General features: G+C 35.4%; 58 protein-coding genes, 1 tRNA gene and 1 pseudogene (1 of these 60 running past the window's edge). 25 read left to right on the top strand and 35 right to left on the bottom strand.

The features are described 5' to 3' along the window. The 3 genes from V7P73_RS12950 to V7P73_RS12940 form a co-directional block, all read right to left on the bottom strand. Positions 1–822, bottom strand: the 5' portion of a protein-coding gene (locus V7P73_RS12950; RefSeq protein ID WP_333854310.1) for an NADP-dependent malic enzyme. 1461 nt of this gene lie to the left of the window's left edge; 822 of the gene's 2283 nt are visible here — the first part of the coding sequence; the start codon lies at positions 820–822; its stop codon lies beyond the left edge, outside the window. Positions 823–1040: 218 nt separating this feature from the next. Then, a complete protein-coding gene (locus V7P73_RS12945) occupies positions 1041–1901 on the bottom strand; it encodes a BadF/BadG/BcrA/BcrD ATPase family protein (RefSeq protein WP_333854309.1) in 861 nt (286 codons plus the stop codon). 54 nt (positions 1902–1955) lie between these two features. Continuing rightward, positions 1956–2213: a hypothetical protein gene (locus tag V7P73_RS12940; protein WP_074236458.1), complete on the bottom strand. Its 258-nt coding sequence runs from the start codon at positions 2211–2213 to the stop codon at positions 1956–1958. Between the two features lie 260 nt (positions 2214–2473). On the opposite strand from V7P73_RS12940, the gene V7P73_RS12935 reads away from it, so the two are divergent. The 4 genes from V7P73_RS12935 to V7P73_RS12920 all read left to right on the top strand — a co-directional run bounded on the left by V7P73_RS12935 (position 2474) and on the right by V7P73_RS12920 (position 6290). Further along, positions 2474–2932 carry a GtrA family protein gene (locus tag V7P73_RS12935; RefSeq protein ID WP_333854308.1) on the top strand — a complete coding sequence of 153 codons (459 nt, stop codon included), beginning with the start codon at positions 2474–2476 and terminating at the stop codon, positions 2930–2932. A 40-nt stretch (positions 2933–2972) separates the two neighbouring features. Then, a complete protein-coding gene (locus V7P73_RS12930; protein ID WP_333854307.1) occupies positions 2973–3701 on the top strand; it encodes a lysophospholipid acyltransferase family protein in 729 nt (242 codons plus the stop codon). Between the two features lie 74 nt (positions 3702–3775). Next, a complete protein-coding gene (locus V7P73_RS12925) occupies positions 3776–5224 on the top strand; it encodes an MFS transporter (RefSeq protein ID WP_333854306.1) in 1449 nt (482 codons plus the stop codon). Continuing rightward, positions 5214–6290 carry a DUF3810 domain-containing protein gene (locus tag V7P73_RS12920; RefSeq protein WP_333854305.1) on the top strand — a complete coding sequence of 359 codons (1077 nt, stop codon included), beginning with the start codon at positions 5214–5216 and terminating at the stop codon, positions 6288–6290. Before V7P73_RS12925 ends, V7P73_RS12920 begins: the two co-directional genes overlap by 11 nt. 637 nt (positions 6291–6927) lie before the next feature. On the opposite strand, the gene V7P73_RS12915 is transcribed toward V7P73_RS12920, so the two are convergent. From V7P73_RS12915 to greA, 7 genes are all read right to left on the bottom strand, one after another. Continuing rightward, positions 6928–7001: transfer RNA gene (locus tag V7P73_RS12915), tRNA-Met, on the bottom strand. Between the two features lie 46 nt (positions 7002–7047). Beyond that, positions 7048–8328 carry a peroxiredoxin family protein gene (locus V7P73_RS12910; protein ID WP_333854304.1) on the bottom strand — a complete coding sequence of 427 codons (1281 nt, stop codon included), beginning with the start codon at positions 8326–8328 and terminating at the stop codon, positions 7048–7050. A 60-nt stretch (positions 8329–8388) separates the two neighbouring features. Further along, entirely contained in the window at positions 8389–8616 is a 228-nt protein-coding gene (locus V7P73_RS12905) for a hypothetical protein (RefSeq protein WP_333854303.1), read from the bottom strand. A gap of 13 nt (positions 8617–8629) precedes the next feature. After that, complete coding sequence (locus V7P73_RS12900) at positions 8630–10657, bottom strand: T9SS type A sorting domain-containing protein (protein WP_333854302.1); 2028 nt, start codon at positions 10655–10657, stop codon at positions 8630–8632. Between the two features lie 74 nt (positions 10658–10731). Continuing rightward, on the bottom strand, positions 10732–11910 hold the full coding sequence (clpX, locus tag V7P73_RS12895; RefSeq protein ID WP_333854301.1) for an ATP-dependent Clp protease ATP-binding subunit ClpX: 1179 nt from the start codon (positions 11908–11910) through the stop codon (positions 10732–10734). Between the two features lie 46 nt (positions 11911–11956). Further along, positions 11957–12346: an HIT family protein gene (locus V7P73_RS12890; protein ID WP_333854300.1), complete on the bottom strand. Its 390-nt coding sequence runs from the start codon at positions 12344–12346 to the stop codon at positions 11957–11959. A 59-nt stretch (positions 12347–12405) separates the two neighbouring features. Continuing rightward, positions 12406–12873, bottom strand: a complete 468-nt coding sequence (gene greA / locus V7P73_RS12885) for a transcription elongation factor GreA (protein WP_124803902.1) — start codon at positions 12871–12873, stop codon at positions 12406–12408. 98 nt (positions 12874–12971) lie between these two features. Between greA and V7P73_RS12880 the strand changes: the two genes are divergently transcribed. After that, positions 12972–13430 (top strand): hypothetical protein, encoded by a 459-nt coding sequence (locus V7P73_RS12880; RefSeq protein ID WP_312421542.1) that lies wholly within the window; start codon positions 12972–12974, stop codon positions 13428–13430. Position 13431: 1 nt separating this feature from the next. After that, positions 13432–13881 (top strand): D-aminoacyl-tRNA deacylase, encoded by a 450-nt coding sequence (dtd, locus tag V7P73_RS12875; RefSeq protein ID WP_333854299.1) that lies wholly within the window; start codon positions 13432–13434, stop codon positions 13879–13881. Between the two features lie 25 nt (positions 13882–13906). Here the strand turns inward: dtd and V7P73_RS12870 are convergent, their stop codons facing one another. From V7P73_RS12870 to V7P73_RS12845, 6 genes are all read right to left on the bottom strand, one after another. Beyond that, entirely contained in the window at positions 13907–14638 is a 732-nt protein-coding gene (locus tag V7P73_RS12870; RefSeq protein ID WP_333854298.1) for an SIMPL domain-containing protein, read from the bottom strand. A 161-nt stretch (positions 14639–14799) separates the two neighbouring features. Further along, the gene (gene folB, locus V7P73_RS12865) at positions 14800–15162 is read right to left on the bottom strand and encodes a dihydroneopterin aldolase (protein ID WP_333854297.1); all 363 of its coding nucleotides are present in this window, start codon (positions 15160–15162) and stop codon (positions 14800–14802) included. Positions 15163–15209: 47 nt separating this feature from the next. Then, entirely contained in the window at positions 15210–16226 is a 1017-nt protein-coding gene (gene nadA / locus V7P73_RS12860) for a quinolinate synthase NadA (RefSeq protein ID WP_333854296.1), read from the bottom strand. Between the two features lie 16 nt (positions 16227–16242). Next, positions 16243–16809 carry a guanylate kinase gene (gene gmk / locus V7P73_RS12855; RefSeq protein WP_333854295.1) on the bottom strand — a complete coding sequence of 189 codons (567 nt, stop codon included), beginning with the start codon at positions 16807–16809 and terminating at the stop codon, positions 16243–16245. 10 nt (positions 16810–16819) lie between these two features. Beyond that, positions 16820–17413, bottom strand: a complete 594-nt coding sequence (locus V7P73_RS12850; protein ID WP_333854293.1) for a hypothetical protein — start codon at positions 17411–17413, stop codon at positions 16820–16822. Between the two features lie 19 nt (positions 17414–17432). Beyond that, positions 17433–18290, bottom strand: a complete 858-nt coding sequence (locus V7P73_RS12845; RefSeq protein WP_333854292.1) for a YicC/YloC family endoribonuclease — start codon at positions 18288–18290, stop codon at positions 17433–17435. 123 nt (positions 18291–18413) lie between these two features. Between V7P73_RS12845 and lpxK the strand changes: the two genes are divergently transcribed. From lpxK to V7P73_RS12820, 5 genes are all read left to right on the top strand, one after another. Beyond that, positions 18414–19439 (top strand): tetraacyldisaccharide 4'-kinase, encoded by a 1026-nt coding sequence (gene lpxK / locus V7P73_RS12840; RefSeq protein WP_333854290.1) that lies wholly within the window; start codon positions 18414–18416, stop codon positions 19437–19439. Continuing rightward, positions 19423–20235, top strand: coding sequence for a purine-nucleoside phosphorylase (locus V7P73_RS12835; RefSeq protein WP_089770981.1), 813 nt, complete (start codon positions 19423–19425; stop codon positions 20233–20235). Before lpxK ends, V7P73_RS12835 begins: the two co-directional genes overlap by 17 nt. 102 nt (positions 20236–20337) lie before the next feature. Beyond that, complete coding sequence (locus V7P73_RS12830; protein WP_333854289.1) at positions 20338–20853, top strand: TlpA family protein disulfide reductase; 516 nt, start codon at positions 20338–20340, stop codon at positions 20851–20853. Between the two features lie 50 nt (positions 20854–20903). Beyond that, positions 20904–21992: a DNA polymerase IV gene (dinB, locus tag V7P73_RS12825; RefSeq protein ID WP_333854288.1), complete on the top strand. Its 1089-nt coding sequence runs from the start codon at positions 20904–20906 to the stop codon at positions 21990–21992. A 398-nt stretch (positions 21993–22390) separates the two neighbouring features. Then, a complete protein-coding gene (locus V7P73_RS12820) occupies positions 22391–23860 on the top strand; it encodes an alpha-amylase (protein WP_333854287.1) in 1470 nt (489 codons plus the stop codon). Positions 23861–23944: 84 nt separating this feature from the next. Here V7P73_RS12820 and deoC read toward each other — a convergent pair whose 3' ends face one another. Continuing rightward, positions 23945–24691 carry a deoxyribose-phosphate aldolase gene (deoC, locus tag V7P73_RS12815; RefSeq protein ID WP_442896973.1) on the bottom strand — a complete coding sequence of 249 codons (747 nt, stop codon included), beginning with the start codon at positions 24689–24691 and terminating at the stop codon, positions 23945–23947. A 59-nt stretch (positions 24692–24750) separates the two neighbouring features. Beyond that, on the bottom strand, positions 24751–25221 hold the full coding sequence (locus V7P73_RS12810; RefSeq protein ID WP_333854283.1) for an Lrp/AsnC ligand binding domain-containing protein: 471 nt from the start codon (positions 25219–25221) through the stop codon (positions 24751–24753). A 412-nt stretch (positions 25222–25633) separates the two neighbouring features. Between V7P73_RS12810 and V7P73_RS12805 the strand changes: the two genes are divergently transcribed. Next, a complete protein-coding gene (locus tag V7P73_RS12805; protein WP_333854281.1) occupies positions 25634–28453 on the top strand; it encodes an alpha-amylase family glycosyl hydrolase in 2820 nt (939 codons plus the stop codon). A 61-nt stretch (positions 28454–28514) separates the two neighbouring features. Here the strand turns inward: V7P73_RS12805 and V7P73_RS12800 are convergent, their stop codons facing one another. Then, positions 28515–29045: an SRPBCC family protein gene (locus V7P73_RS12800; RefSeq protein WP_333854279.1), complete on the bottom strand. Its 531-nt coding sequence runs from the start codon at positions 29043–29045 to the stop codon at positions 28515–28517. A gap of 381 nt (positions 29046–29426) precedes the next feature. Here V7P73_RS12800 and V7P73_RS12795 point away from each other — a divergent pair, with 381 nt between their 5' ends. Continuing rightward, a complete protein-coding gene (locus V7P73_RS12795; RefSeq protein WP_333854278.1) occupies positions 29427–31481 on the top strand; it encodes a M3 family metallopeptidase in 2055 nt (684 codons plus the stop codon). A gap of 91 nt (positions 31482–31572) precedes the next feature. Then, positions 31573–31950: a YchJ family protein gene (locus V7P73_RS12790; protein WP_333854276.1), complete on the top strand. Its 378-nt coding sequence runs from the start codon at positions 31573–31575 to the stop codon at positions 31948–31950. A gap of 74 nt (positions 31951–32024) precedes the next feature. Here the strand turns inward: V7P73_RS12790 and V7P73_RS12785 are convergent, their stop codons facing one another. Then, complete coding sequence (locus V7P73_RS12785; protein ID WP_333854274.1) at positions 32025–32276, bottom strand: VF530 family protein; 252 nt, start codon at positions 32274–32276, stop codon at positions 32025–32027. Between the two features lie 165 nt (positions 32277–32441). Here V7P73_RS12785 and V7P73_RS12780 point away from each other — a divergent pair, with 165 nt between their 5' ends. The 4 genes from V7P73_RS12780 (at position 32442) to V7P73_RS12765 (ending at position 35742) form a co-directional block, all read left to right on the top strand. Continuing rightward, a complete protein-coding gene (locus V7P73_RS12780) occupies positions 32442–33095 on the top strand; it encodes an SGNH/GDSL hydrolase family protein (RefSeq protein WP_333854272.1) in 654 nt (217 codons plus the stop codon). Further along, a complete protein-coding gene (locus V7P73_RS12775) occupies positions 33095–33625 on the top strand; it encodes a YfiT family bacillithiol transferase (RefSeq protein ID WP_333854271.1) in 531 nt (176 codons plus the stop codon). The genes V7P73_RS12780 and V7P73_RS12775 overlap by 1 nt, the downstream gene beginning before the upstream one ends. 64 nt (positions 33626–33689) lie before the next feature. Next, positions 33690–35177, top strand: coding sequence for a histidine ammonia-lyase (hutH, locus tag V7P73_RS12770; protein WP_333854269.1), 1488 nt, complete (start codon positions 33690–33692; stop codon positions 35175–35177). Between the two features lie 118 nt (positions 35178–35295). Continuing rightward, a complete protein-coding gene (locus V7P73_RS12765) occupies positions 35296–35742 on the top strand; it encodes a GNAT family N-acetyltransferase (protein ID WP_333854267.1) in 447 nt (148 codons plus the stop codon). Between the two features lie 295 nt (positions 35743–36037). Here the strand turns inward: V7P73_RS12765 and ygiD are convergent, their stop codons facing one another. From ygiD to V7P73_RS12745, 4 genes are all read right to left on the bottom strand, one after another. Next, positions 36038–36865, bottom strand: coding sequence for a 4,5-DOPA dioxygenase extradiol (gene ygiD / locus V7P73_RS12760; RefSeq protein WP_333854265.1), 828 nt, complete (start codon positions 36863–36865; stop codon positions 36038–36040). A gap of 319 nt (positions 36866–37184) precedes the next feature. Continuing rightward, positions 37185–37694, bottom strand: coding sequence for a YceI family protein (locus tag V7P73_RS12755; protein WP_312421489.1), 510 nt, complete (start codon positions 37692–37694; stop codon positions 37185–37187). Between the two features lie 71 nt (positions 37695–37765). Then, a complete protein-coding gene (locus V7P73_RS12750; protein WP_333854263.1) occupies positions 37766–38530 on the bottom strand; it encodes a TIGR03915 family putative DNA repair protein in 765 nt (254 codons plus the stop codon). Positions 38531–38620: 90 nt separating this feature from the next. Beyond that, positions 38621–39877, bottom strand: a complete 1257-nt coding sequence (locus V7P73_RS12745) for a putative DNA modification/repair radical SAM protein (protein ID WP_333854261.1) — start codon at positions 39875–39877, stop codon at positions 38621–38623. A 190-nt stretch (positions 39878–40067) separates the two neighbouring features. Between V7P73_RS12745 and V7P73_RS12740 the strand changes: the two genes are divergently transcribed. The 5 genes from V7P73_RS12740 (at position 40068) to V7P73_RS12720 (ending at position 42731) form a co-directional block, all read left to right on the top strand. Then, positions 40068–41396 (top strand): hydroxymethylglutaryl-CoA reductase, degradative, encoded by a 1329-nt coding sequence (locus tag V7P73_RS12740; RefSeq protein ID WP_333854259.1) that lies wholly within the window; start codon positions 40068–40070, stop codon positions 41394–41396. Continuing rightward, the gene (locus V7P73_RS12735; RefSeq protein ID WP_333854258.1) at positions 41396–41695 is read left to right on the top strand and encodes a hypothetical protein; all 300 of its coding nucleotides are present in this window, start codon (positions 41396–41398) and stop codon (positions 41693–41695) included. Before V7P73_RS12740 ends, V7P73_RS12735 begins: the two co-directional genes overlap by 1 nt. Continuing rightward, positions 41608–41997, top strand: a complete 390-nt coding sequence (locus V7P73_RS12730; RefSeq protein WP_333854313.1) for a GNAT family N-acetyltransferase — start codon at positions 41608–41610, stop codon at positions 41995–41997. The genes V7P73_RS12735 and V7P73_RS12730 overlap by 88 nt, the downstream gene beginning before the upstream one ends. Then, positions 41994–42380: a DUF423 domain-containing protein gene (locus tag V7P73_RS12725; RefSeq protein WP_333854257.1), complete on the top strand. Its 387-nt coding sequence runs from the start codon at positions 41994–41996 to the stop codon at positions 42378–42380. Before V7P73_RS12730 ends, V7P73_RS12725 begins: the two co-directional genes overlap by 4 nt. 75 nt (positions 42381–42455) lie before the next feature. Then, positions 42456–42731, top strand: a complete 276-nt coding sequence (locus V7P73_RS12720) for a hypothetical protein (protein WP_333854256.1) — start codon at positions 42456–42458, stop codon at positions 42729–42731. A gap of 31 nt (positions 42732–42762) precedes the next feature. On the opposite strand, the gene V7P73_RS12715 is transcribed toward V7P73_RS12720, so the two are convergent. The 4 genes from V7P73_RS12715 to V7P73_RS12700 are packed head-to-tail and all read right to left on the bottom strand — an operon-like array spanning position 42763 to position 47822. Beyond that, positions 42763–44166, bottom strand: coding sequence for a TolC family protein (locus V7P73_RS12715; RefSeq protein ID WP_333854255.1), 1404 nt, complete (start codon positions 44164–44166; stop codon positions 42763–42765). Next, entirely contained in the window at positions 44150–45463 is a 1314-nt protein-coding gene (locus V7P73_RS12710; RefSeq protein ID WP_333854254.1) for an HlyD family secretion protein, read from the bottom strand. Before V7P73_RS12710 ends, V7P73_RS12715 begins: the two co-directional genes overlap by 17 nt. A 15-nt stretch (positions 45464–45478) precedes the next feature. Then, positions 45479–47143, bottom strand: coding sequence for a peptidase domain-containing ABC transporter (locus V7P73_RS12705; protein ID WP_333854253.1), 1665 nt, complete (start codon positions 47141–47143; stop codon positions 45479–45481). Between the two features lie 4 nt (positions 47144–47147). Next, on the bottom strand, positions 47148–47822 hold the full coding sequence (locus V7P73_RS12700; RefSeq protein WP_333854251.1) for a TetR/AcrR family transcriptional regulator: 675 nt from the start codon (positions 47820–47822) through the stop codon (positions 47148–47150). Between the two features lie 274 nt (positions 47823–48096). On the opposite strand from V7P73_RS12700, the gene sucC reads away from it, so the two are divergent. Next, on the top strand, positions 48097–49287 hold the full coding sequence (gene sucC / locus V7P73_RS12695; protein ID WP_333854250.1) for an ADP-forming succinate--CoA ligase subunit beta: 1191 nt from the start codon (positions 48097–48099) through the stop codon (positions 49285–49287). A gap of 55 nt (positions 49288–49342) precedes the next feature. Here the strand turns inward: sucC and V7P73_RS12690 are convergent, their stop codons facing one another. The 5 genes from V7P73_RS12690 to V7P73_RS12670 all read right to left on the bottom strand — a co-directional run bounded on the left by V7P73_RS12690 (position 49343) and on the right by V7P73_RS12670 (position 55015). After that, the gene (locus V7P73_RS12690) at positions 49343–50206 is read right to left on the bottom strand and encodes a mechanosensitive ion channel family protein (RefSeq protein WP_333854249.1); all 864 of its coding nucleotides are present in this window, start codon (positions 50204–50206) and stop codon (positions 49343–49345) included. A 77-nt stretch (positions 50207–50283) separates the two neighbouring features. Further along, positions 50284–50874, bottom strand: coding sequence for a hypothetical protein (locus V7P73_RS12685; protein WP_333854248.1), 591 nt, complete (start codon positions 50872–50874; stop codon positions 50284–50286). A gap of 204 nt (positions 50875–51078) precedes the next feature. Beyond that, positions 51079–52794 carry a T9SS type A sorting domain-containing protein gene (locus V7P73_RS12680; RefSeq protein ID WP_333854247.1) on the bottom strand — a complete coding sequence of 572 codons (1716 nt, stop codon included), beginning with the start codon at positions 52792–52794 and terminating at the stop codon, positions 51079–51081. Between the two features lie 91 nt (positions 52795–52885). After that, the gene (locus tag V7P73_RS12675) at positions 52886–54085 is read right to left on the bottom strand and encodes a glycosyltransferase family 4 protein (protein ID WP_333854244.1); all 1200 of its coding nucleotides are present in this window, start codon (positions 54083–54085) and stop codon (positions 52886–52888) included. A gap of 285 nt (positions 54086–54370) precedes the next feature. Next, a complete protein-coding gene (locus tag V7P73_RS12670; protein WP_333854242.1) occupies positions 54371–55015 on the bottom strand; it encodes a DUF6266 family protein in 645 nt (214 codons plus the stop codon). 267 nt (positions 55016–55282) lie between these two features. Between V7P73_RS12670 and V7P73_RS12665 the strand changes: the two genes are divergently transcribed. Beyond that, positions 55283–55564, top strand: coding sequence for a hypothetical protein (locus tag V7P73_RS12665; RefSeq protein WP_333854241.1), 282 nt, complete (start codon positions 55283–55285; stop codon positions 55562–55564). Positions 55565–55631: 67 nt separating this feature from the next. Here the strand turns inward: V7P73_RS12665 and V7P73_RS12660 are convergent, their stop codons facing one another. Next, positions 55632–56561 carry a hypothetical protein gene (locus V7P73_RS12660; RefSeq protein WP_333854239.1) on the bottom strand — a complete coding sequence of 310 codons (930 nt, stop codon included), beginning with the start codon at positions 56559–56561 and terminating at the stop codon, positions 55632–55634. A gap of 334 nt (positions 56562–56895) precedes the next feature. Continuing rightward, positions 56896–57671: pseudogene (locus V7P73_RS12655) on the bottom strand (hypothetical protein); the annotation flags it as partial.

Below are 57671 nucleotides of genomic sequence, written 5' to 3'. Positions count from 1 at the left end.
CGACACCACATTTCCTTTTGACAAACCAACGAAAACATCACAACCCTTCATAGCATCTTCCAACTTCTCAATATCTGTTTGAGCAATAAAGTCTAATTTTTCAGGCGTTAGATTTTCTCTTTTATGATTGATGACACCTTTGCTGTCACACATCAAGATATTTTTAGGATTAAGACCAAGCGAAATGTATAGTTTTGCACAAGCAATTGCTGCTGCTCCTGCTCCATTGATTACCATTTTCACTTCCTCGATTTTCTTTCCTGTAATTTCCATACAGTTAATCAAAGCGGCAGCAGAGATAATCGCAGTTCCGTGCTGGTCATCGTGCATCAACGGAATATCCAATTCTTCTTTCAGTCTTTGTTCTATGTAAAAAGCTTCCGGTGCTTTGATATCTTCCAAGTTGATTCCTCCGAAAGTTGGCGCGATTGCTTTTACCGTTTCGATGAATTTGTCAGGGTCTTTTTCATTAATTTCGATATCGAAAACATTGATTCCTGCAAAGATTTTAAAAAGTAAACCTTTCCCTTCCATTACCGGTTTCGAAGCTTCTGGACCGATATCTCCTAATCCTAAAACCGCCGTTCCATTAGAAATCACAGCTACTAAATTTCCTTTTGAAGTGTATTCGTACACACTTTGCGGATCATCGTGGATTGCCATACAAGGCACAGCAACACCTGGTGAATAGGCCAAAGACAAATCTCTTTGTGAAGAATGAGGTTTGGAAGGAATAACTTCGATTTTACCTTTCGGTTCCTGACGGTGGTAATCTAAAGCGGCTTTATCAAAAGCGTTTTGGTCTCTTGAATTTTTTGACATTGTTGAATTTACTTTTTTGTGACTCCTTATATATAAAGACTCACGGGTTTTTATTCTTTATTGCGTAAGGGCGCAGGGCATTGTTGGAGCTCCTCGCCAAAGGCGGAGAGCGACTGCCCAAAGACCAACCCGCTTGTTTTTGCTTGTAGAAAAAGTTCTTTTAATGACTTAGTTTTATAAGCAAAAACAAAGGGATACGCCCAAATATTTCTGCAAAGTTAAAGCTTTGGAATGATATAGTCACGATGATAATTCACCAGACTTTCTATAGGACGCTGAACAACTGTCCCGATTTTGAAGTGAAAATCTGATGCTGCCGCTCTTAAAGAATCCTCAAAAAAATAGGCAATTGAACCAATAAAATTGATTTCACTTTCTCGGCATTCTTCGTATGGCATTACCTGAAACTCAAGGAAATTCTTGAGTTCTTTGTAAATAAAATTCTGAAAATATGGATGTGTTTTCCTGTCCACAATGAACCTTGTGAAATCTGCCATATATGCATTTGCTCTTGGATTGTGATACATATTTTTGAGCAAATCGTCTATGTTCAGCTGATAAATCTCAGTAAATTGCTGATGCAAATCGGGCGGTAATTTCTTCATAAAATAATGACGAACCAGCTGCTTCCCCAATGCACTTCCACTTCCTTCGTCGCCAATCAAAAACCCTAAAGAGGGCAATTCTGTTTTGACATTTTCGCCATCAAAATAGCAAGCATTGGAACCTGTTCCGAGAATACAGACAATAGCCGGAACGCCTCTGTAAGCCGCATAAGCAGCAGCTAAAAGGTCTTCTTTTACTCGAATTTGTGCGTTATTGAAAACTTTCTGAATCTCTCTTTCTACAATCAGTTTATTTTCAGGAGTACCACAGCCAGAACCGTAGAAAAAGATATTCTCCAGATAGTCTTTGAATTTGGTAAGTGCCTGATTTTTTTCTATTTCAACTGTAATCAGTTCTGGTTTTATGATATTCGGATTGAATCCAACGGTTTCGGTTTTAAGAACTTCTGTACCGTCGTTTTCCAGAATAACCCAATCGCATTTGGTAGAACCGCCGTCAACAATGGCAATCATATAATATATTATTTAGAATGCTAAAATAATATTTTTTCGGCAAGGTTTGGAGATTTACTTTTTTTCGGCGTTGTCTTGGATAAGCCAATCTTCGATTTCGTCTTCCAGATAATTTGTTTGTAATTTGATTGCGTTGATGAAATCGTCAGGGATACTTTCTGTAGAATCGCTGCTTTCGAGATTCCAAAGTTCATCGGACATCAATTCATATTCTGAATAGATTCTTTTGAAACGTGAGCTAGTTTTTTCCAACTCCTCAATCTTTTTTTGCTGAGGCAGAAATTTTCTGTAAGGTCTGCTAGAATTTTTCATTTTTCAATAATTATTTTATAATTGTGGTGATTTGACAAGTGATGAAAAAATTTCCCGACTAAACAATTTTAGTCAGGACAAGATATCATCATCGATTGATATTAAAGTTTTCACAATTTATTAACTATTTAATAATTAATCTTTCAGACAAATCGCAAAAACCATTAACACTTAATAAAAGTAAAAATATTTTTGATATGAAAAAATAATTTAACTAATATTTTAAAACATTTAACAATTCGTATAAATTTGCAAATGAAATGAAACAATTAATTCTCCGTCATAAACAAGTTCTACTCTTCATCATCGCTGGTGGGCTAAGTGCGATTGTAGAAATCGGCAGCTTCAAAATGCTAAGTGTTTACCTCCCGAAAGTGTTCTCTTGGGAATATAATCTGTCTGGAATTAAATATCCGTTTAGTAATATTCTCTCTACAAGTTGCGGAATTATCACTAATTATTTCCTGAGCATTTGGTTTGTGTTTGAAAGAGGAAAACATTCTAAAAGGAAAGAGTTTGCTTATTTCATTTCTGTGTCGGTAATTTCTACGTTTATCAGTTTGTTTTTGTTTCAGATTTTGTATCATTTCGTTTTCAAAGATGCTATCGATTTGGGAGTTTATGTTCTTTCGCAAGAAATGATGAGCAAGATAACTTCTATCGTCATTGTGTCTCTTCTTAATTATTCTATAAAGAAAAAAGTGATTTTTAACGGATAAAAGGCTATTTTTGATTTGATTTAAATTTTATGAAATATTAATGAGAACAATTCTGATCTATGCGTGGCGATTTTGGATGGTAATTTTGGGAACCGTTCTTACATTAATCTTTTTTCTTCCTGTTTATATTTTATCTTTCCGAAAAGAGCATTACAAACATTGTTATTTCTTCATCCGGCTTTGGGCAATCGGAATGTTTTACGGAATGGGTTTCCGTTATAAAAAGATTCTCAAGACCACGAAAAAAATCGATAAAAATCAACCATATGTCATCATCTCCAACCATACTTCTATTATGGATGTGATGTTGCCGTGTATTCTTTTCCCCAATCACCCGCTTTGTTATGTCGGTAAAAAGGAAATAGAAAAGATTCCGATTTTTGGGACTGTTTACAAAAGGGTGTGTGTTATGGTAGATAGAAAAAGTGCCAGAAGCCGCGCCGATGTTTATAGAAGATGTGCGGAGAGAATGCAAGACGGGCAAAGTGTTGTGATTTTTCCGGAAGGCGGTGTTCCAGATGACACAAGCGTAATTCTTGACCAGTTTAAAGATGGTGCTTTTATTTTGGCCGCGAAACATCAATTCCCAATTGCGGTTTTCACTTTCCGAGATTTAAAAGAGATGTTTCCTTTTGACAATAAAAAAGGTTATCCGGGAGTTGTAAAAGTTATTTTCAATGACATCTTGACGCCAGATGCAACACAAAAAGAACTGAAGGAAAAAGCATTTGAAGAAATCCGATTATCTCTAATTGAGGAATTAAAATAATTATTCTACAAATAAGACTTTTTACTTACATTTGTTTTTAAATATTAACCTAACATTAACAATTAAATTAAATAATGGAAACAAAAAAAACCAATTGGGCGCAGTTTATTCCGCTTGTCACCGTTTTCTTTTTCTGGGGATTTGTTGCTGCGAGTAACGATATCCTGATTCCAGTTTTCAAAAAAGCATTCGATTTGACACAAGGTCAAAGTCAACTTGTATCTGTCGCTTTTTATATCGCTTATACAGTTGGTTCAATCATTTATATGCTGATTTCATTAGCCATTCGTAAAGATTTGGTCAACAAAATTGGTTATAAAAACGGATTGGCTTTGGGATTATTAATTTCGGCAATTGGAACTTTATTATTCTATCCCGCAGCGAACCTGCAGTCATTTCCATTGATGCTTTCAGGACTATTTATTGTAGCATTAGGTTTTTCTTTACAACAAACCGTTGCCAATCCATTAGCTATTGCCTTGGGCCCAGTAAAAACTGGTTCTCAACGACTAACTTTAGCTGGAGGAATCAATAATCTTGGGACTACAATTGGCCCATTGATTGTGAGTTTTGCAATATTTGGCTCAGCTGCTTCTGAAAATACAGAAATGAGCATCGAAAGTGTAAAAATACCTTACTTGATATTAGGTGCCGCATTCTTGGCAGTAGCTATTTTGCTTAAACTATCGTCATTGCCAGAGCATCCAGAGACCATCGAAGAAGCTGTAAAAGAAGAAGGCGTTGTAAGAAGCTCAGCTTTGAAATATCCTCAATTATTATTGGGAATGTTGGCGATTTTCATCTATGTCGGTGTCGAAGTTTCGACAGCAAGTAATTTACCTGCTTATATGGAATCTATCATTAATTCTGAAACTGGCGTTCTTTATACTTTACAAGAAATCTCTCCTTACATTTCTCTATATTGGGCAAGTTTGATGATTGGTCGTTGGACTGGAGCTGTAGAAGCTTTCACAGACAATATGAGTTTGCAGAAAACATTGCGTTTTATTGCTCCATATCTAGCATTCGGAGTTTTCCTTTTGGTAAATGCTATTGCAAAACACGATTTGACTCCATTCTATGTTTACGGATTAATCATCCTAGTCTTGATTGGAGCTGATATGGCAAGTAAAGGAAATCCTGCAAGAATGCTATTGATTTTCTCCGCATTAGGAATTGTTGCAACAGTAATCGGAATGTTTACAGATGGAATCATCAGTATCTATGCTTTCACAAGTGTTGGGTTGTTCTGTAGTACACTTTGGCCTTGCATCTTTACATTAGCCGTAAGTGGTTTGGGAAGACACACCAGCCAAGGAAGTAGCTTCTTGATTATGATGATTATGGGAGGTGGAATTGTAAGTTGGTTACAAGGTTTTGTTTCCGAAAGTATTGGTATCCAAAACAGTTATATTGTTGGAGTCTTATGTTTTGCTTATCTTGCATTCTATGCGTGGAGAGTAAGTGGAATACTGAAAAGCCAAGGTATTAGTTTTGATAAAAAAATATCCGGTGGACACTAAAAAAAATATCTTTATTAAAAATAAACTTTGGGCAATCATTTTGGTTGCCCAATTTTCGTTATTCTACATCCTTTCTAAGTTTGAATTGGCCATTCAATTCTTTTCAAATTTGTTTGAATGGAAAAAGAATTTTCACGTAAGACTATTTTCTAGCTTCGAATTTTCTGTTGGAGATTTGATTTATACGATTGTAATTCTATTCTTCATCATTTCGATAATTGGTTTATTTAAACAACGGAAGAGCCTTCATTTAAAAAGAATTTTAATTTTCTTAAATGTTTTCTATTTCACCTATCAATGTTTTTGGGGAATGCTCTACTTCCAACCTTTGATTATTAAAAAACTTTCGAATAAAGAAGTGAAAATTAATGATTCTGATTTGAAATCATTAACGATTAAATATCTTGAGCATTGTAAAGAAACCAGAGAAAAAGTTTCCGAAGATAAAAATGGCGTTTTTAAGATCAATAATATTCAGCAAGTAAAAAATGAAATTCTTGAGCAACAAAAACACTTGCCAAATTACATTAATCCAAAACAAACTGTAAAGGTTATATCTGTAAAACCTAGTCTTTACAAGGGATTTATGAATTACACTGGAATATTGGGATACTATAATCCTTTCACTGCAGAATCACAATTTAATCCAAATCTTCCAGCGACAAATATTCCTTTTACGCTGGCCCACGAGATGTCTCATCAGCTTGGTTATGCAAGAGAGCAAGAAGCTAGTTTTATCGCTTATTTATGTGCGAAAAACACAAATAATATAGATTTACAATACAGCACTCAACTTTATGTTTTAAAAAGCTTATTAAGAGCTCTGTCAAGGAATTTAGACAATAAGAATTTTGTTCTAAAGATTATTTCTCAATACTCTGAAAAAATGCAAAATGACAGAACGAATGAATTAGATTTCTATGAAAAACACGAAGGAATCACCAGCGATTTTTTTGGAGTAACCAATGATTTATTTTTAAAATCAAATCAACAAGAAGGAAGTGTGACATATTCTTATTTTATCAATCTATTGGTAATGTATGAACAAAAAAAAGAACCGTACTAGGTACGATTCTAAAAACACAAATGATGAAAAAAAATTTATTGCTCCTGAGTGATTGTCTCAAAAGCACTGTAAAAGTATAACATTTTAGATTATCCTCCAAACTTATTTGTAAAATATTTTTGTGAAATTCCAAACATTTTATCAATCAGCCTATTGTGATTGAATTTTCATGTTATTTAAATTTATTAAAATTAAATGCTTATACATAGTTTTATTAATAAAGAGGTAATATTATTTTCTATGAGGCTAATTTGAGTGAATTTAATCTAACAAAAAAAACACCAAAAAACACACAAAACCCTGATTTACAGAACATAAAACAACCTAAACAATAGTAGAATTTCTGTAATTATTCTCACCAACTTCCTAACCACGGCTACAAAACCTATTTTTCCGAAGAAATATGAAAGTAAATAATTATTACTGATTTATATATAACAATAATAACTTGTGATTTATAAAAACACAAAAATACAAGTGATCAAATGGAAGTAAGTTAAATAGCTTACTTCCATTTATTTTTTACTTAAGGAAGAACTTTATTCAAGCAGTTAGTTGATGTGATTAATCAAACATTAATTACGACCTGGGGCAAAAAAAAACCGTAAATTGATATCAATTTACGGTTTTATCGTTGTAGCGAAGACGGGAATTGAACCCGTGACCTCAGGGTTATGAATCCTGCGCTCTAACCAACTGAGCTACCTCGCCATTTTTGTGGTGCAAATATAAGGATTATTTGCATTTCCACAAATTTTTAATTAACTTTTAAATAATCTAAAACATCTCCTACATGATTAGGCTTGCTAAGAATCTTATTATCAGAATCTAAGACAAAATAGGTAGGCGTAGCAACGATATTATAAGTCTCACCGTAAGAACTATACCAACCTTTTCCTTCAGAAGCGCTTACCCAAGGATAGATATTTGCTTTGTTTTTGAACTCATATAAACTATTATCCAGCGAGAAACCGACAATTTCTATGTTCTGTGCTTTTAGTTTGTCATATTTCTCAAGTAATTTAGGTAACTCAGCTTCACAATGTGAACAAGTGGAAGACCAGAAAACAACAATTTTCTTAGAAGCTTTGATATCATATAGAGATTTAGCTTTTGTATGGATTGAATTAGCTAATGTACTATTAGGCATTTTTGCACCAATCTCTGTATTATTATTCGACTTTAATGTAGAAGATAACCTGTCATTGATTGTACATTTGAGATTATTAGCTTGAGCAAGATATTTTTCCTTCAACTTATCCATATTGTAAGAATTAAAAATATCTATAAGCTCAGACAAAATCGTTTGTCCACGCGGTGTTTCCAAGTTTACAGCATCCAACAATTTATCCACTCCATCTTCAACATTAGATTTGGATGCATTTAAGTAATTAATTAAAGATGGTTTTAAGATTAATGATGTCTCTAGGTACTCACCAGATTTTGAGTAAAAATCAATAAAATCTTGAGGTTTTATTTCAGCCGCCTTTTCTTGGACAGAATACTTTTGATTTTTATTATAAAAATCTAAAAATGGATGCGAGGCGTAAAGTGCAAAATCATTTTTAGAAAGGGCATTAATTTCTGTTTCTAAAGATTTATAAAAGCTTTCTGAAGGTTTATAATAATCTTTGATCTGAATAAGAGCCGGCAAGATCAACTCCTGCTTTTTTTGAAGTTCTACATCATTACTAAAAAGCTGATTGGTTGCATCGGTAAAAACTACATTAGAGATTTTATTTCTACTATCTAATTCTACCTTAAAATTAATATCAGAGTTTTCAGAAGCCATATTAATGGACGAATTGGACTTTTGAAAAAAAGCTCTCATCATTCCAACATACTTTTTATCAACTTTGAAAACAGCTTTGTTATTGGTAATTTTAGCTTTTGAATAGAGTATTTCTTTTGATCCATTGAATCCATATAAATAAACTTCAGAATCTGCTAAGTATGTTGGGATATCTGCGCTTACGGTAAATTGACCAAACGCATAAGCAGATAATAAAAAACTGCTAATGACTAATAATTTTTTCATAGAATAAAATTAAAAAAAACTCACTAGAAAAGTGAGTTTTATAATACTAAATGTATTTTTTTATTGTAATGTTCTTTGTTTTGATTTTATTACAAAGGTTACAATCATAATCAATGCAATTAAAAACAATCCTACCAAATAATCATCAATTGGTGATGCCGGATAAGCTCCAATATCTCCAGATTCTGGATTTTCAGGTGGCGGTGGAACAGATTGTCCAAACGCAAGTACACTTGTTAATATAAAAGCAAATCCGTATATCTTTTTTAATAAAAAATTCTTCATCATTATGTTTTTTGTTTTAATTAACAATCTTTTTGATGACTACTTCTCCTTTTTCAGAAGTTGCCTTTACAACAAATACGCCCTTCGCCTGATAATTTACTGGAATAAGATAATCTGTACTGGTTGAAATATTAGATTTTGAATTCATAAGCTGCCCAGCAACCGAATATACTTCTACAGTAGCCTTGTTCCAATTCTTGGCAAATCTGACAACCCAATGAGAATCCTTTTTCGCTATAAATGTTTGGGAAGCAAGAACACTTTCTGTCAATAAAGTGGCGTCCGGTTTTTGGTAATATAAACCCAAATTCTGATTTCCACTTAGAGAAAAACTGCTGCCATCATCTATCTTAAATAGTTGCCCCTGAGAATCTTTTAAATAGAAATTATTACCGTTGGATAAACCATCCGGCATCCTTTCTCCTTTCTCATAGACTTCAAAAACCACATAATAAGGGGAAGTCGTATAATTGATATATAAAGGTACTTCTTTTGATTTGAAATCAATTTCATTTGCTTCATTAATGTAAAGCTTTGTGGAAATGTTAACATCCTCTCCTCCGTTTATATTTTCCTCCTTTGTATAGATAATGCTGTCATCGCTATTATAGCCCTGCAAAAGAGTATTGCCGGGATTGTTGCCTGTAATAGCCGACGGAGATATGGCATAATAGGTTCTGCCTATTTCCAAACTATCACTATCATACATAATTACAGCCAGCTGCTTCACGATTTTATCCGCAGGAATATCCGTATCATCAGCTGTTCTACTTGTCGGATTGGTTGTGTCCGTAGTATTGTTTCTTGAAACATTAGAAAATCTTCTAAGTGCCGTAAAGTCTATTTTAGATTCAGTATTATTTCCATTATCTGTGGAAAGCTTGATCATAAACTCTCCCATCGGCTTGATGATTAACCTGTTTGCGCTAACATCCCCTGCCTGAAAGACACCATTACTCGCTGTCATCACTATAGTTCTTCCGGCAGTTCCGTTACTGCTTCCATTATTATTTTCCGAAGGATAACCGGTTCCACTCGCTTTTGTCCAAGTAAGTCCCGATGTGTAATAGGCAACTCCCTGCAAATTAGGAATTGCATTACCATCAGAGTTAGGTGTTTCAGACTGACCTATATATTTAAGATCAATATTTGTCAGGAAAGGATTGGCAACCTGATACAAGTTTTTACCATAATTGGTATCCCAGTTTCCACCATTGCTTGTCTTGGACTGAAATGGGTCATCCAGATATGTTCTATATTTCTCACCAAAATAATTGGCAGAAGAACCGTTAAAACCAAAGCTTATACCAGCAGCAGCTCCCGTTAGAGATAATGATTGAACAGTAGTTATGTCGGAAACAGGTGTCCCCGAAAAAGTGGTCACATTTCCTGTATTAGCGGCATCCCAAACAACTGTACCGGCACTGTTCCTTCTCGGAATAATGTAATAATCTAACGCCGTTCCTACATTAACTGTATTAAGATCGCCTCCTGAAACAATCTGATCAAACCTTGCTCTTGCATTATTCCATTTGAAAACAGAGCTTGGGCTAAAACGTCCTGCAGAATTATTTGAACCATTAGTAACATTTAAATAGTTGCCTGCCGTATTACTTGGGCTACTGGTAATGTTCGAAACAAGATCAGAAATTTTATAATTGAAAAAAGGCAAACCTACCTGTTGTCTCGCAGTAGTTCCGCTATTAACGTCTGCTCGGTATTCTTTGTTCACTTTCCCTGTGATATTAGTTTGGGGAATACCCTTAATATACAACTGTCCATAACTTGTTGTGGAAGCAAGCTTCAAATTAAAACTTGAGCTACTGCCAACTTTTAGCATGTCCGAAGATGACGCATTCAGCACTACATTTCCCGAGTTATTTATGATCGCACTGCCAGCAGTTTCAAGCCCGCCACCATTATATAATAAAGTCTGGGATTGTATCGTAACCAATGCAGAAGCTCCAACATAAGTAAGTATGTTCTGGGAAAAAACAATACCGTTAAAAAGTATTAGTTTTAGAATAAATAATTTTCGTATCATTGTGTATATGTGTTCTTATTGCAAATATATTAATTTTATAAATACTTAAAAAAATATGTAAACAATTAACGATTTTATAATATTGATTCAATTTTTACGGTCGAATTATTTTCAATATCAAACATATAATCTTCCAAAACCTTTTCGGTTGTCCCTCTCAGTCCTCTCGCACCTAAACCTTTATTCATGGTATCTTCTACAATTTCTTCAATCGCCTGATCAGTAAATTCCAGCGAAACGTTATCCATTTTGAAAAGTTCTGTATATTGATTTATGATAGAATTTTTTGGTTCTTTCATAATTCTAACCAGGGTCTCTTTTGTCAATCTATCAAGATAAGTAATAATTGGAAATCTCCCCAAAAGTTCGGGTATCAATCCAAAACTCTTCAAATCGATTGCATTGATCTGACTTAGGATGTAATCTTCCTCTTCTACTTTATTGATTTTTTCCGCAGAAAAACCAATGGCTTGCTTATTCAATCTTCTCTCGATAATCTCCTTCATCCCGTCAAAAGCACCACCAGCAATGAACAAAATATTTTGAGTATTAACTTGAATATATTTTTGATCAGGATGTTTACGACCACCTTGAGGCGGAACATTAACAATACTTCCTTCTAACAATTTCAATAAACCTTGCTGCACACCTTCACCGGAAACATCTCTTGTGATGCTTGGGTTATCTGATTTTCTAGCAATTTTATCAATCTCATCAATAAAAACAATTCCTTTTTCCGCTTTTTCTACATCATAATCTGCAACCATCAATAATCTCGAAAGAATACTTTCTACATCTTCCCCAACATAACCAGCTTCTGTAAGAATTGTCGCATCTACGATACAAAAAGGAACATTCAGTTGTTTCGCAATAGTTTTTGCCAACAAAGTTTTTCCCGTTCCTGTTTCGCCAATCATTATGATGTTCGATTTTTCAATCTCGACTTCACGATTTTCATCTTGCGCATGTAATAATCTTTTGTAATGATTATAAACTGCAATCGACAATTGTTTTTTTGCTTGATCCTGACCAATCACATATTCGTCAAGGAAAGCTTTTATTTCTTTTGGTTTTTTAAGTTCTTCCAGAGATGCTGCCATAGAAGCAGAATCTGAAGTTTTATTTACACTATCTTTTACGATAGAATGTGCTTGTTCAATACAATTTTCGCATATAAAGCCATTTTGTCCAGAAATTAGGATTTGAACTTCATCCTTTTTTCTTCCACAAAATGAACATTGATTTGGATTCATAATTTTCTTAAGTTCTAAAATTAAAAAAAGAAGTGCAAGACTTCTTTTATGCTTTTGTTATGGATTCTTGAATTTCTTTGTACTCTTCTGGAGAAAAAATCAACCTGACGTTTTTAAAATTAAGATCATCCATACTATTAAGTGGTATCAAATGTATATGAGCATGAGGAACTTCCAGACCTACAACTGCTATGCCAACTCTTTTACAAGGAATAGCTTTTTTGATTTGTTTTGCAATATCCTGAGTAAAAGCCCAAAGTTCTTTATAGTCTTCAGAATCTAAATCGAAAATCAAATCTGTTTCCTTTTTCGGAACAACCAAAGTATGACCTTTTACCAAAGGCATTGCATCTAGAAAAGCAATATGCTTTTCATCTTCTGCTATTTTATAACTTGGAATTTCTCCGCTGATGATTTTAGAAAAAATAGTGCTCATAATTTTTTAATATTGATTTTAATTTTCAGCAATTATTAAACCAACATCCACATTTTATTTTATAATGAGATTTCTAAAACCTCAAAAGAAAGTTTGTTACCGTTTGGCAAAACAATATCTGCAGTTTCACCAACAGCTTTCCCCAAAAGCCCTTTAGCAATTGGCGTATTCACAGAAATTTTGCCAGATTTTATATCACTTTCATTATCAGGAACCAAAGTAAACTTTTGTTCTCCTTTAGTTGCATTATTTTTCAATCTAACCGTTGTAAGGATAGATACTTTGCTAAGGTCAAGCTGACTTCCATCGATGATTTTGGATGTAGAAATAACATCTTTCAGCTTAGAAATTCTCATTTCCAACATCCCTTGTGCCTCTTTGGCTGCGTCGTACTCTGCATTTTCAGACAGGTCACCTTTATCTCTTGCTTCAGCAATCTGCTGAGTTATTTTTGGTCTTTCAATCGTTTCTAGTTGCTCCAGTTCGGCTTTCATCTTGTCCAAACCTTCTTTGGTTACGTAGTTCATAACAATAAAATTTATCGTTTGTATAAAAAAATAATCCGACCTTTGCCGGATACTAATTTGTCTCGAATTGAGTTTACAAATATATAATTTATTTTGAAATGAAAGCTAAAAAAATCGCATCATCATTAGCATTATTTTTGATTATCAGTATTTTAACCATCAACAATTCTTGTAGCGAAAGGAATGAAACCGTAAGCTGTTTTCCAAATTCTACCGTTTCTGTACAGCTTAATCTTAGTTTACCTTTATATTATAAATTACAAACCGTTGGATCGTGGGTTTATGTTAATGAAGTAGGAGCTGGAACAAGAGGATTAATTGTCGTAAGAACAACAACCGGCTTCAAAGTTTATGACAGAAATGCACCACATATTTGTCCTGATACAGATACAACTTTGGAAGTTAAAAATGACACGTCTGTTTATTGTCCAAAAGATGGTTCACAATGGATTTTGATTACCGGTCAACCAACAGACAATAGTGTAGCAAAAATAGCCCCAAAAACTTATGGATACAGTTATAATGCTGCCTCCAATATTTTAGATATCTATAATTAAAATGAGAGTAGTAATACAACGTGTTTCCGAAGCAAGCGTAAAAGTAGACAACAAAATTGTTGGAGAAATTGGAAAAGGATTGATGCTTTTGATTGGCGTTGATGAAAGCGATGAGAATACCGATGCAGATTGGCTTGTCAAAAAAATTATTGACGTAAGAGTTTTTTCTGATGACGAAGGAAAAATGAATCATTCTGTAAAAGATATCAATGGAGAAATCCTTTGTATCAGCCAATTCACATTGATTTCTGATTATAAAAAAGGAAACCGCCCTTCTTACATCAAAGCTGCAAGACCAGACAAAGCCATTCCGCTTTTCGAATATTTTAAAGATGAAATGAAAAAATCTGGCCTCAAAACCGAAAGCGGAATCTTCGGCGCAGATATGAAAGTTTCTTTAATCAATGACGGGCCTGTTACCTTGGTTTTTGACAGTAAAACAAAATTATAAAGGAGCAAATATTTGCTCCTTTACTTTAATCGACCTCGTATTCGAGTTTTATGGTAATGCTTGCTTCTTTATCTTTGGAAGTCGTATTATAAGTTCCTCCATAAGAATAATCTTCATTTGAATTAGGAGCCGTAATTTGAATCACGCCCATTGTTGCTTTCTTCAAATTTCCAAGACTGCTACCTGCATTTTCAGCAATTTTTTCTGCACGTTCTTTTGCATCTTTAGTAGCGTTGGCTATCATTTCTTGTTTTACATCAGACAGTTTTGTGTAGAAATATTGTGGTGAAGAAGATGTGAATTCGATTCCACGATTGATGATTTCCGTGATATTTCTGGAGATATTTTCAATCTTTGCAACTTCTTTGGATTTTATGGAAACACTTTGAGTCAGATTATAACCTGCAAATTCACCTTGCTGATAATTCCCACTAGAATCTGTAAAACTTCTGAACTGTTTCTGAATATCTACAGCTGAAAAAATCATTTCGTTTTCCTTCACACCTTTTGATTTCAAGTACTGAGAAATTACTTGTCGGTCAACTGCTAAAGCATCATAAGCAGCTTTCAGCTCAAAACTATTTTTGGAAAAACTTCCCGACCAGGAAATTAAATCGGAAGTAAAGGTTTTGGAACCTAGTCCTGTTACAGAAACTGTATTTTCTGATTTGTTTCTGTTTTTCACAGCATTTCCAAGCAGAGCTGCAGCAATAATAAATCCTAAAGCAGCAATTCCTACTGCAATATAATTCTTCATAAAATTTTGTACTTGAGTTCTGGGAATCAAACTTAATACCAAATTTTAAGACTTCATTATCGTTCTTATTATAAACTCTTCAAGAACCTAAGAGTGACAATTTTAAAACAGTGATATTGTCTTAAGAAGTGTCGGGCTGAGGCTATCAAAGCCTTTTCAAATTATTTAATTTCTTTTTCAAACTCCAGACTAACACCATTCATCTCGCCGCGCATTGGTGGTTTGGTCTTGGTCAATTTGATTTTTATAAAAGTAATCTGTGGAAATGCTTTTTCTATTCTTTGAATAATTCTACCAATTACATGTTCCAACAGCTCGGAACGTATGGCCATTTGCTGATGAATAATATCGTTAATCTCGGCATAATTAATAGTATCATTAAGATCATCAGACTCAGAAGCTTTTTCCAGGTCTGCATGAAATTCTGCATTAATGATATAATTGTTTCCAATCAAAGCTTCTTCTGGCAAAACACCGTGATAAGCATAGATTTTTATGTCTTCTAAAATGATTTTTGATTTCATTTGCTAAAAATAAAAAACCTCATCTATTAAGACAAGGTTTTTAAATTTTATTTGATGCTTTTGGAAAGTTCCAGCATTGCTTCGATTGGCTTGAGTGCTTTTAGGCGAATGTCCTCATCCATCGTGATTTCTGGAAGTTCGTACTTCATACACAGATAGAGTTTTTCCAGCGTGTTTCTCTTCATAAAGAAACATTCTGAACAATTGCAGCTCTCGTCAAAAACCAAAGCCGGAATCAGAGATTTGTGTGGTGCACGTTTTCTCATCTCGTGAAGAATCCCTTCTTCCGTTGCGATAATGAACTGCTGACAATCGTCCTGCTCAACATAATTCAAAAGTGCTGAAGTGGAACCGATGAAATGTGCTAGTTCTAAAACTGGGGTTTCGCTTTCTGGATGAGCAATCAATTTTGCATTGGGGTGGTCTGCCAATTGTTGCGCAATTCTTTCCATAGAAAACGCCTCGTGCACGATGCAACTTCCGTCCCAAAGAATCATATCTCGACCCGTTTTCTTACTCAAATATCTTCCCAAATTTTTATCTGGTGCGAAAATAATTGGTCGGTCTTTTGGCAAAGCCTCAATGATTTGCTCAGCATTGGAACTTGTCACGATAATATCAGAAGCCGCTTTGGTTTCCGCATTACAGTTGATGTAAGTTGCTACCAAAGCATTTGGATATTGCTCACGCATCTTGTTAAGACCGTCTGCGGAACAACCGTCTGCTAAAGAACAGCCAGCCAAAGTATCTGGAAGAACTACTTTTTTGGTTGGATTAAGGATTTTCGCCGCTTCTGCCATAAAGTGAACGCCACAAAAAGCAATCATATCGGCATCGGTTTCCTTCGCCTGTCTTGCTAACTGTAAAGAATCACCAAGAAAATCTGCGATATCCTGTATAGGACCTGGCTGATAATAATGCGCTAAAATAACGGCATTTTTTTCTTTTTTAAGATTGTGAATTGCTTTCACAAGGTCATCGCCTGTCGGAATTGCAAATTCTTTGAGGTCAAGAAAACCTTTTACAGGCATATTATTGATGGCAATGTCTAATGTATTTTCCATTACGTGCTTTCAGATTTTATTCGTTGATAAAGTTATTGATTATTTTCTCGACTTCCGCTTTTGCAGTGTCCAAATCTGTATTCACAATAATTTTATCGAAGTGTTTTTGATAAGTCATTTCTTCGCCTGCTTTTTCCACTCTGGTTTTGATGGTTTCTGCGCAGTCGGTATTTCTTTTTATCAATCTCTGTTCCAACTCGGCAATGCTTGGAGGCATTACAAAAATTGACAATGCTTTGTCTCCGAAAATCTCTTTCAGTCGGATTCCACCTTTTACATCCACATCAAAAATCACAACTTTTCCTTCTTGCCAGATTCTTTCGACTTCGGATTTCAGAGTTCCATAATATTTGTCCGTATAAACTTCCTCGAATTCTACAAATCCATCTTCTGAGATTTTAGCTCTGAATTCTTCCGGTGTCAAAAAATAATAATCTTGTCCGTTTTTTTCCTCGCCTCGCTGTTGTCTTGTAGTTGCCGAAATTGAAAAACTTAGTTGTGGAACTACAGAAAGCCCGTGTTTTACTAGCGTTGTTTTTCCACTTCCGGATGGTGCGGAGAATATGATAACTTTTTCTTTCAAAATTTGATTTTTAAAATTCTATATTAAATTCTTTTCTGATGTATTTTAGAATATCTACGAAATCATTGAGTTCATCAATCTCTGGGAATTTATTTAAATATGACTCCGGATTACTATAATGAAATTCATTTTGTTGCTTTCCTGATTGATATTTTACAGAATAACCAGTTCCATCTAAAATTCCACTTATCTTTTTTAATACAACAAATTCTTTTTCATCTTCATCAAATATAACTTCGCTCTTTTCTTTTTTATATTGAAAAAATTCCTCTTTTGGAAGATATTTTATATTTCTAGCCTCAAAATTCTCAAAAATTTCCTCCATCGATTTTTCAGATTTCAGAATTGTAATTTTGGGTTTTATTAATTCAAATTCATCTGTGCTGAGTTCTTTTGGTAAAAACCACTGAATTAAATTCGCTTTCCAAATTTTATCTTCTTTATAAATTCTGAAAACAAAACCGCTATTTGTAATTCCTCTGTCTTTATAAATTCTGATTTCAGTTTCTTTCAATTCAGTAGGAATATTGGCAAGAGAATCTACATTTTGTGATTTTACAATCGCAAAAAAGAATATCAATAAAAACTTAATCGAAAAATTCATAAGTTTCTAAAATACATTTCTAAAGAACATTCAGCGTTTGCTCCTTGATTTTTTCCAAATCATCCTTCATCTCAACCACTAATTTCTGAATCTCAGAATGATTAGCTTTTGAGCCCAAAGTATTGATTTCTCTTCCCATTTCCTGAGCAATAAAACCAAGCTTCTTTCCATTGAAATCTTCGTTCTTCATTACTTCAAGATAATATTTGATATGTTGGGAAAGACGAACTTTTTCTTCTGAAATATCTAATTTTTCAACAAAATAAACCATCTCTTGATAATATCTTGTTTCATCTACATTCTCAAAATTCTTAAGCGCCGTTTGATATCTATCTTTAATAGGCTGGATTCTTTCTTCTTCGTATTGTGCAACCTGACTTAAGTTATATTCGATATTCTGAACGATTTTCTCAATTTCTTCAGCTAAATTATTTCCTTCTGTTTGACGGAATTCTATAAATCTGGCAACGGATTCTTGAACAACTTCCAGAAGCGCTTTCCACTCATCTTCTTCCAAGTCAGAATTTTTAGTTGATAAAACATCTGGCATTCTAACTGCCATTTTCAGATATTCAAATTCTGGTGCGTCAGAAGCAACTGATCTCAATTGCTCGATATAATTCTTGACAACAACTTGGTTGATTTTCACTTCATTACTATCTTCCAAACTTTCGCAGTTGATGTAGCAATCTACTTTTCCACGAAGGATTTTATCATTCAAAAATTTCCTAATATCGAATTCTTTCTCTTTAAATCTAAGCGGTATTTTAACATTCAAATCAAAATTTTTGCTGTTCAGCGATTTGATGTCAACAGTTATTTTTGTTCCTTGATAAACAGTTTCGGCTCTCCCAAAACCTGTCATAGATAATATCATACGATTCTATATAAGAGTGCAAAGATAAGGTTTTCAAATAATCATTGGAAAGTTTAAATTTTTAACATAGTCAATAATCAATTACTTGGTATTAAAAACTTAAAAAGTGTATTTTTGCCTCATATGAAAAGATGGTATCTCTACCCTTTTTCCTTGGGTTATCATTTGGGAACTTCTATTAGAAACCGAATGTATGATTGGGGAATTTTTTCTTCTACGAAATTCAGAACACCAATAATTGGTGTCGGAAACTTGTCGGTTGGTGGTAGCGGAAAATCACCAATGGTAATGTATTTGGCAGAATATCTGTCCAAATTTTACAGAACAGGCGTGCTTTCTCGAGGTTACGGACGTGTGACAAAAGGTTATGCCATTGTGAACTACGACAGCAATTATAAACTGGTTGGCGATGAACCGATGCAGTTGTTTGAGCGTTTTCGTAATCGTTTCGTCATTGGCGTTTGTGAAGACCGTGTTTACGGCGCAAAAAAAATCATCGAAGATATGGATCTTGATGTTCTTCTTCTGGATGACAGTTTTCAGCATCGTGCGATAAAGCCGGGGATGAATCTTCTTTTGACAGATTACAATGATCCTTATTTCAAAGATTTCATTTTACCAGCTGGTGATCTTCGTGAAAGCAGACACGGCATGAGTCGTGCGAATGTAATAATGGTCACAAAATGTCCGGATGATTTGACTGAAGAGAAAAAGCAATATTACATTTCCAGAATCAGACCTCAGCATTATCAGAAAGTATTTTTTTCATCCATTTCTTATGATGAAAATATTCTTGGAATTGATAAAATGATGCCTGTGAAAAATCTGGACTATTATGATGTTTTGTTGATTACCGGAATTGCAAATCCTTCTCAGCTCCTGAAAGAAATTTCGAAGTACAATAAAAAAATTAAACATCTTCAGTTCAAAGACCATCATAATTTTACGGATGATGACATCAAAAATATTACGGCTGAGTATAAAAAATTGGGTGAATATAAAGTCATTCTAACAACTGAGAAAGATTATGTCCGCCTGAAAACATTTGATTATCTTCGAAATAAAATCTATTATTGGCCCATCAATGTGGAGATAGACAAACCGGAAGAGTTCAACAATATCATTCAAAACTATGTTAGAAAAGTTTAAAGAAACAGCAGAATTCATCAAAAACATTATCGGGGAAACTCCTGATTTTGCTATAGTTTTGGGTTCTGGTCTTGGAAAACTTCAGCACGAGGTGGAGGCAATTCATACTTTAGATTACAAAGACATTCCAAACTTTCCCCAAACTACAGTTGTTGGTCACGGCGGAAAACTGATTTACGGAATTCTTGAAGGCAAAAAAGTTTTGATGATGAGCGGAAGATTTCATTATTATGAAGGTCATTCTATGGAAACTGTTACTTTTCCGTTTCGAGTTTTTCACTTGTTGGGAATCAAGAATTTGATTTTGTCTAATGCTTGTGGAGGTGTAAATCCAAACTTCAAAGTAGCTGACATTATGGTATTGACAGATCATATCAATATGATGCCGGAACATCCGTTGAGAGGTAAAAACATTGATGAATTAGGCCCCCGTTTTGTTGATATGAGTGAGCCTTACAATCGAAAAATGATTGAATTGGCTAAAAACATTGCCGTTCAAGAAAAAATAGATTTAAAAGAAGGTGTCTATGTCGCATTATCAGGTCCAACTTTTGAAACACCTGCCGAATATGGAATGGTAAAAGCCATTGGCGGAGATGCTGTTGGAATGAGCACCGTTCCTGAAGTTATTGTTGCAAAGCATCAAGGTATGGATTGTTTCTGTCTTTCCATCATTACAGATTTAGGAGGACCAGATATTTCCTTTGCTGTTTCTCACGAAGAGGTTTTGGAAGCTGCCAACAAAGCAATGCCGAATGTTATCAAAATTGTAAAAGGTTTGGTAAAGAATTACTGATTGTTATTCAAAATATTAATCATTAAGACAGCTTTTTTGAGTTGTCTTTTTTATTTGTATTAATATATTAATGATTAACTTCGTTCTTCAAAAATTAAAAAAATGAAGAGGATATTAGTTTACATCTTATTATTTGTTTTCCAATTGGGCTTTTCTCAGGAAGTTCCAAAAGTTCTGAAAACCCAATTTTCCAAAGAAGCGCTCGCTCAAAAGTTACAGGATGAAAATGGGAAAGATACTTCCATAAAAGATATTTTGCATCAACACAAAGGGAAAGTTTTGATTCTAGATTTCTGGGCTGGCTGGTGCAGAGATTGTCTGAAAGCCTTTCCAAAAGCCAAAGAATTAGAAGCTCAAAATCCAAAAATCGATTTTGTTTTCCTTTCATTGGAACGATCAAAAGAAGGTTTTGATAAAAGTTTGGAACGGTTTGAGATGAAGGATAAAGAAAACTATTGGTTTTCATCCGGCTGGAAAAACGATTTCAACAATTATATTGACCTCAACTGGATTCCGAGATATATTGTGGTAGACCAAAAATCTAATATTGCAAAATACTATGCGATTTCTCCTGACGACCCAGAAATCCAATCTACAATCGATAAGCTGATAAAATAACAATTTACAATCCCGAAAATTTCGGGATTTTTTTTGCCTAAATTTGTTTTATGCAATCGCAACGCAAAATAATCCACGTAGATATGGACGCATTTTACGCTTCTGTAGAGCAACTCGACAATGCGGGTTTGCGTGGAAAAGCTATTGCAGTTGGTGGTGGACATCGTGGCGTGGTTGCAGCTGCAAGCTACGAGGCTAGGAAATTTGGCGTTCGTTCTGCGATGCCAAGTAAAACAGCCAAAGAGAAATGCCCGCATCTCATCTTTGTCCCTCCCCGATTTGCTCGATACAAAGAAATTTCCAGCAAAATCAGAACCATTTTTCACGAGTATACCGACCTAGTAGAACCTCTTTCTTTGGACGAAGCGTATCTGGATGTCACTGAAAATAAAAAAGGAATCGAGTCCGCTAATGATATCGCCAAAGAAATCCGAAAACGAATATTTGAAGAAACAGGCCTGACCGCTTCTGCCGGAATTTCCGTGAATAAATTTCTAGCAAAAGTCGCTTCTGACATCAATAAACCAAACGGGCAGAAAACAATCCATCCCACAAAAATTGATGCGTTTCTGGAAAATCTTCCGATTGAGAAATTCTACGGCGTTGGGAAAGTGACAGCAAATCGAATGCACACACTTCACATTTTCAAAGGTTCTGACTTGAAAGCGAAATCTCTGGATGAATTGGAAAAGCTTTTCGGAAAATCCGGAAGGTATTATTACAATGTTGTACGCGGAATTCATAACGGCGAAGTAAAACCCAACCGAATCCAAAAAAGTGTGGCGGTCGAAAGAACCTTTTGGGATGACATTAATGAAGATGAGGAAATCGAGCAAAAACTAAAATCCCTAAGTCTGGAACTAGAAGAACGTCTAAGCAAAAGAGAAATCAAAGGTAAAACCTTAACTCTTAAAATTAAATACAAAGATTTTGCACTTTACACCAGAAGCAAAACTCAGGATTTCTATTTCGAAAATGCTGAAAAATTCTACACTACAGCGAGACAACTTTGGGAACTCAGACCTTATGACAAAGCCATAAGATTACTTGGCTTATCATTATCCAACCTCAACACAGAAGAGAAAAAACAGGTTTCTGTACAATTAAGAATTCCTTTTGAGGAATTTGATAATGATTAATTTGAATGATTTATATTCATCAGCGAGTCTTTTTCATTCTTCATCGAGTGTTTTATACTCGTTTTTGAATCTTTTACACTGGAATTTGAGTCTTTTACACTCAACATCGAATCTTTTTGCCTTGACAACGAGCCTTTTTGATTCATCATCGAGTCTATTTGCCTGGAATTTGAGACTTTTAGACTTGAAATCCACCCTTTTTGGTTCATTATCAAGCCTTTTAGGTTGAAGAACCACCCTTTTTGCCTCGTTCTTGAACCTCTTAGCTTGGAAAACGAACTTTTTTGCCTGGTTTTGATTCTTTTTAATTTCTCTTGAGTATTTTCAAAATCTCATTGGCTTAATATTTTCATAGAACGAAATATCAAATCAAACAATCTGAAAAAATCTACAATCTTATGAACGGGACTATGATTCAGTTTTTCCATTGGTATACTGATGGTAATTCTTTCCTTTGGAACCACACCAAAGATTCAGCAAAATATCTTTCTGATTTAGGAATCACGGCGGTCTGGCTTCCGCCTGCATACAAGAGTACAAACGGTGGCTACTCTGTTGGCTATGATGCTTACGACGTTTTTGACTTAGGCGAATTTGACCAAAAAGGAACGACTGTTACAAAATATGGTTCAAAGGACGAATATCTTGGCGCCATCAAATCTTTGAAAGAAAAAAATATCCAGGTCATTGTAGATGTCGTTCTTAATCATAAAGCTGGTGGCGATGAGCTGGAGAAATTCAATGTTGTAAAAGTGGATGAGGAAGACCGTAACAAAGATATTTCTGATGTTTTTGAAATTGAATCTTATACTAAATTCACGTTCCCGGGACGAGGTGATACTTACTCTAATTTCAAATGGGATTTCACTTGTTTCTCAGGTGTAGATTATGCAGAAGGACGGGAAAAAGGAATTTTCAGAATCATTACCGAACACGGCGAAGGCTGGGATGATATCATTACGGATGAAAAAGGAAATTATGATTTTTTGATGTACAATGATATAGAACATCGCAACCCTTTCGTGCGCGAAGAACTGAATCATTGGGGAAAATGGTATTATGATTTAACGGATTTTGACGGTGTGAGACTGGATGCTGTTAAACATATTTCGCCAGATTTTTATAAAGAATGGTTAACGCTTCTGCGCTCCAACTCAGGGAAAAATATTTTTGCTGTTGGAGAATATTGGGCACCGGGAGAATTGCCACTTTTGGAGGCTTACATAGATTCCACCGAAGGTTGTATGAGTTTGTTTGATTCTTCTTTGCATCACAATCTGCATAATGCATCCAAAAATCCGGATTATGATTTGAGAGAAATTTTTAATGAAACACTTGTTGCTTCTCATCCTGATAAAGCAGTAACCGTTGTTGACAATCACGACACACAACCGCTGCAGGCTTTGGAAGCTCCAGTAGAAACTTGGTTCAAACCGATTGCTTATGCTTTGATTTTGCTTAGAAAAGATGGTTATCCTTGTGTTTTTTATCCAGATTTATACGGCGCGAGCTACAAAGACCAAGGAAAAGACGGCAACGAATATGAAATCTTCCTCGACAAAGTGGATGCGATTGAAGAGCTCATCAAAGCCAGAAAATATTTTGCTTACGGCGAACAAAGAGATTATTTTGATGATGCGCATTGTATTGGTTGGACTCGCGAAGGAGATGATGAACACTCTGGTTGTGCGGTTGTTTTGAGTAACAAGGATGTGAATCATAAATCTATGGAAATAGGAAAACGATATGCGGGAAAAACATTTTATGATTTCACCGGACATCTTGAGGATAAAATTACAATTGATAAAAATGGTTGGGCAAATTTCCCTTGTCCTGCTGGGAATGTGAGTATTTGGGTTGCAGAATAGAAGTCTTATTGGTAAAAAAAAATAAACTCTCCCAACAATGATATGTTGGGAGAGTTTTTATTAATTTTCTTTTTGTTGAAATTCTTAGTAACCAGCACTTACTCCGCCTCCGCCCAAAAGTGCTTTGGCTGATGAAGTTCCGATTCTTTGGATTCCCATTGTAATCATTTTTTCTGCATCAGCTGGAGTTTTCACACCACCAGCAGCTTTCACAGGAAGTTTTCCGGCATTATCAAGCATAATTTTCACACCTTCAAAAGTGGCACCATTTGGTTTCCCACCTTCGGTTACATAAAATCCTGTTGATGATTTTACAAAGATTCTAGAGAAATCTTTCTCTTCAAAATTTTCTTGTGCCCAAGTCCAGATATTAGCAGTTAAATCTGCAATCTGAGCATCTGAAAGTGCTGCGATTTCTATAATCCACTTTACAGTTTTACCGAAATCTAAACCTAATTTAGTTCCTTCAACAAATTCTTTTCTAACCAAATCTAAATCTCCTGCCTTGAAAGCTTCATAATTGATAACATAATCCAACTCATCTACGCCATCCAGAACAGCTTGATTGGCTTGTTTCAATTTATCTTCTACAGAATAAGTTCCCTCGTGAAAACCAATAACTGTTCCCACCAAAACTTCAGAATTTTTCGAAACTAAATAATCTTTGATAAGCTTCACATAGTTGGGACGAATCATTACCTCTTTGAAGTTGTAAGCAATCGCCTCGTCCGTCAATTCTTTAACTTTTTCAAAAGTCTGTTCTTCTGTCAACCCAGATTGCTCTGGCGTTTTCAGGTATGTTGAGTCTAAATATTGATTGATTTCCATAATTACAAAAATAAAAAAAGGATACAAATAATTTGTATCCTTTCGTGATTATATAAAATTTTTTAAACTTTCAACTGTCTGCTGATGCTTTGCTCCAAAGAAAGAATTGTTTCAGTTCTTGTCACGCCTTTCAGCTTTTGGATTTTGTTAAGAATCTGCATCAAGTGATCGTTATCTTTACAAAGTACTTTTAGGAAAATGGTATAATTTCCTGTTGTGTAATGTGCTTCTACCACTTCGTTTACCAAGTTAAGATTCTTGATAGCGTCTTGATAATGACTTGGTTGCTCTAAGAAAACGCCGATGTATGAAACAACTTTATACCCAATTTTTCTAGGATTAAGAAAAGAAATAGAATTTTCTATTACTCCAGCTTGTTCCAATTTTTTGATCCTTTGGTGAACTGCAGTTGTAGAAATGCCTACATGTTTGGAAATGTGTGCAAGAGAAGTTTTAGCATTGTCCATTAACATATAAATAATTTCTTTGTCTACTCCGTCCAAATGATAACCGGTTTCAGGTACACTCTTCATAATTTTTAATTATTAATTTTATTTGCAATTTAAAACAAACATTTAATTAATCAAAACAAATAACCAATATTAAGGTTTGATGGTAAATTTAAAATTTGTATTTAATCAAATTAAATGTTCATTATTTTTTACGATGTCCGTAAATTTATAGAAATTTATACGAACTATAAAATTATATTGTTGATTATTTTACAAAAAAACACAAATATCATTTAAACCAACAATTACATCAAATATTTATACAATGTTGATTTTTTGGTTAAACTAAATATAATAAAAAAGATTAGTATCAAATAAAATAAAAACAACAACTATCTAATTTACAATTGTTTACAGTTATAATTTCATTAAAAATAAAAATATATAATGTGAATTAAAAATTGATATATTTATCACTTAATATATAGACCTTATGAAATTTTTTTACAATCTGATCGCAATTTTCATTGCGATTACAAGTTTTGCGCAAACGCAGACTGTGACTTCTTCTATCAGTCCTCCGACTTTTAACGAAGACGAATCGATTACCATAACTTTTAATGGAAGTAGTATTAACGAGTCCACTTGGGGCGTTACCAACAATGCACTATATCTTTGGGCTTGGTCCTACGACAGCAACGATACCACCAGCCAAGACTGTCCAACCAACGGAACTTGGGATTCATCCAATGAGTCCAACAGGTTAACTTACAATTCTGGAACAGATACATACACAATCACATTTGTTCCTAGAACTTTTTATAACAGAACAGGAATCGGAAGAATTGGTTTTCTTTTAAAAACTAAAACTGGAAACGGACAATCTCAGGATATCTATTCGGAAGTTGGAAGATTTCAATTTACAGGTACTACTCCGCAGAATGGAAGTGTCAACTTTGTAGCATCTGGAAGTAACTTCCCTATTACTTACAGCACTTCTCTGCCTGCTAATTATGTTGTAAAATCTAATGGCAATACCATCTACACAGCTAATAATGTATCAACTATTACCACTTCTCCAAGCATTACTTCTGACAACAATATAGAAGTTTCTGCGACAGCATCTGGAACAACTTTAACTTCTAATTTTGTAGTTTCTCCTACTCCAGCATCTCAGTCGGCTGCAATGCCTTCTTATATGAGACAAGGTATCACTTACGATCCAAATAACCCTACAAAAGTTGGCTTGGCTTTGTACGCACCTCTTAAGAGTTATGTTCACGTAATTGGGAGTTTCAACAATTGGCAGATTTCTTCTAATTACATTATGAAAAGAGATATCAATAATACTGATCTTTTTTGGATAGAAATTACAGGATTGACTCCTCAGCAAGTTTACACGTTCCAATATAGAACTAATGACGGCGTGAAAGTGGCCGATCCGTATTCAACTTTGGTATTATCTCCAGATGATGATCCTTGGATTTCTTCAAGTACATATCCTAATTTACCAGCTTATCCTGCCGGACAACAATATGACGTTTCTGTAATTCAGACAGGAAAACCTGCTTACAACTGGACAGTAACCAATTTCCAAAAGCCAGCTAAACAAAATCTAATTGTTTACGAAGCTTTGGTAAGAGACTTTACCGCACAGCAAAACTGGCAGTCTATGATTGACAAAATCCCTTACATCAAAGGATTAAATGTCAACGCAATCGAGTTGATGCCAGTAATGGAATTTGATGGAAATAATTCTTGGGGATACAACCCAGGGTTCCATTTAGCATTAGATAAAGCTTATGGAACTCCAGAAAAATTCAAAGAGTTTATTGATAAATGCCACCAAAACGGGATTGCTGTAATTCTGGATGTTGCGCTTAATCACGCTTCAGGAAGATCGCCGTTGGAAAGACTTTGGTCAACAAGTACAACTGGTGGTTATGGAGATGTAGCAGCGAACAATCCATATTTCAATCAAGTTGCAAAACACGCTTATAGTGTTTTCTACGATTTCAATCATTCAAAACCTGAAACGAGATATTATGTAAACAGAGTTTTGGAACATTGGATTAAGGAATATAAAATTGATGGATTTCGTTGGGATCTTACAAAGGGATTTACTCAAAACTGTACCGCTTCTGACGAAGCTTGTACTGGAGCTTACCAACAAGATAGGGTTGATGTCTTAAAACTATATTCAGATTATCAATGGTCATACGATCCAACTTCTTACATTATATTCGAGCATTTGGGAACAGATACAGAAGAACAGCAATGGGCAAATTATAGAATAAATGAAGGAAAAGGTGTAATGATGTGGGACAATCTAGTTGGAGCTTACAATCAAAATACAATGGGTTATGATTCTGAAAGCAACTTCAACAGAGTTGATTTCGAAAACCATACTTTTTCTGAAAGAAGAAACGTCAGCTATGGTGAAAGTCACGACGAAGAAAGACTAATGTTCAAAAACTTAGCTTACGGAAACACCAACGGCTCTTACAATGTTAAAGACTTGAATACAGCTCTTGATAGACAAAAAGCATTTGGCGCAGTTTTCTTTACGGTTCCTGGTCCTAAAATGATCTGGCAGTTTGGAGAACTTGGTTACGATTTCAGTATCAATAGATGTGAGGATGGGACAATTAGTAATGACTGTAGAACATCTCCAAAACCCGTAGCTTTTACACTAGGTTACGATACAGATGCGAATAGAAAAGCTATTTACGATACTTGGGCAAAAATCTTGGCAATCAGGTTATCAAGTCAGGTTTTTGACACAACAACTTTCACTGTAGAATCTGGAAATCTTTTACCTAGAATCTATGTTTGGAATGATGCATTACCTTCTAGTTCATTGAAAAATGTGGTTGTAGTTGCCAACTTTACAACAGCTGCGCAAACCGTAACACCAAACTTCCCTTATGCTGGAACTTGGTATAATTTGATGGATAACACTTCTATGTCTGCAAGTGCTTCTACAACAGTTACACTTCAGCCAGGAGAATTCAGAATTTTTGGTAATCAAAGAACTTTAGCAACTGACGAAACTAAAATTGATGCTAACAAAACATCATTGCAAATCACTCAAAATCCAGCGACTGACGGATTATTGAAAATCAGATATAACAAAGCTAAAAACGGACAAATCAACATCTATGACCTCAACGGAAAACTTGTAAACACTTTCGGATTGAAATCTGCTAAAGGAGACGAAACATTCTCTGTCAACAGAATTACTTCCGGAACTTACTTAGTTCAGTTAAAATCTGATGAAGGTTTGGCAGTTTCTAAACTAATCATCAAATAACAAAATAAATTTTCAAATCAAATGAAATCGCCTCGAACATTCGAGGCGATTTTTGTTTTCATTATTTTTCTGCAAGTTCTTTCAATTTCCCAAGACCTTCCGAGAATGATTTGTTCATTTGCCAAGTCATCATCGGTTTCATTGGTTTGAAAAGCGTTTCAATTTCATAATCAATATTCCAAGTCACTTTTGTTCCAGAACCTTCAGATGTCAAAAGCAAGTCTGAAGTCGCATTGTCATCCATCGGTTTGATAAAATGCATTTTCGTTGCAACTTTCTCATTTGGAACAATCGCCGTGATTTCTTGTTCGCCTTCGCCCACATCATCATTTCCTTTCCAAGTGTAGCCGTCACCAACTTCGCCAGCGTTTCCTTTGTAAGTTACAACCAGATTCGGATCGTATTTCATCCAAGGATTCCAAGTGTTGAAAGCTTTCATCGAGTTTACATTTTGCCACACTTTTTCTTTCGGAGCATTGATAACTAGAGATTGTTCGTTATGACATTTGCTGTCAAAAAACAACATTGCAATCACGCAATAAGCAATGAAAATCGCCAAAATAACGCCTATAATTTTCAAAAATTTCTTCATAATAGTTAGTTTTAAGTTGGAAACAAATCTAAATCAATTTTAAATAAAAACCACCTCAGCTGCTAGAAAATTTATTAGGGCGCCTTTATCTGTCTTCCGCTCCCAAACCTAACGAAGTGGTTCGACGAAGTCAATCTTTTTTGCAGACAATTTCAAGTTAAATAGAACTCGACAACAAGCAAAAAAGGATTTCCGCTCAAGCCAGGACGCAATTTTGTCATACTTTCAACTTTAGGTATTAAATTTGTGATTTCAACAAAATAAGAAAAGGGCTTCGAGAACCTCAGCCTGACATTGCTAAAAAACAATTAGTATTAGAAATGTCACTCTGAGCGAAGTCGAAGAGTCTCAAATTAAATAGTAAAAATTCAAATCGAAAAAATGAATCCACTTTTAGAAAAATTCAATACAAAATATACTTCATCGCCTTTTCAGGAAATCAAAGAAGAGCATTATCTTCCCGCTTTTCAGGAATTAATCAAAACTTCCGAAAAAGAAATTGATGACATCACCAACAATCCAGAAGCTCCAACTTTTGAAAACATAATCGAAGCAATGGCTTTCTCTGGAGAACGATTGGACAGAGTTTCCAACATTTTCTTCAACCTGAATTCTGCTGAAACCAATGACGAGATTCAGAAAATCGCTCAGGAAGTTTCGCCACTTTTGACAGAATTTTCTTCCAAAATTTCTCAAAACGAAAAACTATTCGAAAGAATCAAAAGCGTTTACGACCAAAAAGACAGTTTGTCATTGAACGAAGAACAGCAAACTTTACTCAACGAAACTTACAAAGGTTTCGTAAGAAGCGGTGCATTATTAAGTGAAGAAGACAAAAAGAAACTGGAGAAAATCAATATGGATTTGTCTATCAAATCACTTCAGTTCGGGCAAAATGCTCTGGCTTCAACCAACGCTTATTTCAAACACATTATTGACAAAGAAGAATTGAAAGGAATTCCTGAAGCAATCCTTCAACAATACGAGGAAGATGCGAAGGAAAAAGGTTTGGAAGGTTATGTGATTACCCTTCAATATCCAAGCTATCTTCCGGCAATGACTTATGCAGAAAATCGTGAATTGAGAAAAGAATTGGCTTTGGCTAATGGAAAAAAATCGTTTGACGGTGGAGAATTCGATAATCAAAATCTCATCAAAGAAATCGTAAAACTTCGTCAGCAAAAAGCAGAATTGTTGAGTTATAAAAATTATGCAGATTTTGTTCTGGAAGAAAGAATGGCGCAATCGCCGGCAAAAGTTTTCGAATTTTTGAATGAACTTCTTGAAAAAGCAACACCTTACGCCCAAAAAGAAATCGAAGAATTAAAATCTTTGGCAAAAGCTGACGGAATTGATGATATCCAAAGTTATGACCATACTTTCTACGCAGAAAAATTACGCAAACAGAAATTCGATATTGATGATGAAGAACTGAAACCCTATTTCCCGTTGGAAAAAGTTCAGGAAGCTGTTTTTGGATTAGCCGGAAAATTATTCGGATTAGAGTTTAAAGAAATTACTGATGTTCAGAAATATCATCAGGATGTGAAAACTTATGAAGTGTTGGAAGTTAGAAGTCAGAAGACGGAAGAAAGCGATTCGCTGGAAACTTCCGACTATAAAGCTTTGCTCTACGCAGATTATCATCCTAGAAAAGGTAAACGTGCCGGCGCTTGGATGACGAGTTATAAAAATCAATATAAAAAAGACGGCGAAAATTCTCGTCCGCATATATCGGTTGTTTGCAACTTCACAAAACCGACAAAAGACACACCAAGTTTGTTGACTTTCCAAGAAGTAACAACATTGTTCCACGAGTTTGGACACGCGCTACACGGCATTTTGGCAGACACACAATATCCGAATCTTTCCGGAACTTCGGTTAAATGGGATTTTGTGGAACTACCTTCTCAGTTTTTGGAAAACTATTGCTACGAACCAGAGTTTCTGAAAACCTTTGCAAAACATTATCGAACCGGAGAAATTCTTCCAACCAAAAAAATTGAGAAATTATCACAAAGTAAATCTTTTATGGAAGGTTATCAGACTTTGAGACAGCTTGGCTTCGGATTGTTGGATATGGCTTATCATACAAAATCTGACAAAGTTGCCGACATTAAAACGTTTGAAACAGAAGAAACCAAAGCAACCAATCTATATCCAAGCAATCCAGAAACTGCGGCAAGTCCAAGTTTCTCACATATTTTCCAAGGCGGATATTCGGCGGGTTATTATTCTTACAAATGGGCGGAAGTTTTGGATGCAGATGCGTTCCAATATTTCAAAGAAAATGGCATTTTCAATCCGGAAATTGCTGCAAAATATAAAATTCTTCTTTCCTCTGGCGGAACCAAAAATCCAATGGAATTATACAAAAACTTCCGTGGCAGAGAACCAAAAGTGGAAAGTCTTTTGAAAAGAGCTTTTGGAGAATAAAATTAATAGACACGAGATACAAGAATCAAGATTTAAGACTAAAAAAATCTTGAATCTTGTGTCTCAAATCTTGAATCTCAAAAAATTAAAAATGAAATGTCCCTGCTGTTCTGGAAAATCGTACGAAGATTGCTGTCAGCCTTATCACTTGAAAGAGAAATTTGCACCAACTGCGGAAGCTTTGATGCGTTCAAGATTTTCAGCTTTCACAATTCCAAATGGAGAATATCTTTGGGAAACAACTTCACCCAACAAAAGGCAATTTCATAACAAAAAAGACTTGCAGGAATGGGGCGAAATCAATGAATGGACGAAGCTGGAAATTCTCGATAAACCTTCAACTAATAAAGTAGAGTTTAAGGCTTTTTATTTTGATGAAGATGGAAAACCCCAGGTTCATCACGAGTTATCACAATTCAAAATGATTCAGAATCGCTGGTTTTATGTGACTGGAGAATTTTTGGATTGATATAAATTATAATTTCTCGCAGATTCAATTGATTTTGCAGACATTTAAGGCTTAAATCAGCGTAATCTGCCAAATCAGCGAGAAAAATCATAATCCTTTCTTTTTTGTCTCAAAACGTAGAGATATAAACTCTCGACTTTTGCTCTAGCCCAATCGGTTTTTCTGAGAAATTTTAGCGACGAACTTACACTTGGATTTTCGCCGGTGAAACATTTGATGTTGATTTGTTTTCCCAATTCTCCATAACCTTTGTAGTATTCTAGCAATTCTTCCAGAATAGCATCCAATCTTTTTCCGTGCAAAGGATCTTTCGATGTGTTTTCCATTTTGTAAAATTATTGATAATATTTTGAACACAAAGTCCGCAAAGATTCTTTTTTAATTATTGAAAATATTTTAAGGTTCGCAAAGGCGCTTCGCTCAGCTAAATCTTAAGAAATAAATTTATCATTATTCTTATTTCATATATTTGATAATCTAATTTAGAAATAATGAAATCTCTAGCATTTTCTTTATTATTACTTTCAACAATGTCATACGCTCAAGACTTTGCCAATTTTGGCAGATATCAAAAACAAAATAATGAAGTTCTCTCTCAAAATATTGCTCCAAATTCTGTTTTGATGGGCGATTCTATCACAGAAGGTTGGTTTGCCACGGATCCAGAATTTTTTGCTAAGAATAATTTTGTAGGACGAGGAATTGGTGGTCAAGTGACTTCACAGATGCTTTTGAGATTCCGAGAAGATGTAATTAAACTAAAACCTAAATGTGTCATTATTCTTGCCGGAACCAATGATATTGCGGAAAATCAAGGTCCGATTTCTTTGGATAAAGTGTTTGGAAATATTGTCTCAATGACGGAATTAGCAAAAGCAAACGATATCAAAGTCGTTTTGTGTTCTGTTCTTCCCGCTTCAGATTTTCCTTGGAGAAAAGATATGCAACCTGCAGATAAAGTAATCGCGCTGAACAAAATGATAAAAGATTACGCACAGAAAAATCATATCACTTATGTCGATTATCATTCAGTTTTAAAAGATGAGAAAAATGGTTTGCCTAAAGAAATTGCTATAGATGGAATCCATCCGACAAAATTAGGTTACGAAAAAATGGAAGCTATTCTGATGAAGAATTTGAAATAATGAACTTAGAAGAATTAAAATATCCAGTTGGAAAATTCATCAAACCAGAATTCGTTAACAAAGAAATAATCGATTATGCGATTTCTGAAATTGAAAACTTTCCAAGTCTTGTTAAAATCGAAATCGAAAATCTTAACGAACAAGATTTACGACTGAGATACAGACCAGAAGGTTGGACAATCTCTCAAGTTGTTCATCATTGCGCCGACAGTCATATCAATAGTTATATGAGATTCAAACTGGCATTGACGGAAAATGTTCCGACCATCAAACCTTATTATGAAAGTCTTTGGGCAGAGTTGCGGGACAATAATCTGTCGCCATTGGTTTCTTTGCAACTTTTGGAAGCTTTGCACACAAGATGGGTTTATCTTTTGAAAACTTTGACTGAAGATGATTTGAATAAAGAATTTATTCATCCAGAAAAATCAGAGAGAATTTCGCTTAAAGAAAATATATTGATTTACAGCTGGCATTGTCAGCATCATTTGGCGCATATTAAGCAAGCGAAGGATTTGAGATTTGATTAATTAATAAATCCTTTCCAATATTCCTCCCGAAAAGTGTATTTTTAGGCAAAATTTTTTTTCAGTGATGATTTACGGAATCGACCAATTGGGATATAAGGACGTTTTAGAGATTTTACAAAATCCTGCCAAAGCCCAACTCAATCAACAATCAAAAGACCAAATCATAAAATCGCAACAGAATGTTCAGCAAATCGTAGCGTCTGACAGAACTGTTTATGGTATCAATACAGGATTTGGACCACTTTGCGACACTAAAATATCCGAATCGGAAACGGCGCAACTTCAGCATAATTTGATTATTTCTCACGCTGTTGGTGTTGGAAAACCGATTGACAAGAATATTTCTAAGATAATGATGATTTCCAAAATCCACGCTTTGTCGAAAGGATATTCGGGTGTTTCATTAGATGTTATTGAGCGATTGATTCTGATGTTGGAACTGGATATTATTCCGGTTGTTCCTGAGCAAGGTTCTGTTGGAGCTTCTGGCGATTTGGCACCTTTGGCTCATTTGGTTTTGCCACTTTTGGGATTAGGTCAGGTTTGGGAAAATGACGAAATCAAAGTCACTTCCGAAGTTTTAGAAAAGCATAATATTCAGCCATTAAAACTAGGTCCAAAAGAAGGTTTAGGATTGATTAACGGAACGCAATTCATTTTAGCTCACGCCATCACTGGTCTTGCAAAATTCGAATATCTTTTAGATTTGGCAGATTTGACGGCATCCATGAGCATCGAGGCTTATCGTGGTTCAGCGAGTCCTTTCAAAAAAGAATTGCACGAGATTCGACCATTTGATGGAAGCAGAAAAGTGGCAGAAAGAATGCGAAATCTCCTCAAAGATTCCGATAATCTAAAGTCCCACGAATTCTGTGACAGAGTTCAGGATCCGTATTCTATGCGTTGTGTTCCTCAGGTTCACGGCGCAAGTAGAAATGCCTTTGAACATCTTAAACAAATGGCAGAAACTGAGCTAAACTCTGTAACTGACAACCCAATTGTTTTAAGCGCTGAAGAATCGATTTCCGGAGGTAATTTCCACGGACAATTGATGGCGTTGCCTTTGGATTATGCTTCATTGGCCGCAGCAGAATTAGGAAATATTTCCGATAGAAGAAGCTATCTTTTACTTGAAGGAAAATATGGTTTACCGAAGTTGTTAGTAGAAAGTTCCGGCCTCAATTCTGGCTTTATGATTCCGCAATACACGAGTGCTGCTTTGGTTACAGAGAATAAAACTTTATGTTTCCCGGCATCGGCAGATTCTATACCGACAAGTTTAGGTCAGGAAGACCACGTTTCTATGGGAAGTATTTCCGGAAGAAAATTCAATCAGATTTTAGGGAATTTGGAAAACATTCTAGCGATTGAATTAATGTTCGCAGCCCAAGGTTTGGAATTCCGAAGACCCGCGAAATGTTCCAAAATCGTTGAGAAAAATTACGACTTGATTCGTTCTGTAGTTCCAAAATTGGAAGACGATAGATTAATTGGCGAAGATATCTTGAAAATTGCTGAATTGATTAAAGAAAGGAAATTTGTAGTGAATTAAATTATAAAATAATAAAGTCTTCGACTCCGCTCAGACTGACAATGGCTAATAAAACTTAAATATTAGAAGTGTTACGCTGAGCGGAGTCGAAGCGTTTTCCTAAATAAAATTATTATTAATGAAAATCCATCGAACAACTTCCGAAAATCCTGACTTTCAAAACCTCGTAAGACAATTAGACGCTTATCTTGCAGTAATGGATGGTGATGAGCACGCTTTTTATCATCAATATAACAAAATTGATATGCTGAAAAATTGTGTTGTGATTTTTGATAATGATGAAGCTGTCGCTTGCGGAGCAGTAAAAGAATTAGATTCAATATCGATGGAAGTGAAAAGAATGTTCACACTTCCTGAAAAACGAGGAAAAGGTTTGGCTTCTACAATTTTGAAGGAATTAGAAACGTGGTCTAAAGAATTAGGTTACGAAAAAACAGTTCTGGAAACTGGTAAAAGACAAACCGAAGCTGTGGCTCTTTACAATAAATGCGGATACAAAATCATTCCAAATTATGGGCAATATGTTGGAGTTGATAATAGTGTTTGTTTTGAAAAAGAATTATAATCAATTCCCAAACTGATAATCCAAAGGCAGCATTTAGAAGCATTTTGTTGGAAAAAACTCTCTTCCAGAATCAATAAATCCGGTTCGGAACAAATACCTTCCCGGAAAATCTCAAATCCTTCTGCTTTGGGATGAATTAAGGACGTTGGCGGAAACTGTTGAAACTTTAGTTTCATCTAGATAAACTTTGACATCTGAAATCAGCTTATCATTTTCAGTTTGGATTTCACTTAGTATAAAAAAAGATTCTGCCTTGCGACAGAATCTTTCTAAAAATAAAAATGAGTTGGGATTATTAACCAATTTTTATCGATGTCATACTCAATGAACCACCAATCAACGAGTCATTGAATAATGATAATTCTTCTGATTTTTCTTTCAGACCAAGATTGTAAATCATTGGTAAAAAATGGTCTGGCGTTGGGACTGCATATTGCAAAAACGAACCTTGTTTCTGATAATCGATGAGTTTTTGAAAATCACCGTCCAAAAGCCAATTGTTGGTTTTTTCTCTGGCTTCTATCGCCCAATCCCAGCCTGCTCCCACGGTATCGATATTTTTCCAATCAATCAATCGGAGGTTGTGGACAATGTTTCCGCTTCCGATGATCAGGATTCCTTTTTCACGGAGTTTGGATAATTTTTTTGCTAAATCAAAGTGGTATTGAGGTGGTTTTGTATAATCTATACTCAACTGGATAACCGGAATATCTGCATCCGGATAAAGATGTCTGAGAACCGACCAAGCACCGTGATCCAATCCCCAATTATGATCTTCTTCTACCAAAACCGGAGCTAGTAAACCTGCAGTTTCTTTGGCTAATTCAGGACTTCCTTTTGCGGGATACTGAACATCAAACAATTCTTTTGGAAAACCATAAAAATCGTGAATGGTTTTCGGCATATCCATCGCTGTTACGAAAGTTCCTTTGGTAAACCAATGCGCAGAAATACAAATGATTGCATTGGGTTTTGGGATTTCTTTGCTGATATTCCTGAATCCCTGAACAAAAACATTCTCTTCGATGGCATTCATCGGAGAACCGTGTCCTAAAAACAAAACCGGCATTTTTTCTGTGGTTCGGAAGTTATCAGATATTTTTGAAAGGTCGTTGAGATTCATTTTTTTTATTGTATAAAGTATAATGTAGTAAGTATTTTGATTAAGTTTTAGAATCTTTGATTTTTTGGCAAATGTTGTTTTACGCTGAATCTGCAGCCCGACTTACCTCAAATTTGTTTATTTTTTTATTTGAATCGATGAATCTCGTTCCTCGATTTGAGCGAGCTCCTTTTTACGCAACGAAGTGGAGTGAAAAGAGCGGAAGCGGAAGGCGGATTAAGCTGCCCAAATAATTATTCTCAAAATCAAAAAAAGTATAAACAAAGCGAACTCTGTTTATACTTTAAAAAACTCAAACTATAAATACTATTATATTCTTTTATTGTTTTACAAACTGCAATTCGCCTGCAATTTTAACTTCTTCGCTCACCATCACACCGCCTGTTTCCAAAGCTGCGTTCCAAGTCAAACCGAAGTCGCTTCTTTTGATTTTTCCTTCGAAAGAGAAACCTGCTTTGGTGTTTCCCCAAGGGTCAGAATTGATTCCGCCAAAATCTACGTCCAAAGTTACTGGTTTTGTAACGCCATTGATTGTCAAATTCCCTGTAACGTCGCCGTTCAAAGTCGAAGCTTCGAAAGTGATTTTCGGGTTGGCTTCTGCGTTGAAGAAATCTGCAGATTTCAGGTGATTGTCACGGTCTGTATTGTTGGTGAAAATAGAATCTGTATCGATAAAAGCTGAAACTTTTGCGTTGGCGAATGTGTCGTCTTCTGCATCAATTTCTGCGTTGAACGTTGTGAATTCTCCTTTTACATTGGAAATCATCAAGTGTTTTACTTTGAAAGTGATTTCGCTATGCGTTGGGTCTAATAACCATTTAGTTGCCATAATTTTAATATTTTGTTGTTTAATTATAGTGCAAATTTAGGCGGATCAGATTTCTCTCACATTGATGTAAGTTAAGAATTGTATTTTTCGGTCAAATATTTCCAATATCTTTTGGGAACGTGCTGGATGTGGAGCTTTGTATTTTTCCGTTCCTTGATGTTGGTTTTCGTAAAATAGCTTTGCCAGAGCGTTTGGTATTTTTTCTCTTCGTCGTGGAATTTTTCCTGATATTGGTTTAAATTCAATTTTTCATCAGGGTAAAAAAATTCGCAGTTTTCTAAGTCGTAGAACAATCCGTAATGTCTCCGCAAGTCATAAATCATCCATTTTTGATCTGCATATCGGTCTTTGAAATGTTTTCTGATTAAAGGCAACACATTGAAATCTGGGTCAATTTTCGCAAAATAAACATCATCCTGCATCTTCTCGAATCTTACAAAAGCAGTCATTCTGTGTCTTTCCCGACTTACTGATTTGCAGATTTTTGAGATTTTCAGAATGTCATCGTTGGCGAAATTTTGTAGAATATTATCGTTTGGATATTTAATCGACTGTTTTACAGCAGATAAAATCAATTGTTCCATTGCGGAATCTTCTGATAAAAATACTTTTAATAGTTGATTGATTCCTGACTTGCCGATGTTTTGCTCCAGCTTATTTAATACCCGTTGTGACTTTTCCTCTTGTGTTACAACTTCGTGAATCTCCGCAAACATATTTTCCTGCTGGAATGTTTCCCTGTTTCTGATTTCCACATCCTTATAACGGTACTCAAAAACTTCAAATATCGCTGTAAAAAGTCCGTCGAAAGTTTCGTCGTAGAGAAGGGTTGTCATTTTCTGAGTTGGAGAGTTTTTGGGTTGGAGGGTTGGAGCGTTTGAGTGTACGAAAGATTTAGCGTTGTCAGGCTAAGCGAAGTCAAAGCCTTAAAACAAAGTCAACTGTTGAGAAAACTGATTCTGAAATTTAGATTGACTTCCACCAATAATTAATTTTCTCAAATTCAAATCGGTTAAATGTTTCAGAAATGGGTTTCCATAAGTAAAATCAATGAAATATTTGGCTCTGTTTACAGCTGCTCCGAGTTTTTTAAGATGGTCAATTGTCAAAACTTGGAATTTTCTTGCGCTCACGATTTTCTTCGCAGTTTTCACACCAATTCCTGGAATTCTGAGAATCATTTTGTAATCTGCGGTTTGAAGGTTAACAGGAAATTGATCCAAATTTCGCAAAGCCCAACTTAGTTTCGGATCCACTTCCAAATCCAGAAAAGGCATCCCAGAATCCAAAATTTCATCTGCCTTAAAACCATAAAACCTCATCAGCCAATCTGACTGATACAAGCGGTTTTCTCTCAAAACAGGAACTTCTGCCGTGATTGCCGGCAAACGATTATCAACAGTCACAGGAATGTATCCCGAATAATAAACCCGTTTCATTCCGTAATTCTTATAGAAATGGTCTGCCACTTTGATGATTTGCAAATCGTTTTCATTAGTCGCACCCACAATCATTTGGGTTGATTGTCCTGCTGGCGCAAATTTCGGCGCACTTCTAATGATTTTCTTTTCGTCTTTATATTGCTGAATACCTTTCTGAACGATTCTCATCGGTTGAAGCATATCCTCACGATTTTTATCAGGAGCTAATAATTTCAAGCCAGATTCGGTGGGAATTTCGAGGTTTACAGAAAGTCGGTCTGCGTAAAGTGCGGCTTCATTCATCAAATCGTCACTCGCGCCAGGAATGGATTTGAGATGAATATAACCATTGAATTGATGTTCTGTTCTCAGCTTTTTCGCCACACGAACTAAACGTTCCATCGTTGTATCCGCATCTTTGAAAATTCCAGAACTTAGAAATAATCCTTCGATGTAATTTCGTCTGTAAAAACTGATGGTCAAATCCACCACTTCTTCCACTGTGAAAGCCGCACGTTTGATGTCATTGGATTTTCTGGAAACGCAATAGATGCAATCGTAAATGCAATGATTGGTCAACAAGATTTTAAGAAGCGAGACACAACGGCCGTCTTCTGTATAAGTATGACAAATTCCGCTTGCTGAGCTGTCACCCAACCCTCCATTGTTTTTTCTTTTTCCACCGCTGGAGGAACACGAAACATCGTACTTAGCAGCATCTGCAAGTATTTCGAGTTTTTCTTTTATGCGGTCGAAGTTCATTGGACTATTTAATATTATATTGGCAATACTAAACTTCAAATTTAGTTCCATATTTGACAAATATCAAGAATTTATGATAGATGTTATCAACAGTCTAAAACGATAAATTAGTATCTTTACCATCATTAAAATTTTAGTATGAAATAAAATTGATTTAAGAATTTCATATCAAATTAAATAAATACTCTATATGAATCATAAACCCGTTGAAGGCTTTTCCAAATTAACAAAACAAGGAAAAATCGATTGGCTCGTAAATGAATACCTTGAAGGAAACGAAGAATATCAACATATTTTAAATCAATACTGGAACGATAACTCGGCGTTACAAAAACTTCACGAAGAGTTCTCGGAAAACACGATTTCCAATTTTTATATGCCTTACGGAATTGCTCCGAATTTTCTGATTGACGGAAAACTTCTGGCGATTCCAATGGCGGTGGAAGAAAGTTCGGTTGTTGCTGCTGCTTCTAAAGCTGCAAAATTCTGGCTGGACAAAGGCGGTTTCAAAACAACGATTATCAATACAGAAAAACTCGGTCACACACATTTTGTTCTGAATGTTGAACCACATAAACTGCTTCATTTTTTCAATTTTAAATTAAAGAAAAAATTGTTGGAAGCGACTGAAGATATCACTGCTAATATGAGAAAAAGAGGCGGTGGAATCTTGGATATCAAACTGATTGATAAAACTTCTGAATTGGAAAATTACTTCCAGCTGAAAGCGAGTTTTGACACGGTAGATTCGATGGGAGCTAATTTTATCAATTCTTGTCTGGAGCAGTTCGGGAAAACTTTGAAAGAAGAAGTTACAAACGAAAACGAATTTTCTCAGGAAGAAAAAGAATCGCTTCAAATTGTGATGAATATTCTTTCTAATTACACACCAGATTGTATTGTAAGAGCCGAAGTTTCCTGCAAAATTGAAGATTTGAAAGACGATAGTGGCATCTCGAATGAAGAATTTGCGTGGAAATTCAAACGTGCTGTGACGATTGCAGAAATCGAGCCTTACAGAGCAACGACACACAACAAAGGAATTATGAACGGTGTGGACGCTGTTGTCATTGCTACAGGAAATGATTTCCGTGCAACAGAAGCTTGTGCTCACGCTTATGCAGCGAGAAATGGAAAATATTCTTCATTAACGCACTGTACAACAGATAATGGGATTTTCAGATTTTGGATTGATTTACCGATTTCTGTTGGCGTTGTTGGCGGATTAACGAATCTTCATCCTCTGGTTAAATTTTCTTTGGCTTTGTTAGGAAAACCATCTGCTCAGGAATTGATGAGTATTTTGGCGGTTTCGGGATTGGCTCAAAATTTTGGAGCGCTTCGTTCTTTGGTAACGACAGGAATCCAAAAAGGTCATATGAAAATGCACCTTTTTAATATCTTGAATCAGTTTGGTGCAACGGAAGAAGAGAAACAACATTTTGTGACTTATTTCAAAGATAAAACGGTGAGTCATCACGAGGTAATTTCGGAATTGGAAAAATTGAGAAATAAATAATGGAATTTAATTTTGAAAAAGATTATATACTCGAAAATAGTCGGGTGCAACTTTTGCCTTTAACAGAAGAACATTATAATGATTTGATTTATTTTTCGGAAAACGAACCGGAAATCTGGAATTATTCTACCGGATTTTCTAATGCTTCCGGAAAAGAACAACTCAGAAAATATATAGAAACAGCATTACTGAACAGAAGTAACAAAACCGAATATGCTTTTGTTGTTTTTATAAAAAATCCAACTCTTTTGCAGGTTCTACAAGATTTTATAATATTCTTTCTAATCAAAAAACATTAGAAATCGGATACACTTGGTATGGAAAAAATTTCCAAGGAACAGGACTTAATAAAAACTGCAAATATTTGCTTTTGGAATTTGCCTTCGAAAAATTATTGATTGAGCGAGTTGGTTTTATTGCAGATTTTGAAAACAAAAAAAGCATTGCAGCAATGAAAAGTATAGGTTGTAAAGAAGAAGGAATTCTTAGAAGTAATATTTTTAAAAAAGATGGCACAAGACGTGATAGCATTGTCTTAAGTATCTTGAAAAACGAATGGTCTGAAGATGTTAAACAAAAATTAAACATCAGAATAATATGAAAAACTTTACTTTAATCATAGGCGGAATCTACGGTTTGCTATCCGTAATTCTTGGTGCATTTGGAGCGCACGCATTCAAAAAAATATTATCTGTAGAAAGATTGGAAAGCTTTGAAACTGGTGTTAGATATCAGATTTATGCGGCTTTCTTTTTATTGATTGTTGGTTATATTTTGAAATTTGAAACCTCATCTGAAAAATGGATTTCGATTCTGATGATTGCAGGAACTTTCTTGTTTTCTGTAAGTATTTATTTCTTAAGTTTTCAAGATGTTTGGGGTGTTAATTTGAAATTCCTTGGACCAATTACGCCGCTGGGTGGATTGTTTATGATTATTAGTTGGGCGATGTTGATTTATTATTTTGTGAAAGTGAAGTTTTAAATGAAACTTTTTCTTTTCATATTTCTAATTTCATCTAACTTTTTTCTAAGTCAAAAAGTTGAATCAATTTATGTTTTGACAAGAAAAAACATCTATTCTAACAAGTATAAAAATCATACAGAAAAGGATAGTATCATTTTATATAAAGATAAAACTTTTAAAAGAATACAAAATTATTGGGGATTTGACGAGCTTGATAATAAAACGTATTTAGGCGAATGGAGTTTTTCAAAAAGATTACTTTTGCTTAAATTACAGAGAAAACAAGATTCCTTAGAAGATGTTGTCATTAATGATATTCAATCAATTAATATAAAATTTCTGAAAAGAAAGTATAGAAAAGTCAAATAAAAAAGTTCAGGTTTTGCCTGAACTTTTTGTTTTATAACGTAAAATTCTCCTTCATCCATTTCAGCTTATTGAAACTTTTAAGGAATTTGGTTCTGATAGAAATGAATTTCTCCTGAGCTTCGATGACTTTATTTTCTCTTGAATTAATCAAGAATAATGAGCTTTCTCCGTTGCTGTATCTCGTTTCTTCTGCAGACAAAAGTCGCTCGTAGTTTTTGAGATTATTCTCGGCAAGTTCAATTTGCGTTCGGTAGTTCAGAATCTCATTTTTGTATGTTTCGATTTTGGTATCCAGTTCCCTTATTTTGTAATTGGTATCCAACTCATTCTGATTTAGTTTTATTTTAGCAATCTGATAATTAGCTCTGGCTTCTCTTTGGAAAATCGGGATTTCCAGTTTCAAACCATATTGAAAATTGTTATCAAAAAGCGGAAGATAATCTGCCTTGTAATTTTCTTTGTTGAAGAAATTATAAGTAAAATCAACTTTCGGAAGGAAACTTTGCCACTTCAGCCGTCGTTCACTTTCCAAGATATTTTGTTTCTGATTATAATATAAAATCGAAAGATGCGAACTAATTTGTCGGGATTCTACATCATTAATCAAGAATTCATAATCGGTGTAAGCCAGATTATTCGTAAGGTCATCAGAAGGATAAATCATCTGCGAAAGCTCATAAACCTGCTGATTTTCCTTCCAAAGAAATAACTGAAGCTCCTGAGTTGTCTTCACAAAAGTCAAAAATGCATCGCGCTGCTGAAGTTCAAAACTTTGCAACTGAGACAATGCTTCTATCGTATCAATAGCTGGTTTTTCTCCATATTCAAATGTTTTGATTGTGAGTTTGAGACGTTCTCTATTAATATCAATAATCTCGGTCTTTAGTTTATAAATCTCATAATTCTGAACCCATTCCAGATACTTGTTTTCTGCATCCAGAAGTAATTCGTTGGTTAAAACTGCTTGTTCAGCTTCGGTCATTTTCTGAGCAAACTTGGCTTGGTCCAGCATTGCTCTTCTCTTGTCATAAAGAAGATTTTTCGCCAACGGAATTGTCACACCAAATTGGTATAAACCACCAACAGTTTCGGTGTTGCTCAACTTATCTCCTTCTATATAATTGTAACCTCCGTGGATATCAATCCCATACCAAGTCGGAATCCCAAGTTCAAGATTTTTTTGTTTGTAATAGTTTGTTCCATCAATATTTTTCTCGCCCAACTTTCCACCTAAAACTGGGTCAAAACTACCTCTGGCTTGGGTAATTTCTGCTGTTGCAATCTTATTCTGCAATTGATATTTCAAAGCTAACGGATGATAATTTTTCACAATTGAAATGAACTCATTCGCCGATAACTTCAAAGAATCCTGAGCAAAATTAAACTGAACAAAAAGCAGAAAAACGAGAATAAATAGTTTATTTAGCTTTTTCATCTTTTGTTGATTTTGCGGTTGCAACTTCATAATAATCTGGTGGAAAACCGTTGATATTTCGCCATAGTTCGTACCAGATTGGAACATCATTTAGAATAGCGATTCCTTGAACGCCGGTTCCCATTTTGATTTTTGGTGGCCATCTTTTTTCACTCTTATCTTCAATCACCAAAGCTTTGAAAAGACCATTCGGGCTGATATTATTTTCCAAAGCAATCACTTTTCCTGCAAAAGTTCCGTAGCTGGAATCCGGCCAACCGGAGAAAACAATCGCAGGGAAACCATCAAAAATACACATCACACGTTGTCCTTCTTTAACAAGTGGAAGGTCGACTGGTTTGATATAGATTTCCACCGCATAATCTACAGTTGTAGGAACAATGGTTCCAATGTTTTCGCCATCTTTCAAAACTTCTCCAATTCCTGCTTTGTTCAACTGAACGACCTGACCATCTTGAGATGCAATGATGAAATATAAACCTTGTCTTGCTTTGTAATTCGCTACTTGGTTTTGAAGTTTTGCAATGTCGCCATCACTTCCTTCTATATTTCCCAAACTTTGGAAACGTTCTCCTTCTATCTTACTTAGCTTTTCATTATAATCTTGTGTGACAGCATTTTGTTCGATTTGAGTATTGAGAATCTCTTGTCTGGTTTGGGCTACTTTATTTTCTGTCGCTGTTTTTTTAGCAATGGCATTTTGATAAGAAATACTTCTCTGCTGGAACTGCGTCAAGGAAACCAAACCGTCATCATACATCTTTTTCTGTCTGGCAAATTGGTCTTCTGACAATTTGAGTTCGTTTGTAGTTGCAGCTAACTCAGCTTCTTCTCCAACCAATTTGTTATTCAGCTGGCTGATTTTAATTTTAACTTGATTAAGTTTCAAATCTCTTGCAGCATTCAGCGCTAACAATTGATTTTTCGCTGTTCCAACTTTAGCTTCGTAGTAATCTCTTACGCCTTTTTTAGCTTCAACTTGTTCTTCTGTTCTTTGAACCAACATTGGATCCAGATAATCGTCTTTGATTTCGGAAAGTTGAAGAAGTGTATCTCCTTTTTTCACATAATCTCCATTTTTCACATTCCATTTGATGATTCTTCCGGGAATTGGAGAATTCAATTGTTGTGGTCTTTGGGATTGATACAAAGAAGAAACGTTACCTTTCACTTTAATATTTTGAGTCCAAGGAAGAAACAACGTGATGATTCCGGCAATCAAGATAAAGAAAAACCATCTTTTGACTCCGGATTTTCTGTGGATTTGGTATATTTTATCGTAAGACTTTAGTTCCATTATTATTCTAAATTTTTAAGAAATCAATTTTATAGTTCCATCTTCCAAAAGCAAATGCTGGTCTGCATTGTAAAGGAAATCTTTGTCTGGAGAAACAACCACAATAGTGGTATCTTTTTTCTTTTCTTGAAGGTATTTGAGCATTTTTTCCTGAAACTCCGCTGGCATTCCGGCAAAAGGATTTTCCAGAAGTATCATTCTTTTTCCTCCTAACAATGCACGAAGCAGGAGGATTTTTTTCTTGGAACTGAATGTCAACTCAGAATCGGTTTCGCTGATTTCTGTTGTAAAACCTTGACTGAACAAACTAGAAATGTTATCAATTCCCATTTTTTCGGATAATATGAGGATATCTTCGGTATTGCAATCACTATTTCCTAATAGTATATTTTCCTGAACCGTACCTTGGATGACTTTCATATTTTCCAGATACAGACCGACACTGCTTCGGAATTTTTGTTTTTCTAAATTTTTCAAAGGAATCTTATCAAACAAAATGGTTCCTGCTCCCGGCTCGTAAAACCCAGAAAGGATATTGAGCAATAGAGATTTTCCTGATCCCATTTTTCCCGTAATTGCTGTGATGGTATTTTCCTTAAGTTTAAAATTTAGATTTGATAAAATCGGATGTGTTTCATTGAACGAAAAATCAACATTTTTAAACTCAATTTCGATTCCTCTATCTTTTTGAATCAAGGCAATTTCACCATTATTTTCCTCTTTCAATTCGGTAATCTTATCGAGTTTTGCAAAGGAAGCAATGATGTCATAATAACTTTCCAGACTTATAATTAATTTTTCTACTGCTGACATTATACTTAGAACAACAATCTCAGTCGCAATAAAAGCTCCAATATTAAGCTGTTGTGTAATCATCAGATAAGTTCCAATCGCCAACATCGCTAACGTAATAATCACTTTGAAGGCAACAATAGTTTTATATTGGAACACCAAAACTCGGAAATGTGCATTCCTATCTTCCAAATATTTAACTACTCGATTATCTGTTCCTGCCAAATGAACTTCGTTATCAGAATGCATTTTGAAAGTTTGAACCGACGCAGCAACATCTTCTATCCACGCCGCTGTTTCATATTTTTTATCACTTTCGTCTATGCTCGATTTGATTCCGCTTTCCATCGTAGCTCGGAAAATAATAACCACAGAAAGCACAACCAACGCTCCAAAAGCCAAAAACCAAGGATGATAAAATGACAGCAACAAAATCCCAAACACAATCTGAATCAATGCGGTAGGGATTTCCAGAAGAATTTTAGATATTCCTTTTTGCAGATTCTGAACATCAAAAAAACGATTCACTAATTCCGGTAAGTAATATTTTCTGGTACTTGAAAGATTGACTTTCGGAAGTTTCTCGGTGAAAGCCATAGAGAACTCAACAAAAATCTTCTGCTGAATTTTTTCAATAATCTGTAAAACCTTTAGTCTGAAAAAACCAACCAAGAAAGTTCCTAAGACCACAAAAAATATTAAAATATAAATAGAAGTTACCATTGTAGCTCCCATCACAAAGTTCACAATCGACTGGATTCCTAAAGGAATACTAAGCGCAACCAAACCATTGAGAATCGCATAAAAATAGATGTTCGTGACGTCTTTTTTTTCTTTGGTTATATATTGCCAGAGCTTTCGCCCATATTCATTTGGTGATGTTTTCATTGTCTTATTTTGTAAGATTAAATGTTAAATATTTTAAATAATTCAGGACATAGGATTTATGATTCTGATTATCTTTATTATCTGTCAATTTTGACATATGTTCGCTAAAAAACTGTTGATCGTGTGCCGTTTCCAACAATGTACTGGCAAGAGAAGTCGGGTAAGGAAACTTTGGGTTGGACGCAGAAATAATATTTGAAATAAAAGCACACAGATTCTCCAGCGGACTAAAAACTTTATCTTTATTAATCTCGTCCACTTCTTTTACAAGGTAAGATTTAGAACTCTCCGAAACCACAATGGCGTGAAGTTTACCAAGGTCATAGTCCTCGATCTCTACACAAGATTTGTCGTGATGCGTGATGATTTCTAATATTTTATCGAGTTTATCCGACGCAAGCTTGATTTCCGAAACTCGAAGCTGGGAAATACACTCTAGATAGGACCAATACCAATTGAGAATGTAAGTCAAAAGCTTATGTTTTGAAGAGAAATATCGATAAATCGTAGCTTCTGTAGAACCAATTTTCGTCGCCAGTTTCTTGAATGTAAAATGCTCAAAACCGATTTCAAAAATCAGTTCTATGGCGTTTTTCACAATAGATTTCCCTAACTCGCTTTTCTCTGGGTCTTTGAGATAGAGTTTCTCAGTAACTTTGAATTTTAATTGAAAATTCATTGATATTAATCTAATTTTTTTGACTATTCAAAATTATAAAATGATTCAGAATAATAGTATTACTATACATTAAAATAGTATTAAAATGTGATTAGAAAATTGTACCAGAAATTTGATTTCGATGATAAAATTATAGTCAATCTCTTTACCGTTCTCATTTTAAACTGATAAAGTGATTTAAGTCATTAAAACTTCTATAATTTTCTTTTTAGCGTTGGTCATTTTTCTTAAATTTGTAAATCTTATAAAATTTAAAAATTAATCAAAACATATTATGAATCTTCACGAGTATCAATCAAAAGAGATTTTAGCAAAATACGGGGTTAACATCCAACGTGGTTTTGTTGCAAACAACGTAGATGAGGCAGTTGCTGCTGCTGAAAAATTAACTGCTGAAACCGGTGCACAAGGTTGGGTTGTAAAAGCTCAAATCCACGCTGGTGGACGTGGAAAAGGTGGCGGTGTTAAGTTTTCTCCTAATATGGATAAACTTAAAGAAAACGCTGGAAACATCATCGGAATGCAGCTAATCACTCCGCAGACTTCTGCTGAAGGTAAAAAAGTAAACTCTGTATTGGTTGCAGAAGATGTATATTATCCTGGAGAAACTGAAACTAAAGAGTTTTATGTTTCTATCCTTTTGGACAGAGCTCTTGGAAAAAACACCATCGTATATTCTACAGAAGGTGGAATGGACATTGAGCACGTTGCAGAAGTTACGCCTCATTTGATTCACAAAGAAGTGATTGACCCAGCTTACGGACTACAAGGTTTCCAGGCTAGAAAAATTGCTTTCGGACTTGGATTGGAAGGTAACGCTTTCAAAGAATTCACAAAATTCATCACTTCATTATATAACGCTTACGTAGGAATTGATGCCTCTCTTTTCGAAATCAACCCGGTTTTGAAAACTTCTGATAACAAAATTATCGCTGTAGATGCTAAAGTAACTTTGGATGGCAACGCATTGTTCCGTCACAAAGACCTTGCTGAGTTGAGAGATACAAGAGAAGAAGACCCATTGGATGTTGAAGCTGGCGAAGCTGGTCTTAACTTCGTGAAGTTGGACGGCAACGTTGCCTGTATGGTAAACGGAGCTGGTCTTGCAATGGCAACTATGGATATCATCAAATTATCTGGTGGAAACCCTGCTAACTTCCTGGACGTTGGTGGAACTGCTGATGCTGCGAGAGTTCAAACGGCTTTCGGAATTATCTTGAGAGACCCGAACGTAAAAGCGATCTTGATTAACATCTTCGGAGGAATCGTAAGATGTGACAGAGTTGCTCAAGGTGTTGTAGATGCTTACAACGCAATGGGAAGCCTACCTGTTCCATTAATCGTAAGATTACAAGGTACAAATGCTGTAGAAGCTAAAAAACTGATTGACGAAGCTGGATTGCCAATCCACTCTGCTATCACTTTGGAAGAAGCTGCAAACAAAGTAAAAGAAGTTTTAGCTTAAGCTGAAATTTTAAAAGAATAAAATAAGCCGATTCAAATTTGAATCGGCTTATTTATTATTGCTCATTGTTATTTTCTGAATTGTTAGCTTGAGTAATGTTAATGCTTGTAGGTGTTACAAGTTCTATTTTTTCTTTTACAAGTCTCTCGTTAATCTTCATAATTGCATCACTCTTCACAATGGTAAAATTAGCTCCAATTTCTAACCAAAATTTGATTTGCAGAGTAAAAACACCTTGTTTTACATTGGTAAAGACCACATCGGTTGCATCTGTTTTATCCACGTGTTCTAGAGATTTAATTTCATCTAAAATAGCATCTTTAGCTTTATTGATATCTTCACCAACCGGAATCTCGAAATCTAAAATAATTCTGCGCTGTGGCGATGCAGTAATATTGAAAAACGGCGAATTAAAAATGACCTGATTCGGAACATAAACTTTCTTGCCATCATCGGTAATCAATTTCGTTGTTAATAACCCAATATCCTGCACCGTTCCGGAATTGCCACCAATTGTGACATAATCTCCAATTTTAAAGGCTTTATCAACACTTACCAGCATTCCTGAAAAAATACTCGAAACTAAATCTTTTAAAGCCACCCCGGCAATCACCCCGGCAACTCCCAAACTTCCCAAAAACTTGATAAAGAATCCACTGAATCCCATTATTTCCAATGCGAGGAAAGTTCCCATCAGGATAATCAAAAACCTGAATATGGCAATCAATGTCAGTACCGAGTCGTTTTTAGTTTTGGGGAAAAGTTTGTGAAATAGTTTTACGGACCATTTGCTGAGATATTTGCTGGTCATCAGGAAAAAGAGAAAAACTACTATCCCGACAATCAATCTGGGCGTCAACTCTGCAAAGCTGATGTACCATCTTTGTAATACGGCGTAAACTGTATTTAAATATTCCATAATCTTATTATTTTAATAAAAAAACCGACCAAAAGTCGGTAATATATTGTCTATATATTTTTTATCAAATATAGGTATTATTTCACCTCATTAGCAATTCTCTTGGCGTGAGATGTTGGCAAATAAATACTGAAACCAACGTTGAAAGTTATGTTAGAACTATATGGGGTATTTCCAAAACCTGCCTCACCATTATATTTTACTAAGCCTTCTACACCAATATTTGGTGTAATGAAATAAGAATATCCTGGACCAACACCATATACAAAACCTGTTGTTGAGTTTCCATTTTCTATAGAAGTACCACCTATTCCAGCATTACCTTCAAAAAACCAACGTCCATGATTTAATAAATTGTCAACACCCGCTTCTCCAGGAGAAATATAGTAACGCCCTAAAGCACCCACACCATACTTAAACTGAGTGGCTTCTCCTTTGCCAGTTTTTAAAAAATTCAAATTAATCATACCTCCCAATGCGACATTATCTTTAATAAAATATGCTGCTTTTGGTTCTAATCCAATTTGATAACCTCCGCCAGTATTTAGTCCAAAATTACTAGTTAAAATACTACTTCCAACCATCCAATTGCCTTCTTGTATTTGAGCCTTTGCAGTTGAAAATAACCCTGCTACTAAAACGATTGCTCCAAAAAATAATTTTTTCATATCTTTAATTTTTTCATTAATAATTATCTTTTTTACATTTTACAAACCTTATGCCATACAGAGGAATTGGTTTTGGAAATCATTAAAAGAAGCGTTAATGAAATATAACCTGAAGTAAACTATTTAAAAATATAGAGATTTTATAATCAAAATAAAAAAGCCAATCTTTTCAGACTGGCTTGATCTTTATAATCGGATGATTTGTTATAAAATAACTTTCTTAGTAGTAATTCCTTTTGCAGAAGTAATCTTTAGGATGTAAACCCCTTTCACAAATCCAATTGTACTTAGCTTGATTTCTTTGGTGTTATTTCCAGAAAGAGACGTCATTAATTTACCTGAAGCATCATATAATTCTGCCTTAGAAATGTTGAAATTATTTTTAACTACCAATGCCTCATTTTGTTTATAAACCAGCAAATCTTCTTTGGTTACAGCCCCTGCAGCAAGCACCTCGTTGGTATAAAGGATTTCAAATCTGGACTCATTGGGTGCTGTAAGGACATCACTGTTGAATGTATAGTATCCTTCCTGCAAATTGGTAACCGTACCTGTTACTTTATCTTTTAAATAGATGGCTTTATTACTGTCTTTAAAGATTCCGTCTTTATCATTGAGTGCAATAACACAGTTACCTGCTTTAGAAGTTTTGTATGCCAGTGGAATCACATCCGAATCACTAATTGGAAGCGCCCGTGCCTGGATTTGCAACTTATTGGTACCCACCGTTGAGTAGAACGTATCATTACCCATTGCAAATAATGCCGCATCATAATCTTCATCATAATTGTTCGTTGCCTCTGCTATGTGGGCAATGAGTATATCATTGGCTATATTGTCTGGGTTGATTAGCTTAAGCCAGTAGCGATCCACTATTTCTTCTGGTTCTTCCGGCTCATCATCTCCATTGTCATCACCTTCACTAGTTTTATTGTAGAAGATTGCTCCAGTAGTAACAGTAGGCCTAATTGAGTTTTTAAAATCAAGCGGCGCATTGTTGTATCTTGCCTGCACCATAAATCCCTGCCCCAATTTGGTATAATTCAGTGGCCGAAGACTCGTTTCCTCCACATTACCTGTTACATAGGTTGGACCAACACTTCCTACACTCACAACCATTGTTGCATAGTTGTTTCCTGCATACGAAGAGCCTTGCTGGCGAGTTACTTCATTAATATTTGTCCAAAAAAACAGTTTAGGAAAAATTGAATTTTTGTTAACATTATAAAAATTTTTTATGGCAATATTAGAAGGATAGGGATTTCCAACCAAATTATATCCTTTATCTACACCATTACTTTTTTTTAAATTAACAGTTATCGTACCATTATTTAAAGCCCCTGAAAACAAAAAAACTTCAGTTGTGGGAACTGTCAAAGAATATGTGTCTTTGCCTCGAATAGCATAACCAATGCCTGGCATAAACACAGATGAGCTATTTATTCCTTCTGAAAAGAAGCGATCATCAGTTTCTCTATACTTAAAAAAATATTGATGAGGAGTACCGGTTGAAAAACTATAAATATTTTGTCCTTGTACAGGAGCACTCCAATAATTATAATCCTTTTGCTTCAAATTTGCCTGTCTTTCAACAGTAGCTATTCCTGTACCAGAATACACAGAATTATCGGAAATTTGCGTAAGGATTGCATCATTTCCCAAATATAAGTTACCATTGTTTGTAAAATTACCATAAATTAATAATCTTTGTCCATTTTTCACAGTATATTGGACACCCGGATTAATTGTCAGATTTTTACAAGAAAACCCTAAAGTTTGGATGAAATTACCGCTTATTATCGCATCTGTAGAAGGATTTGGATTTCCATTGGACCAGGAAGATCCATTCCATGTGGTGGTTTGTGCCTTATAAGTTATAATGCTGAAAACCAAAAGCCAAAAGTATAGAAATTTTTTCATGATATATATATATTTTGCAAAGTTACATTAAAAAAAAAATACTTGCAACCATTCTCGCATCTCTCTAAAAATTAAGCCATTAACCCTTCACTTATTTTGTCAGTTCTCTGTATTCCGTTAAAATGGTATTCCAGATTAATTTCTGATCATAATGCTGTACTATGTTTTCTCTGGCTTCCGATTTCATTTTATTATAAAGGTTAAGGTCTGACATCAACTTGAGTAATGAATTGTAAATCTGATTTTTATTTTTCACAGAAATAATCATACCATTTTTGTTATTTTTAATTATTTCGTTACAGCCATTGATATTGGATACTACTGCCGGCAACTCCATCGCTCCAGCCTGCATCACCACATTAGGAAATCCTTCCCTGTAACTGGGAAATATCAGGGCGTCTGCCGCTGCCAGATACGGTCTAACATCCTTTTGGTACCCCACTGTTAAGATGTTTTTATTGTGTTCCATCTCGTTCAATGTTTCCGGTAACAGCGGATCGAGTTCTGACTCCAACGGTCCAACCAATAGAAGCTTGGGCGCTCTATTCCTTATATTATTTGCTGAACTATTTCTACTTCCATTTTCCGAATCATTCGCTTCCTCTGTCAATTGCCTGAATGCCGCTACCAGTTCATTAATCCCTTTATCCTTTACCAGTCTGCCCACAAAGATCCATATAAAATCATCCTCATCCAACTGCCACTGCTGCCTAAGTTCTCTCTTCTGCTGCGGCGAAAACAGTGCTGGATTAAAATAGGCTGTGTCAATCCCATTGGTACTTCCGTTGCCTATTACTTTCAGTTTATTCGGTGGGCAAAATTTCTCTTTCAGAATAAAATCCTTTAATCCAAACGAGTTGGGATATACTTTCGTCGCACAGGCGTAGGTTAATTTTTCGACTTGGTTCAGCACCCTTCTTTTTACACCAGATGTTTCCATCAAAGGTAATCCTGCCACTGTATGCAGTCTCACTTTAATACCCGCCAGTTTTGCTGCGATCATCCCAATCAGTCCGGCTTTGGGTGTATGCGTGTGTACGATGTCCGGTTTTTCCTGCTTGAGGTAGCAGTACATTTCCCAAAGCGATTTCAAATCCTGTATTGGGGTAATCTTTCGCGTCATTTCTATGGCTTTGGTTTTGACCCCCAGCTCCTGCCCCACTCTTTCCAGATCCTCTCTATCAGACGATATTGCTGTCACCTCATAGAACTGGTTCATAAACGTCAGCTGTTTGCCAAGGAGTTTTTCTACAGACACCGGCACAGTTGTAATACGGAAAAGCTTTGCCATTTAAGATTTTTTTGCAAAGATAGGAAAAGGGTTTGGGATGGAGGGTGGCGAGGTGCGGTCTGTTAGTGTTCAGGTAAGGTTATGTAGTATGGAAGTGGTGGGGTTGGGTATGATTAGGATGTACCCGATTTTGAAGATCCAGTTATTTATTTGACTGCGGTTATTTTATTGAGGATTTTTCACTGAGGTTATTTGATGGAAAAACCTTTGAAGGTTGTTGTATCAATGAAAATCCCTTTCTTGTAAAAGGGACTTTTTTTAATAATTCTGTTGTAATTAAATTAATCATGTAATCTGTACACTACCGACATAGGCAGATAAAGAAACCTCCATCCCATCCTGTGACAGGAACGCTATCCAGACTTGAACCGTTTTACCAGACAAGTAGGGCGGTACTGTAACAGTCATCGAAGCATCTGCTCTTTCGCCCATATTTCCCAAAAACACCGGACTTTTTTGTGTTTCTTCAAAATATAAAAGCTGCAGCTGATCTGCGAGACAATCGGGGTCGCCTGCCGCATTGTTATACCATTCTACCGATAGTGTTGTCGCGGCAGCCGAACTCAATCCTGTAGGAATTGCCGCCAAAAGACTGCCGTGCGAAAATTCTATCTCTGGAAAATCCGGAGTTATGGTCATCGTCTGAAAATCCAGTTTAAAGGCATTCAGTAAATTGGTAATTGCCAGATTATAGCAAGACCTCATCCCCTGCCTATGTCCAAAGTATGCAGAAGCATAAGCTTTGTAAGGAAGAATGAAGTCATAACATTTCTTCATCCGCTCCTGAATCAACGCCTGTTTAGGCGATGGCTGCGTATTTTTTTTACGTGGCCGTACTCTAAGAATTTCGGTGCCGGCCACATTTGCCACCACCAATCGTCCGGTTCTACCTGAGGATCCAGACAATAGAGAATCATTTAATTTTGCCATAACAATAAATTTTAATTGTTTAACAAGTCAAAGGTAGCGTACCAATCCTGCTCTTTTTTAAGCCCTTCCTAAAATTGCCGAAATTTTCCAATTCTACTCTATTTATATAGGTTCGCTATAGGCTTTCTATAAGCTTTGTATAGGTTTTCCATAGGCTCCAGATAGAGTTTGTACGGGGTTTGTTAAAGCGGTAATGTGGGAGTTGGGAAAAAACTTTAGTACTGTGTTGAAAAAATGATTAACTTAGTGGATACAAAACTAAATGCTATGAAAAATTTTTACAATTTCAGCGAAAACTTTATTAAAGAATTCATCAACTCATTGCGACAAATGGTAGAAGAATTGCTTGCCAGTGATTTTGTCCTTAACCGCAAACAACTTCTTACAGAAAAGCAAGTGGCCCTTTTTCTGGGTGTGAGTGAACGTAGCATGCGTACATACCGATCCGAGAAGCACTTTCATTTTATCAAACTTGATGGCAACATCTATTATCTTTCCATAATACTCTACATCGATCTTATTATCAAAAGCCTGGAGAGTGGTTTGTGATATACGGGTTGCGATTGGAGGGTTGAAGGGCGTGCGTGAAAAGTCGCGTGATTATGTATACGGGATGTTAGTGGTGGGGTAATTTTTGGCTAATTATTTTGGTCGCAAGAATCAGCAGAAAAGGCATATACATTATTTTGGTTCGGACGAAAATCCCGAGGCAAGAATACCGCTGGATATAAAAAAGGGATGCAATGATGCAAAATAAGATGGTAATCTTTGCATATGCATCCCATTTTATATGTTTAGCTTTTTTAATCCAAAGCACTACTGCTGTTGACAGCCATACTACTACCAGCAAGTTTTCTGCGCTTAAAATAAAAGCATAGGTTGAGCGGGCATCCCAAAACAATGGTCTGAAGTTGAATGCCAGTCCTCTTTCTATCCAATTATAATCTATCATTGGCACATAGGATCCTGCTCTTTTGAAAGCTAGCAATGAGGCTCTATTTCTCTCCAGAATATAGGGAATGTCGAATGGATTTCGGTTCAGCAGATGCATTGTCATCAGGTATAATCCGAATATTATCATAACGCCCGTAACGATCCACATTGACTTTTTCCAAGTCCACTTTTTATTGTCCCAAAGCCCTGCCAATAAAACCGCCATGAGTAGAAACATTGCGACGTGGGGTCTGACCGAAGCCAGAAGCACCCAGCCCGAAATATTTTTAATGCTGCTGTATTTCCGATCCCTATGCTGAATCAAGATCCAAGTAATTGCCAGAAAAACAACAGGTTCTTTCCCGATGACAGAAGTCCAAAAATGCAGATTAGGCAGGAGGAAAATCAACATCACCAATCCCTTCTCCCACTTTTCTGAAGGTTTGATGTATCTTAATGAGAAATTGTAAAGTTCCATTATTGCATAAAAACCTATCAAGCAGTACAATATAAAACCAGCCCAGAGTGGCCATTGCAAAACGGATGAAAAAGGAAAACTGATCAGTTTTATAACATCTGTGCCCCAATGCAGATAAGCTGACCAACTCCCCATCAGCATCCAATATCTAAGCGCATCACTGGGGTGCTGCAGACTGTACTGCCACGCTACTATGGCAAAGGTCAGGTGGTACACCAATAAAACAACGGGAAATAGCCACTTTTTGTTTTTTATATCGGAGCTTTTGCTCATATTTTGGGTCTGATTATTCTAATAATGAAGGCAAAGTTAAGGTTTTTAGGATTTGAAAGTGTTTATTTTTAGAAATGCTTCGAGAGCCTCAGCAGGACGGTTTTTGGATATTATTTTTATAATGTAACGAGAATCTCAGCAGGCCGTTTTGGAAATTATTTTTAGAGTGCTTCGAGAGCCTCAGCATGACATAAAACTATTTTACTTTCGTTGGGGTTTTTAAAGCTCTAATTCTCTGCTGCTGGTAAGAGAATATCCACATCAGGTAGATCATCATCCCCGGAAGGAACATATTCCGCATGCGGATCATAATGCCCAAGTTTCCTAAAGATTGGGAAAAGGCCAAAGTTCCTACAATCAAAAAAATAACAAGACCTTTTATTACAAATGGTGCCGCCTTGAAGGCCTTAAGCGGACTGGTGCGCATTGCTTTTATGAAAACAATCAGCAACAGTAAATTTTCTAAGGCAGCAATCAGACTGTTTATATTTCTGACGTCAAATAATGTCGGTCTGAACCAGAACGTTAGAACTTTCAGCGGAAATGGATATGATGAAATGTCTATGGCAGAACCTGTACTGCCACGGCTCAAAACAGCAGCCTTACCTGTTGCAAATTTGTCAAAGCCTTCTGCTGATGCCTCCTCTATCTTGGCAAACTCCATTACCGATGGCAAAATGGCAAGCCCTATTGCTATCATTGCTGCCGAGAAAATGAAACGTTGCGCCGGAGACACTTTGCCCCCAAACACGTAAGCCAGACCAAAACCTATCATTAAAAACAATAAAATATGTGGTCTAATTGCCATTGTTAATAATCCGGCTATTAAAATCATAGGAATTCTCTGAAATGGTTTCATCAATCCATAAACAAACATGCCTATACACAGAAACAGAATGGTATCTTTTCCTACTCCGGCGCTCCAAAAATGAAGATTTGGGAGAAAGAAAATCAATGGAAACAATATATAAC

The organism is Epilithonimonas sp., from assembly GCF_036780765.1.
Classification (GTDB): Bacteria; Bacteroidota; Bacteroidia; order Flavobacteriales; family Weeksellaceae; genus Epilithonimonas.
This window is presented reverse-complemented; position numbering and strand designations above follow the sequence as displayed.

Excerpts from the sequence above, each read along its gene's own strand:
- V7P73_RS12945 (WP_333854309.1), bottom strand. The coding sequence starts at position 1,901 with ATGATTGCCATTGTTGACGGCGGTTCTACCAAATGCGATTGGGTTATT.
- V7P73_RS12940 (WP_074236458.1), bottom strand. The coding sequence starts at position 2,213 with ATGAAAAATTCTAGCAGACCTTACAGAAAATTTCTGCCTCAGCAAAAA.
- V7P73_RS12935 (WP_333854308.1), top strand. The coding sequence starts at position 2,474 with ATGAAACAATTAATTCTCCGTCATAAACAAGTTCTACTCTTCATCATC.
- V7P73_RS12930 (WP_333854307.1), top strand. The coding sequence starts at position 2,973 with ATGAGAACAATTCTGATCTATGCGTGGCGATTTTGGATGGTAATTTTG.
- V7P73_RS12925 (WP_333854306.1), top strand. The coding sequence starts at position 3,776 with ATGGAAACAAAAAAAACCAATTGGGCGCAGTTTATTCCGCTTGTCACC.
- V7P73_RS12910 (WP_333854304.1), bottom strand. The coding sequence starts at position 8,328 with ATGAAAAAATTATTAGTCATTAGCAGTTTTTTATTATCTGCTTATGCG.
- V7P73_RS12905 (WP_333854303.1), bottom strand. The coding sequence starts at position 8,616 with ATGATGAAGAATTTTTTATTAAAAAAGATATACGGATTTGCTTTTATA.
- V7P73_RS12900 (WP_333854302.1), bottom strand. The coding sequence starts at position 10,657 with ATGATACGAAAATTATTTATTCTAAAACTAATACTTTTTAACGGTATT.
- clpX (WP_333854301.1), bottom strand. The coding sequence starts at position 11,910 with ATGAATCCAAATCAATGTTCATTTTGTGGAAGAAAAAAGGATGAAGTT.
- V7P73_RS12890 (WP_333854300.1), bottom strand. The coding sequence starts at position 12,346 with ATGAGCACTATTTTTTCTAAAATCATCAGCGGAGAAATTCCAAGTTAT.
- greA (WP_124803902.1), bottom strand. The coding sequence starts at position 12,873 with ATGAACTACGTAACCAAAGAAGGTTTGGACAAGATGAAAGCCGAACTG.
- V7P73_RS12880 (WP_312421542.1), top strand. The coding sequence starts at position 12,972 with ATGAAAGCTAAAAAAATCGCATCATCATTAGCATTATTTTTGATTATC.
- dtd (WP_333854299.1), top strand. The coding sequence starts at position 13,432 with ATGAGAGTAGTAATACAACGTGTTTCCGAAGCAAGCGTAAAAGTAGAC.
- V7P73_RS12870 (WP_333854298.1), bottom strand. The coding sequence starts at position 14,638 with ATGAAGAATTATATTGCAGTAGGAATTGCTGCTTTAGGATTTATTATT.
- folB (WP_333854297.1), bottom strand. The coding sequence starts at position 15,162 with ATGAAATCAAAAATCATTTTAGAAGACATAAAAATCTATGCTTATCAC.
- nadA (WP_333854296.1), bottom strand. The coding sequence starts at position 16,226 with ATGGAAAATACATTAGACATTGCCATCAATAATATGCCTGTAAAAGGT.
- V7P73_RS12850 (WP_333854293.1), bottom strand. The coding sequence starts at position 17,413 with ATGAATTTTTCGATTAAGTTTTTATTGATATTCTTTTTTGCGATTGTA.
- V7P73_RS12845 (WP_333854292.1), bottom strand. The coding sequence starts at position 18,290 with ATGATATTATCTATGACAGGTTTTGGGAGAGCCGAAACTGTTTATCAA.
- lpxK (WP_333854290.1), top strand. The coding sequence starts at position 18,414 with ATGAAAAGATGGTATCTCTACCCTTTTTCCTTGGGTTATCATTTGGGA.
- V7P73_RS12835 (WP_089770981.1), top strand. The coding sequence starts at position 19,423 with ATGTTAGAAAAGTTTAAAGAAACAGCAGAATTCATCAAAAACATTATC.
- V7P73_RS12830 (WP_333854289.1), top strand. The coding sequence starts at position 20,338 with ATGAAGAGGATATTAGTTTACATCTTATTATTTGTTTTCCAATTGGGC.
- dinB (WP_333854288.1), top strand. The coding sequence starts at position 20,904 with ATGCAATCGCAACGCAAAATAATCCACGTAGATATGGACGCATTTTAC.
- V7P73_RS12820 (WP_333854287.1), top strand. The coding sequence starts at position 22,391 with ATGAACGGGACTATGATTCAGTTTTTCCATTGGTATACTGATGGTAAT.
- V7P73_RS12810 (WP_333854283.1), bottom strand. The coding sequence starts at position 25,221 with ATGAAGAGTGTACCTGAAACCGGTTATCATTTGGACGGAGTAGACAAA.
- V7P73_RS12805 (WP_333854281.1), top strand. The coding sequence starts at position 25,634 with ATGAAATTTTTTTACAATCTGATCGCAATTTTCATTGCGATTACAAGT.
- V7P73_RS12800 (WP_333854279.1), bottom strand. The coding sequence starts at position 29,045 with ATGAAGAAATTTTTGAAAATTATAGGCGTTATTTTGGCGATTTTCATT.
- V7P73_RS12795 (WP_333854278.1), top strand. The coding sequence starts at position 29,427 with ATGAATCCACTTTTAGAAAAATTCAATACAAAATATACTTCATCGCCT.
- V7P73_RS12790 (WP_333854276.1), top strand. The coding sequence starts at position 31,573 with ATGAAATGTCCCTGCTGTTCTGGAAAATCGTACGAAGATTGCTGTCAG.
- V7P73_RS12785 (WP_333854274.1), bottom strand. The coding sequence starts at position 32,276 with ATGGAAAACACATCGAAAGATCCTTTGCACGGAAAAAGATTGGATGCT.
- V7P73_RS12780 (WP_333854272.1), top strand. The coding sequence starts at position 32,442 with ATGAAATCTCTAGCATTTTCTTTATTATTACTTTCAACAATGTCATAC.
- V7P73_RS12775 (WP_333854271.1), top strand. The coding sequence starts at position 33,095 with ATGAACTTAGAAGAATTAAAATATCCAGTTGGAAAATTCATCAAACCA.
- hutH (WP_333854269.1), top strand. The coding sequence starts at position 33,690 with ATGATTTACGGAATCGACCAATTGGGATATAAGGACGTTTTAGAGATT.
- V7P73_RS12765 (WP_333854267.1), top strand. The coding sequence starts at position 35,296 with ATGAAAATCCATCGAACAACTTCCGAAAATCCTGACTTTCAAAACCTC.
- ygiD (WP_333854265.1), bottom strand. The coding sequence starts at position 36,865 with ATGAATCTCAACGACCTTTCAAAAATATCTGATAACTTCCGAACCACA.
- V7P73_RS12755 (WP_312421489.1), bottom strand. The coding sequence starts at position 37,694 with ATGGCAACTAAATGGTTATTAGACCCAACGCATAGCGAAATCACTTTC.
- V7P73_RS12750 (WP_333854263.1), bottom strand. The coding sequence starts at position 38,530 with ATGACAACCCTTCTCTACGACGAAACTTTCGACGGACTTTTTACAGCG.
- V7P73_RS12745 (WP_333854261.1), bottom strand. The coding sequence starts at position 39,877 with ATGAACTTCGACCGCATAAAAGAAAAACTCGAAATACTTGCAGATGCT.
- V7P73_RS12740 (WP_333854259.1), top strand. The coding sequence starts at position 40,068 with ATGAATCATAAACCCGTTGAAGGCTTTTCCAAATTAACAAAACAAGGA.
- V7P73_RS12735 (WP_333854258.1), top strand. The coding sequence starts at position 41,396 with ATGGAATTTAATTTTGAAAAAGATTATATACTCGAAAATAGTCGGGTG.
- V7P73_RS12725 (WP_333854257.1), top strand. The coding sequence starts at position 41,994 with ATGAAAAACTTTACTTTAATCATAGGCGGAATCTACGGTTTGCTATCC.
- V7P73_RS12715 (WP_333854255.1), bottom strand. The coding sequence starts at position 44,166 with ATGAAAAAGCTAAATAAACTATTTATTCTCGTTTTTCTGCTTTTTGTT.
- V7P73_RS12710 (WP_333854254.1), bottom strand. The coding sequence starts at position 45,463 with ATGGAACTAAAGTCTTACGATAAAATATACCAAATCCACAGAAAATCC.
- V7P73_RS12705 (WP_333854253.1), bottom strand. The coding sequence starts at position 47,143 with ATGAAAACATCACCAAATGAATATGGGCGAAAGCTCTGGCAATATATA.
- V7P73_RS12700 (WP_333854251.1), bottom strand. The coding sequence starts at position 47,822 with ATGAATTTTCAATTAAAATTCAAAGTTACTGAGAAACTCTATCTCAAA.
- sucC (WP_333854250.1), top strand. The coding sequence starts at position 48,097 with ATGAATCTTCACGAGTATCAATCAAAAGAGATTTTAGCAAAATACGGG.
- V7P73_RS12690 (WP_333854249.1), bottom strand. The coding sequence starts at position 50,206 with ATGGAATATTTAAATACAGTTTACGCCGTATTACAAAGATGGTACATC.
- V7P73_RS12685 (WP_333854248.1), bottom strand. The coding sequence starts at position 50,874 with ATGAAAAAATTATTTTTTGGAGCAATCGTTTTAGTAGCAGGGTTATTT.
- V7P73_RS12680 (WP_333854247.1), bottom strand. The coding sequence starts at position 52,794 with ATGAAAAAATTTCTATACTTTTGGCTTTTGGTTTTCAGCATTATAACT.
- V7P73_RS12675 (WP_333854244.1), bottom strand. The coding sequence starts at position 54,085 with ATGGCAAAGCTTTTCCGTATTACAACTGTGCCGGTGTCTGTAGAAAAA.
- V7P73_RS12670 (WP_333854242.1), bottom strand. The coding sequence starts at position 55,015 with ATGGCAAAATTAAATGATTCTCTATTGTCTGGATCCTCAGGTAGAACC.
- V7P73_RS12665 (WP_333854241.1), top strand. The coding sequence starts at position 55,283 with ATGAAAAATTTTTACAATTTCAGCGAAAACTTTATTAAAGAATTCATC.
- V7P73_RS12660 (WP_333854239.1), bottom strand. The coding sequence starts at position 56,561 with ATGGGGAGTTGGTCAGCTTATCTGCATTGGGGCACAGATGTTATAAAA.